This window comes from Streptomyces coacervatus, from assembly GCF_029223485.1.
In the GTDB taxonomy this organism is placed as follows: domain Bacteria; phylum Actinomycetota; class Actinomycetes; order Streptomycetales; family Streptomycetaceae; genus Streptomyces; species Streptomyces coacervatus.
Window position 1 is genome coordinate 230,034 of record NZ_JARHTP010000014.1, and the last position, 57,671, is coordinate 287,704.

The 57,671-nt window shown below is 68.0% G+C and carries 51 protein-coding genes and 3 pseudogenes (2 of these 54 cut by a window edge); 29 read left to right on the forward strand and 25 right to left on the reverse strand.

From position 1 onward, the window contains the following. From P2Q00_RS31735 to eccE, 3 genes are all read right to left on the reverse strand, one after another. Positions 1-98 carry the beginning of an SCO5717 family growth-regulating ATPase gene (locus P2Q00_RS31735; protein ID WP_275776761.1) on the reverse strand. It extends 2,758 nt beyond the left edge of the window, so the window shows 98 of its 2,856 coding nt (coding positions 1-98); the start codon lies at positions 96-98; the stop codon falls past the left edge of the window. A gap of 218 nt (positions 99-316) precedes the next feature. Continuing rightward, positions 317-1,162: a hypothetical protein gene (locus P2Q00_RS31740; protein ID WP_275776763.1), complete on the reverse strand. Its 846-nt coding sequence runs from the start codon at positions 1,160-1,162 to the stop codon at positions 317-319. Next, positions 1,162-2,490 carry a type VII secretion protein EccE gene (gene eccE, locus P2Q00_RS31745; RefSeq protein ID WP_275776765.1) on the reverse strand — a complete coding sequence of 443 codons (1,329 nt, stop codon included), beginning with the start codon at positions 2,488-2,490 and terminating at the stop codon, positions 1,162-1,164. Before eccE ends, P2Q00_RS31740 begins: the two co-directional genes overlap by 1 nt. Before the next feature lie 445 nt (positions 2,491-2,935). Between eccE and eccB the strand changes: the two genes are divergently transcribed. From eccB to P2Q00_RS31795, 10 genes and pseudogenes are all read left to right on the forward strand, one after another. Beyond that, positions 2,936-4,531 (forward strand): type VII secretion protein EccB, encoded by a 1,596-nt coding sequence (gene eccB / locus P2Q00_RS31750; RefSeq protein ID WP_275776766.1) that lies wholly within the window; start codon positions 2,936-2,938, stop codon positions 4,529-4,531. A 280-nt stretch (positions 4,532-4,811) separates the two neighbouring features. Next, positions 4,812-5,123 carry a WXG100 family type VII secretion target gene (locus P2Q00_RS31755; protein ID WP_030944974.1) on the forward strand — a complete coding sequence of 104 codons (312 nt, stop codon included), beginning with the start codon at positions 4,812-4,814 and terminating at the stop codon, positions 5,121-5,123. An 87-nt stretch (positions 5,124-5,210) separates the two neighbouring features. Next, on the forward strand, positions 5,211-5,501 hold the full coding sequence (locus P2Q00_RS31760) for a WXG100 family type VII secretion target (RefSeq protein WP_275776768.1): 291 nt from the start codon (positions 5,211-5,213) through the stop codon (positions 5,499-5,501). 276 nt (positions 5,502-5,777) lie between these two features. Beyond that, on the forward strand, positions 5,778-6,977 hold the full coding sequence (gene mycP / locus P2Q00_RS31765; protein ID WP_425579606.1) for a type VII secretion-associated serine protease mycosin: 1,200 nt from the start codon (positions 5,778-5,780) through the stop codon (positions 6,975-6,977). A gap of 93 nt (positions 6,978-7,070) precedes the next feature. Further along, positions 7,071-7,418, forward strand: a complete 348-nt coding sequence (locus tag P2Q00_RS31770) for a hypothetical protein (RefSeq protein WP_275776771.1) — start codon at positions 7,071-7,073, stop codon at positions 7,416-7,418. Positions 7,419-7,457: 39 nt separating this feature from the next. Beyond that, positions 7,458-8,879: a WXG100 family type VII secretion target gene (locus P2Q00_RS31775; RefSeq protein ID WP_275776772.1), complete on the forward strand. Its 1,422-nt coding sequence runs from the start codon at positions 7,458-7,460 to the stop codon at positions 8,877-8,879. A gap of 88 nt (positions 8,880-8,967) precedes the next feature. After that, positions 8,968-10,308: a type VII secretion-associated serine protease mycosin gene (gene mycP / locus P2Q00_RS31780; RefSeq protein ID WP_275776774.1), complete on the forward strand. Its 1,341-nt coding sequence runs from the start codon at positions 8,968-8,970 to the stop codon at positions 10,306-10,308. A gap of 1,276 nt (positions 10,309-11,584) precedes the next feature. Next, positions 11,585-12,286 (forward strand): hypothetical protein, encoded by a 702-nt coding sequence (locus P2Q00_RS31785; RefSeq protein WP_275776775.1) that lies wholly within the window; start codon positions 11,585-11,587, stop codon positions 12,284-12,286. Between the two features lie 8 nt (positions 12,287-12,294). After that, positions 12,295-13,488 (forward strand): S8 family peptidase, encoded by a 1,194-nt coding sequence (locus P2Q00_RS31790; protein WP_275776776.1) that lies wholly within the window; start codon positions 12,295-12,297, stop codon positions 13,486-13,488. A gap of 118 nt (positions 13,489-13,606) precedes the next feature. Beyond that, positions 13,607-13,741, forward strand: a pseudogene (locus P2Q00_RS31795) (IS5/IS1182 family transposase); the annotation flags it as partial. Positions 13,742-15,205: 1,464 nt separating this feature from the next. Here the strand turns inward: P2Q00_RS31795 and P2Q00_RS31800 are convergent. From P2Q00_RS31800 to P2Q00_RS31810, 3 genes are read right to left on the reverse strand one after another with little or no spacing between them, the layout of a single operon-like run. Further along, positions 15,206-15,646, reverse strand: a complete 441-nt coding sequence (locus P2Q00_RS31800) for a hypothetical protein (RefSeq protein WP_275776778.1) — start codon at positions 15,644-15,646, stop codon at positions 15,206-15,208. Then, the gene (locus P2Q00_RS31805) at positions 15,646-16,905 is read right to left on the reverse strand and encodes an amidase domain-containing protein (RefSeq protein WP_275776780.1); all 1,260 of its coding nucleotides are present in this window, start codon (positions 16,903-16,905) and stop codon (positions 15,646-15,648) included. The genes P2Q00_RS31800 and P2Q00_RS31805 overlap by 1 nt, the downstream gene beginning before the upstream one ends. A gap of 2 nt (positions 16,906-16,907) precedes the next feature. Then, positions 16,908-17,231: a type VII secretion target gene (locus P2Q00_RS31810; protein ID WP_275776783.1), complete on the reverse strand. Its 324-nt coding sequence runs from the start codon at positions 17,229-17,231 to the stop codon at positions 16,908-16,910. Between the two features lie 598 nt (positions 17,232-17,829). Between P2Q00_RS31810 and P2Q00_RS31815 the strand changes: the two genes are divergently transcribed. The 7 genes and pseudogenes from P2Q00_RS31815 (at position 17,830) to P2Q00_RS31840 (ending at position 22,060) form a co-directional block, all read left to right on the forward strand. Next, positions 17,830-18,144, forward strand: a complete 315-nt coding sequence (locus tag P2Q00_RS31815; RefSeq protein ID WP_275776785.1) for a hypothetical protein — start codon at positions 17,830-17,832, stop codon at positions 18,142-18,144. Next, positions 18,141-19,166, forward strand: coding sequence for a WXG100 family type VII secretion target (locus P2Q00_RS31820; protein WP_275776787.1), 1,026 nt, complete (start codon positions 18,141-18,143; stop codon positions 19,164-19,166). The genes P2Q00_RS31815 and P2Q00_RS31820 overlap by 4 nt, the downstream gene beginning before the upstream one ends. After that, positions 19,163-19,864: a hypothetical protein gene (locus tag P2Q00_RS31825; protein ID WP_275776788.1), complete on the forward strand. Its 702-nt coding sequence runs from the start codon at positions 19,163-19,165 to the stop codon at positions 19,862-19,864. Before P2Q00_RS31820 ends, P2Q00_RS31825 begins: the two co-directional genes overlap by 4 nt. 90 nt (positions 19,865-19,954) lie before the next feature. After that, positions 19,955-20,107: pseudogene (locus P2Q00_RS51005) on the forward strand (hypothetical protein); the annotation flags it as partial. 64 nt (positions 20,108-20,171) lie between these two features. After that, positions 20,172-20,468 (forward strand): YrhB domain-containing protein, encoded by a 297-nt coding sequence (locus P2Q00_RS31830; protein WP_275776789.1) that lies wholly within the window; start codon positions 20,172-20,174, stop codon positions 20,466-20,468. Between the two features lie 4 nt (positions 20,469-20,472). Beyond that, positions 20,473-21,780 carry a YrhB domain-containing protein gene (locus P2Q00_RS31835; protein WP_275776791.1) on the forward strand — a complete coding sequence of 436 codons (1,308 nt, stop codon included), beginning with the start codon at positions 20,473-20,475 and terminating at the stop codon, positions 21,778-21,780. A gap of 82 nt (positions 21,781-21,862) precedes the next feature. Then, the gene (locus P2Q00_RS31840; protein ID WP_275776793.1) at positions 21,863-22,060 is read left to right on the forward strand and encodes a hypothetical protein; all 198 of its coding nucleotides are present in this window, start codon (positions 21,863-21,865) and stop codon (positions 22,058-22,060) included. Between the two features lie 191 nt (positions 22,061-22,251). Here the strand turns inward: P2Q00_RS31840 and P2Q00_RS31845 are convergent, their stop codons facing one another. From P2Q00_RS31845 to P2Q00_RS31875, 7 genes and pseudogenes are all read right to left on the reverse strand, one after another. After that, positions 22,252-22,830, reverse strand: a complete 579-nt coding sequence (locus P2Q00_RS31845; protein ID WP_275776795.1) for a hypothetical protein — start codon at positions 22,828-22,830, stop codon at positions 22,252-22,254. Beyond that, complete coding sequence (locus tag P2Q00_RS31850; protein WP_275776796.1) at positions 22,827-23,315, reverse strand: protease inhibitor I42 family protein; 489 nt, start codon at positions 23,313-23,315, stop codon at positions 22,827-22,829. The genes P2Q00_RS31845 and P2Q00_RS31850 overlap by 4 nt, the downstream gene beginning before the upstream one ends. Positions 23,316-23,331: 16 nt before the next feature. Next, entirely contained in the window at positions 23,332-24,930 is a 1,599-nt protein-coding gene (locus P2Q00_RS31855; RefSeq protein ID WP_275776797.1) for a peptidoglycan-binding protein, read from the reverse strand. Positions 24,931-25,042: 112 nt separating this feature from the next. Continuing rightward, positions 25,043-25,528 carry a WXG100 family type VII secretion target gene (locus tag P2Q00_RS31860; protein WP_275776799.1) on the reverse strand — a complete coding sequence of 162 codons (486 nt, stop codon included), beginning with the start codon at positions 25,526-25,528 and terminating at the stop codon, positions 25,043-25,045. A 144-nt stretch (positions 25,529-25,672) separates the two neighbouring features. Continuing rightward, positions 25,673-25,901, reverse strand: a pseudogene (locus tag P2Q00_RS31865) (IS5/IS1182 family transposase); the annotation flags it as partial. A gap of 228 nt (positions 25,902-26,129) precedes the next feature. After that, entirely contained in the window at positions 26,130-26,717 is a 588-nt protein-coding gene (locus P2Q00_RS31870) for a hypothetical protein (RefSeq protein ID WP_275776800.1), read from the reverse strand. Positions 26,718-26,814: 97 nt separating this feature from the next. Next, on the reverse strand, positions 26,815-27,393 hold the full coding sequence (locus P2Q00_RS31875) for a hypothetical protein (protein WP_275776802.1): 579 nt from the start codon (positions 27,391-27,393) through the stop codon (positions 26,815-26,817). A gap of 127 nt (positions 27,394-27,520) precedes the next feature. Here P2Q00_RS31875 and P2Q00_RS31880 point away from each other — a divergent pair, with 127 nt between their 5' ends. The 3 genes from P2Q00_RS31880 (at position 27,521) to P2Q00_RS31890 (ending at position 29,577) form a co-directional block, all read left to right on the forward strand. Then, positions 27,521-27,856: a WXG100 family type VII secretion target gene (locus P2Q00_RS31880; protein ID WP_275776803.1), complete on the forward strand. Its 336-nt coding sequence runs from the start codon at positions 27,521-27,523 to the stop codon at positions 27,854-27,856. A 72-nt stretch (positions 27,857-27,928) separates the two neighbouring features. Then, on the forward strand, positions 27,929-29,086 hold the full coding sequence (locus P2Q00_RS31885) for a WXG100-like domain-containing protein (RefSeq protein WP_275776805.1): 1,158 nt from the start codon (positions 27,929-27,931) through the stop codon (positions 29,084-29,086). 98 nt (positions 29,087-29,184) lie between these two features. After that, on the forward strand, positions 29,185-29,577 hold the full coding sequence (locus P2Q00_RS31890; protein ID WP_275776807.1) for a hypothetical protein: 393 nt from the start codon (positions 29,185-29,187) through the stop codon (positions 29,575-29,577). Between the two features lie 411 nt (positions 29,578-29,988). Here the strand turns inward: P2Q00_RS31890 and P2Q00_RS31895 are convergent, their stop codons facing one another. From P2Q00_RS31895 to P2Q00_RS31925, 7 genes are all read right to left on the reverse strand, one after another. Next, the gene (locus tag P2Q00_RS31895; RefSeq protein WP_275776808.1) at positions 29,989-30,750 is read right to left on the reverse strand and encodes a hypothetical protein; all 762 of its coding nucleotides are present in this window, start codon (positions 30,748-30,750) and stop codon (positions 29,989-29,991) included. Positions 30,751-30,915: 165 nt separating this feature from the next. Continuing rightward, positions 30,916-31,218, reverse strand: coding sequence for an SUKH-4 family immunity protein (locus P2Q00_RS31900; RefSeq protein WP_275776809.1), 303 nt, complete (start codon positions 31,216-31,218; stop codon positions 30,916-30,918). 76 nt (positions 31,219-31,294) lie between these two features. Continuing rightward, positions 31,295-32,623, reverse strand: coding sequence for an SUKH-4 family immunity protein (locus P2Q00_RS31905; protein WP_275776811.1), 1,329 nt, complete (start codon positions 32,621-32,623; stop codon positions 31,295-31,297). Positions 32,624-32,710: 87 nt separating this feature from the next. Then, complete coding sequence (locus tag P2Q00_RS31910; protein WP_275776812.1) at positions 32,711-34,654, reverse strand: ATP-binding protein; 1,944 nt, start codon at positions 34,652-34,654, stop codon at positions 32,711-32,713. Between the two features lie 23 nt (positions 34,655-34,677). After that, positions 34,678-35,688 carry a hypothetical protein gene (locus P2Q00_RS31915; RefSeq protein ID WP_275776813.1) on the reverse strand — a complete coding sequence of 337 codons (1,011 nt, stop codon included), beginning with the start codon at positions 35,686-35,688 and terminating at the stop codon, positions 34,678-34,680. Positions 35,689-35,712: 24 nt separating this feature from the next. Next, positions 35,713-41,031, reverse strand: a complete 5,319-nt coding sequence (locus P2Q00_RS31920) for a toxin glutamine deamidase domain-containing protein (protein ID WP_275776814.1) — start codon at positions 41,029-41,031, stop codon at positions 35,713-35,715. A gap of 196 nt (positions 41,032-41,227) precedes the next feature. Then, a complete protein-coding gene (locus P2Q00_RS31925; RefSeq protein WP_275776815.1) occupies positions 41,228-41,575 on the reverse strand; it encodes an LppU/SCO3897 family protein in 348 nt (115 codons plus the stop codon). Between the two features lie 425 nt (positions 41,576-42,000). Here P2Q00_RS31925 and P2Q00_RS31930 point away from each other — a divergent pair, with 425 nt between their 5' ends. Next, complete coding sequence (locus P2Q00_RS31930; protein WP_275776817.1) at positions 42,001-42,435, forward strand: hypothetical protein; 435 nt, start codon at positions 42,001-42,003, stop codon at positions 42,433-42,435. A 64-nt stretch (positions 42,436-42,499) separates the two neighbouring features. On the opposite strand, the gene P2Q00_RS31935 is transcribed toward P2Q00_RS31930, so the two are convergent. The 3 genes from P2Q00_RS31935 to eccCa form a co-directional block, all read right to left on the reverse strand. Next, positions 42,500-42,796, reverse strand: a complete 297-nt coding sequence (locus P2Q00_RS31935) for a DUF397 domain-containing protein (RefSeq protein ID WP_275776819.1) — start codon at positions 42,794-42,796, stop codon at positions 42,500-42,502. Between the two features lie 77 nt (positions 42,797-42,873). Continuing rightward, entirely contained in the window at positions 42,874-43,260 is a 387-nt protein-coding gene (locus tag P2Q00_RS31940) for a hypothetical protein (RefSeq protein WP_275776821.1), read from the reverse strand. A gap of 134 nt (positions 43,261-43,394) precedes the next feature. Further along, entirely contained in the window at positions 43,395-47,339 is a 3,945-nt protein-coding gene (gene eccCa / locus P2Q00_RS31945; RefSeq protein WP_275776822.1) for a type VII secretion protein EccCa, read from the reverse strand. Between the two features lie 269 nt (positions 47,340-47,608). On the opposite strand from eccCa, the gene eccD reads away from it, so the two are divergent. From eccD to P2Q00_RS31975, 6 genes are all read left to right on the forward strand, one after another. Beyond that, entirely contained in the window at positions 47,609-49,072 is a 1,464-nt protein-coding gene (eccD, locus tag P2Q00_RS31950; protein ID WP_275776823.1) for a type VII secretion integral membrane protein EccD, read from the forward strand. 325 nt (positions 49,073-49,397) lie between these two features. Beyond that, positions 49,398-49,685: a 30S ribosomal protein S15 gene (gene rpsO, locus P2Q00_RS31955; RefSeq protein WP_067301615.1), complete on the forward strand. Its 288-nt coding sequence runs from the start codon at positions 49,398-49,400 to the stop codon at positions 49,683-49,685. Between the two features lie 340 nt (positions 49,686-50,025). Next, on the forward strand, positions 50,026-52,242 hold the full coding sequence (locus P2Q00_RS31960; protein WP_275776826.1) for a polyribonucleotide nucleotidyltransferase: 2,217 nt from the start codon (positions 50,026-50,028) through the stop codon (positions 52,240-52,242). Next, complete coding sequence (locus P2Q00_RS31965; protein WP_275776827.1) at positions 52,239-53,618, forward strand: M16 family metallopeptidase; 1,380 nt, start codon at positions 52,239-52,241, stop codon at positions 53,616-53,618. Before P2Q00_RS31960 ends, P2Q00_RS31965 begins: the two co-directional genes overlap by 4 nt. A 43-nt stretch (positions 53,619-53,661) precedes the next feature. After that, a complete protein-coding gene (dapB, locus tag P2Q00_RS31970) occupies positions 53,662-54,414 on the forward strand; it encodes a 4-hydroxy-tetrahydrodipicolinate reductase (protein ID WP_275776829.1) in 753 nt (250 codons plus the stop codon). A gap of 8 nt (positions 54,415-54,422) precedes the next feature. Then, the gene (locus tag P2Q00_RS31975; RefSeq protein WP_275776831.1) at positions 54,423-54,875 is read left to right on the forward strand and encodes a tetratricopeptide repeat protein; all 453 of its coding nucleotides are present in this window, start codon (positions 54,423-54,425) and stop codon (positions 54,873-54,875) included. Positions 54,876-54,963: 88 nt separating this feature from the next. Here P2Q00_RS31975 and P2Q00_RS31980 read toward each other — a convergent pair whose 3' ends face one another. Together P2Q00_RS31980 and P2Q00_RS31985 are read right to left on the reverse strand one after the other, a co-directional pair. Beyond that, the gene (locus tag P2Q00_RS31980) at positions 54,964-55,518 is read right to left on the reverse strand and encodes an SCO5741 family PH domain-containing membrane protein (RefSeq protein ID WP_275776832.1); all 555 of its coding nucleotides are present in this window, start codon (positions 55,516-55,518) and stop codon (positions 54,964-54,966) included. A 91-nt stretch (positions 55,519-55,609) separates the two neighbouring features. Continuing rightward, a complete protein-coding gene (locus P2Q00_RS31985; RefSeq protein WP_275776833.1) occupies positions 55,610-55,846 on the reverse strand; it encodes a hypothetical protein in 237 nt (78 codons plus the stop codon). Positions 55,847-56,048: 202 nt separating this feature from the next. On the opposite strand from P2Q00_RS31985, the gene thyX reads away from it, so the two are divergent. Together thyX and dapA are read left to right on the forward strand one after the other, a co-directional pair. After that, entirely contained in the window at positions 56,049-56,789 is a 741-nt protein-coding gene (gene thyX, locus P2Q00_RS31990; RefSeq protein WP_275776835.1) for an FAD-dependent thymidylate synthase, read from the forward strand. 211 nt (positions 56,790-57,000) lie between these two features. Then, on the forward strand, positions 57,001-57,671 hold the 5' portion of the coding sequence (gene dapA, locus P2Q00_RS31995; RefSeq protein ID WP_275776838.1) for a 4-hydroxy-tetrahydrodipicolinate synthase. Its footprint extends 229 nt past the window's final position; 671 of the gene's 900 nt are visible here — the first part of the coding sequence; the start codon lies at positions 57,001-57,003; its stop codon lies off the right edge, out of view.

The following is a 57,671-nucleotide window of genomic DNA, read 5'->3' on the forward strand; positions in this document are numbered from 1 at the left end:
TCGTAGACGATTTCGAACTCGCCGGTGAGATCCACCTCGTGATCGTCCCCGTCCGAGGAAGGGCTCCCGCCGTTGTACTCGGACCGATCCCTGTTCACTGCTTGCCTCCTGGTCAGCCACTGCTGCTGAGCTGGTCGTCGTCGCGGCCGTGCGGACCGAGTGGCGAGTCCCACGCGGCTGCGATCGTCACCGCACCACCAGAAGCCTAATCACTCGCATGGCGGGACGGAAAAGCCCCCATGGGCGGGAACTCAACAGCCACGCGGGTGCGGCCGGTTCGCACCGTTCGCACCCTTCCCCCGATGACGACGACGCGTCAGTCCATCCGTCGGGCCACGCCGAGCAGGCCCGTCTCCGCATCCGTGGGGTCGGTCATGACGAACTTGTGGTGCTTGCGGGTGCACCACAGGGCGGCACCGTCGTGCAGCGTCGGCAGGTGCTGCAGATGCTCGTTCGGGACGCCGAGGGTGTCGCGTACGACCTCGGTCTCGTGCGGCGAGATGCGCTGGATCCCGACCAGCTGGGCCTGAGCCAGCCAACGCGGCGCGTGCTCGCTGACGTACGGCAGTACCGTCACGACGGCCTGCCACGCCACCGAGGTCACCCGCCCGCGCGGTGGGCGGACGCCACAGTCCCGGATCAGCACCACCGGACTCGACACGGACGGCCCCTGCGCGGGCACCCGCCCCACCGGATAGACCGTCACGCACTGCTGGCCGCCGCCCGCCGCCTGGGCCAGCTGCTGCCAGACCTGCGGACGGCCGGTCTCGACGCCCACGCGCGCGCCCGTCGCGGCGGCGCGCAGCGCCAGCACCTGGGCGAGCCACAGACCACCCACGAGGACGACGTCGAACGCTGTCGGCCGGGACAGGCCCAGCACGGCGGGTTGCGAGTCCGGGTCGGTGCCGATGAGTACGCCGTCGTCACCGATCGGCATGCTGATCGCCGCGAGCTCGTCTGCGGTGACGACATGCCGGTTGCGGCGCGGTCCGCGCAGCCCGAACCCCGGGCTGGCGATGCGCCGTTGCTGCTGCGGTGTCTCCGGCTGCCGGATGATCGGGATCATGCCGGTGTCGGTGGGGGAGGCCACGTGGGCCGGCGTCGTACGACCGGGGGTGCCGCCCTGCTGTCCCGGGGGCATGGTCTGAGCGGGGTAGGACATCAGTAGGTACCTCCGAGCGGCAGAGTGGCGAGGGCTCCGGGGACCTGTTCCCGGTCGAGGCGGACCAGACCTGCCTTCGCGGTACTCGCGGCCCGCTCCAACTCCCGTCCCACCTGGCCGAGTTCGCTGTCACCGCGGGCGGTGACACGGATGTGCCCGGTGAGCGAGACACCTCGGTTGCCGGCCTTGCTCAAGGTCATGCTGAAGGTCGTGGCGAGCACCGGCAGCGAGGTGAGCCGTGTGACCAGCTCGGGCAGCGCCACACCGCCCTGCCCCAACTGCGGCCAACGGGACACCCAGTACGTCGTGTGCCACCGGTCGTCGACCCGCCAGGTCTTCACTGCCTCGACCGTACGACGCTGGGGCGCCCGGCCTTCCTGAGCGCGCTGCGCGTTGGCCCGCGGGTTCAGACAGCTGGACGTCGCGAGCGCCTGCACCAGCTCGTTCTCGTCCAGGATGGTCGCCTTGAAACCGGCGCCGGCCAGTCGGCTCGACAGCTGGTCCGCCACCCGCAGCAACGCCTTCTGCGCCCCGGGAACACCGTCCCCGCGTGCCTGTACGGCCTCCGGGCACAGCTCCGGGTCGAGCTTGAGGGCGACCCAGGTGAGCCGCAGCGCGGGCGAGCCGACCGCCGCCTGCAGCGGGCCGTACGACCGCGCGGCGAGCGACTGCTGGGGCAGATGCGGCGCGGGCGCCGGCTGGGTGTGCTGCACGACCTGCGCGGAGGCGAGCCGGATCCCGTCGACCTCCAGGGCGTCCTGGACCAGCCTCAGCGGCAGCTGCCGATGGGCGGCGGCGGGGCGCAGCGGCTCGTCGGCCGGCTGCACGAAGAGGACGGCGGTCAGAAAGGTCCCGTCGCCGATCATGCCGATCTGCCGGTTGTCACGGGAGACGAAGCCATACGTCCTGAGGGCCGGGTCGCACTCCACGACCGGCGCCAGCATCGCGTCCGTCTCGGGCGGAACGGGCAGCTTGGCGTCGCGGCGGCGCTGGCGCAGGGCGCGCGTCGTCTCGTACCACTCGGGCAGCGGGCGCCGGGCCCGCCGCAGGACCGCCAGGAGCAGCAGCAGCGCCGCCACCACGCCGGCCGGAACCAGCAGCCACTTCACATCGGCGGCCCAGGCGGCGAGCATGACCGCCGCCGCGAGCTCCACCAGGATGAGCTGCTGCAGCCGCACCGGACCCAGCCCGCCGGGGCGGGGCAGCGTGCGCGGCGACGCGGCGACGGGGGCGGGTGCGGCCGGAGCGGCTGACGTACGTCTGCGGCCCGGACCACCCTCTTGCTGCGGTGCGCGGCGTCCGCGCCGAGTGCTCGTAGCGCTGGTCATCCCCCGGGACATCCCTTTCGCGAAATATGTGGCCGCTCACTCAGCCACTGACTGGGCCGCTCACTGGGCCCACAACATCCATGTGGGCGGCTCACGGTACCCGCTGCGGAACACGAGGCGACACACGGGACACCGAAACCCCAGGTGGCCAGCCTGTCACGGACCGACCCCCCATGGTGGGGCGCAGTGTTGAAGCTCTGTGAAGATGCAGGGTCGGCCGCCCACCTGGTGAACCGTCGCCGCGCGGCGCAGGGCATAGTAGGGGCCTGCGCGACTGGAGTGCCTTTGAAGTGCCCTTGAAGTGCCTTTCGAGCACGGGCGATTCGGGCGACTTCGGATTATTCGGGCGCAGTGGGATTGTGGCCTGCCGGGCACGATCGGGCGTCACCGCACGATCGAGATCGAGCAGTACGAACGAGCAGTACAAACGGGAGAAACGGGGACCATGGCCAAGCGTCAGGACGAGCTCGCCGCCTACAACTTCGCTCGCAAGCGCACCGTCGCGGCGTTCCTGGCACCGTCGCCGGGCGGCTCGGAGGAAGGCGCACCGCGTCCCATGCGCACGGTGACGCCCAGCCTGGCGCTCGGCGTCGTCCTGGTGATCGGCTTCATCGCCTACGGCGTGATCAAGCCGACGGCACCGGCGGGCTGGGACAAGGCCGGCGAGTACATCATCGTCGACAGCGACTCCACGACGCGCTACGTCGTCATCGACGACAAGACGTCGACCGGCAAGAAGGTCGCGACGCTGCACCCCGTCCTCAACTACGCCTCCGCCAAGCTCCTCCTCGACAAGGGCAAGGGCAGCGTCCTCGAGGTCCCCGGCAGCGAGATCGATAAGAGCAGCATCCCGCACGGCGCGACGATCGGTATCCCGTACGCCCCCGACCGGCTGCCTTCCGCGAGCGACGCGGAGAAGCCGAAGACTTGGGCGGTGTGCGAGCGGCCGGGCGCGGGGGGATCGGACAGTTCCATCGACCGCGCGGTGTTCGTCCTGGACGCAGACGACGCCAAGACGCTGGACAATCCCGGCAAGGTCGGCTCCGGCGAGGCCCTGTACGTCAAGGACAGCAAGACCCAGCGGGAATACCTGGTCGACGGCAAGGGCACCGCGTTCCTGCTGGGCGGCCAGACTGGCCTCGACAGCACCGGCATGGAAAGCCTGCGCTCCGCCGTCATCGGCAGCAGCAACAGGGCAGAGCCCCAGCTGGTGAGCACGGAGTGGCTGAAGACCCTGAACTTCGGCGGGGGAATCACGTTCCCGTCGGTCCCGAACGCCAACCAGCCGACGTCCGTCCAGGGGCTCCCCACCCAGGCGAGCACTGTGGGCCAGGTGCTCAAGGCGGAGGACGCGCAGGGGTGGGCGTACTACGTCGTCCTCAAGGACAAGGTCGCCGCCGTCTCGCCCTTCGTCGCCGCCCTGCTGGAGGCGTCGCCCTCCGCGACCGGCGGGAACGGGGCCGTCAAGGTCGACCGCCAGGTCGTCATCGCAGCCAACCACGGCGCGGCGGACAGCTTCTACGCCGACAAGGGGTGGCCCGAGCAGGTTCCGCGGCAGGCCAACCCCGCGACCACGGCGACCGGCCAGCCCCGTACAACTTCCTGCAGCGTCTACAACGGCACCTTCGGCGCGGACAAGAAGCCGCAGCTGGCCGCCTGGGCCGGAACGACGTACCCCAAGAAGGTCGTCTCCGACTCGGTGAGCGCCTATGTCTCGTCCGGCTCGGGCCTCCTCTTCAAGGAGCTCACCGGCGTGGCGGGCGGCGGCGGTGCGCAGTACCTGCTGACGGACACGGGCCTGCGGTACTCACTGCCGTCGAACAACGACAGCCAGGCGAAGGGAAGCGGCAGCGGTTCGACCTCGGCTTCATCCTCGTCGGACGGCTCGTCGCAGAGTGCTAGCGAAACGGACAAGGCGCGCACGCGGCTGGGCTACGGAGACATCACCAACATCGCGCTTGTGCCGCAGACTTGGGCGACATTCATCCCCAAGGGCCCGACGCTGGACACGGGTAGCGCGTCGCAGGAACAGAGCCAGTGACCGGATAACTCCGGTCGGCGGGTGGGCCGTTGGATCCGATGGTGGATCCGATGGCAACCGACGACCCGCCAACGGGCCCACGGGCGGGCGAACTTGAGCGCCCACAACCTGTTGATCACAACATGATCGCTCAAGTGTGTGAGCCGTGTAACTGATTGGTCTTGCCTGTGGATGTGCGACAGGCTGACGATAGAGTGTTTGCAGCGCTCAACGGTGCGAAGCTTCTCCGGGCACCAACGCAGGTTTCCCGGATCAACGACGACATGGGGGAAGGTTCAACATGGCCGGCCAGTTCCGGGTAACAGAGGACGAACTCACCAAGCTCTCCGGTGACATCAGCACCGCCAACGGCCAGCTGCAGGGCGAGATCCGCCGTCTGAACGGCGTCATCGAGCAGATCGCCGGCGGCTGGAAGGGCCAGGCGGCCACGTCCTACCACCAGCTCCAGGAGCGCTGGAACCAGGACGCGAAGAAGATGAGCGACATCCTCAACGACATCAAGGAAGCCGTGGACTCCACGCGGAGCAACTACTCCGCGTCGGAAGAGCAGCAGAACTCCGAGATCAGCAAGATCATGTCGGACTTCGGCTGAGCCGATTCCCTGGCTCGGACCGATCCACCGAGTCCACTGATCCTGATCGATCCCGAACGACTTCCTAACGACTCTTCCTGAAAGGGAATGACGATGTCGATCCTCGTCAATTACGCAACCATCACCAACGCCTCCACGGACGTGCGTACGACCGCCGGCCGCATCAAGCAGCAGCTCGACGACCTCGAGGCCGCGGTCAAGCGCGTCGCCTCCACCTGGGAAGGCGAGGCGCAGGAGGGCTACCAGCGCAAGCAGACCGAGTGGGACAAGACGGCCCAGGACCTGCACAACACCCTCCTGAAGATCTCGACGGCGCTGCAGAGCGCGGCCGAGTCCTACCAGGCCACGGAGAAGAGCAACGCCTCGACCTGGGGCTAAGCCGGTCGGCGACCTGAGGGACCGTAGGGACCTGAGATGAAGAGAATCGGCCCAGCCGACGCCACGGTGTCGACTGGGCCGAGCTCTGCTTCGGGGTCGTACACAGCAAATCCCGCAAACCTTCACATTCGTTTATTGGTACGTCCGTCACCGGTACGTCGAGGAAGCCCTGGGGGCCTGGACATGAGGGGCCTGAACGTGGAGGGCCACAAAGCCCGTTCGCGCAGCCGCAACGACCGCAACAGTGGAACCCGCGCACTGCAGCGGGTTTTTGGCGTGCTTGCGGTGACCGGCTTGTGCGCGGTGTCGGCACCGCCGGCATTCGCTTCCGACGGCCCTGCCTCCGGCGGCGCGAAGTTCGGCCTGGCCGCGAGCACGGAATGTGTCTTCAACGGCAACGTCATCAAGTCGACGCCGTGGTCACTCCAGCGGGTCCTCCTGGACCAGCTGTGGGGACAGGCGACGGGCAAGGGCGTGACGGTTGCGGTGATCGATACGGGGGTGGACGGTTCGAACCCTCAGCTGAGCGGTGCGATGGCCGGGGCCGGCAAGTCCTTCGTGGACGGCGCCGCGAACAAGGACATCGAGGGGCACGGCACTCGGGTGGCGGGCATCATCGCGGCTCGCCCGATGAAGGGCACGGGCTTCGAGGGAATCGCGCCGGACGCCAAGATCCTGTCTCTTCGCTACACGGGCGGGGAGAACAAGCAGGGCAACACGGGAACCATGGCCCAGGCGATCAATTACGCGGTCTCCCAGGGCGCGAAGATCATCAACATCTCCTCGGACACGGCCAGTAAGGAAGACAACGGGCCGCTGAGGAGCGCTGTGGCGGCAGCCGTGCAAAAGGGCGCCCTGATCGTGGCGGCCGCCGGCAACGACGGCGCCGACGGCAAGTCCGCGGACACGTACCCGGCTTCGTACCCGGGAGTCCTGGCGGTCGCCGCCTCCGACCGCAACGACGAACGCGCCTACTTCTCACAGGCGGGCGACTTCGTGGACGTCGCGGCACCGGGCGTCGACATGGTCTCGACGGTCCCGAAGGGCGGCCAGTGCTCGGCCGACGGGACGAGCTTTGCGGCGCCGTATGTCGCGGGGGTCGCGGCTCTGCTGAAGGAAAAGCACCCCGGCTGGAAGGCGTCCCAGATCGCCACGCGCATCGAGGAGACGGCTCAGCGCCCGAGCCGCGGCCCCAACCGCTACATCGGGTGGGGCGTGATCGACCCGGTGGCCGCGCTGTCGGACGACTCGACGCCGGGCACCTCGCCGACCCCGGACCCGGTGGTGAAGGCCGGGTCTGGCGGGGTTGTTCCCATGGCTGTGACCATGGGGGAGAGCGAGGCGGAACGGGAGCGCCGGACAGCCATTTATGTGCTGGGGACGGGGCTTGCGTTGGTTCTTGTGGTTGCGGGGAGTGGGGTGGCTGTGCGGGATTGGCGTAGTCGGAGGGATGGTCGTGTTGGGCGGGTTGGGTAGCTGGGGCTGCCGACCAAGTCGGCCGACTCGGGCGATGACTTGGGCACCTACTGGTGCTGACAACTTGAGTTACAGGGGAGAGGACAACGGGGTATGAGCAACGGGATGCGGGTTGATCTGAGCGCGCTGGATGAGGTCATCCGGAAGCTCTGGACGTTGCTGGACGACATGGACAAGGCGGGGCAGACATCTCGCTACAACACGGAGATCACGATGGCGGCGTTCGGGGGCAACTGCACGTTCCTGGAGGCGGGTGAGCTCTTCTCTGCTCACAAGGATGCCAAGAGTGACCTTGAGGGTGCGATCAAGGGACTGCACGACCTGATCGACAAGTTCGGCAAGAGCACCTCCAAGGTGAAAGACAAGTACACCGAGCAGGAGTACGCGAACAAGCACCAAATGGGTGGTGACTCCGGGGGCTCGAACGGCAAGTGGGACTAGTAGTCCGGATCGAGAATCACCTACGAGGAGGAGTTCAAAATGGCCGGTGACAAAGAGCAGCCAAAGCCAGTCCTTGAGCAGCCAATGTGCATTGCCGGGCGCCCCAAGACCAAGACTCAGTTCATCGACTACTCGCTGAAAGAGCTCAAGCAGATGCTTGAGGGCACCGATCCGGGCGCAATCGAGGAAACGGGTCGTCATTGGGGAAAGGTTAACGAGATCCTCGCCGGTGGCCAGGACGGGGGGATCGCCGGCGTGCTTGACAAGGCGGTCGACAATGTCTTGGAGCACTGGAGTGGTGATGCCGCCCAGGCCTTCGAGAAAGAGGCACGCAAGATCGCGCAGAGCATCCGGAATGCGGCTTGGCATGCGGATCTCAACAGCTCTCAAATGGCTGACGCCGGCACACAGTTGCGTACGTACAAGCAGCAACTGGACGACATCAAGGAACCCAGCACCCTGGACAAGATCGGTGACGGTCTTAGCGACTGGAGTTGGGACAACGGTGAAACGGTAGCCAAGGACCTCAATGACGGCAAGATGACCGCTGCCCAGATTGCGCAGAAAGATGAAGGAAAGATCGGCGCCAGCCGAGAGGCTCAGCTCAATGGCGTGGCTGTCATGGAGGACCTGGGTGCTCAATACATGCGGGTCACACGGAACTTGCAAAACAACCGTGCGTACCAAGATGACAAAGGGCACATCAAGGAGCCCACTGGCAACGTGGAGTACCCGCCTCCTGTAACTCCGAGCGGTGCTGGTGCGTCCCGACCAAGCGTCTCGGGGTCAGGTAGTAAACCGTGGAGCGCCGGTCCGACAACCAGCGTCAAGCCCGCACCCACAGTGCCCCGTGACCCGGGCATCACGGGAGGCACGCAGCTTCCCACGGCGAAGACGAATGTCCCCACGGCCGGGACGAACGTGGACAGTATCTCCCCAGGTTTGACGGGGACCGGTCCCGGCGTCGGCACGGGTGTGCCTAGCGGCGGGAGCGGCAACTTCGGCGCCAGTGGAGCTCAGGGCTCCGGCATCGTGGCTCCTGGCGGAACGTCTGGCCTAGGCGGCGGTGTCGGATTCGCGGGTGGTCGCGGTGGCATGACCGGTGCCGGCGCGGCAGGCCGCACTGCCGGAGGGCGAGCCGGTATGGGCGGTATGGGCGGCGGAGGCCTTGGCGCAGCTGGCCGAGGAGGTGCCAGCGCTGGCGGTCGTGGAGCTCTCGCGAGAGCCCGTGGCGGTGTGGTCGGTGCGGCCAAGGGAGTCGGCAAGGGTGCCGGTGGCGGTGCAGGCTTGCACGGCAGCCGGGGTGGAACGCAGGCCGGCGCAGCTGGCGGGGCGGGCGGCAAGGACCGCCGGAAGAAAGAGAACAACCAGGGCGACCGTCCCGACTACTTGGTTGAGGACGAAGAGACCTGGATCTCGGAAGAGGACCGCAACCGGAACGTACCGCGGACCATCGAGTAAGCGTACAAGTGGGGCTGGACGGAAAGTCATCGTCTGCCCATGTATAGGCTGGCACCCCCAGCCGTAGCTGTGAGTGAGGAGCAAGGAATTGGGTTTCAAGCAAGTCTGGTCCACGACAGGAGTTGTGGCGTTGACAGGCGCCTTGCTCCTCGCCTCAGCCCCGACTGCCTCGGCTGACTATGTCAGGGACCAACAGTGGGTCCTGGACGTATTTGCGATGAAAGACACCTGGGCAGTGACTCAGGGGCAAGGGGTGACTGTCGCAGTAGTCGATTCCGGCGTAGATGGCAGCCACCCTGATCTCACTGGTCAAGTCCTTAAGGGGAAGGATTTTACGGGCGGCGGGAATGCCCAAGATGATCTGGCCGGGCATGGCACGGGCATGGCAAGCATTATCGCTGCGCACGGCCATGGAGCGGGAAATTCCTCCGGCATGATTGGGCTTGCACCAAAGGCGAAGATCTTGCCGCTTCGCACCTACCAAAAGAAGAACGACAAGAATCCGGATGAGGCGTGGAGTGCCGCTGTTCGATATGCGGTTGACCAGGGCGCGAAAGTCGTGAACCTGTCTTTTGGTGCCGACGGCGGTAAGACTTCATCCGTCGGTCGTGACGCGATTGCATATGCAGAAGCGCACGATGTCGTAGTTGTTGCAGCCGCGGGAAATACTGGATCTGTCGCTATTGAGGAGCCAGCGGCACTTCCCGGCGTTGTTTCTGTCGGCGCCGTAGATAAAGAAGCAAATCGATGGAGTGGTTCTAACAGCGGCAAGGGGCTCACCTTGATGGCTCCTGGTGTCGAGGTCCTCTCTGCGGATACCACCGAATCCCCGAAATACAGCCTGTCTAACGGAACCTCGGATGCCACGGCCTTCGTATCTGCCACCGCTGCACTGGTTCGAGCGAAATATCCCAACCTCACAGCAGGTCAAGTAGTCAACCGTCTAATCAAGTCGGCATCGTTCCTTGGTCACAATGGGTTGAAGGCGCCTGACGAGGATTATGGCTACGGGATTATCCGCCCCCGCCAAGCGGTCACAATGGACATCCCTGCAGGCCCCAAGACGAATCCTCTCGGTCAGCTTCAGTCCTCCACCTCTACTTCAACCGAATCATCTAAGGCAACGGGCACCTCGACCCAGGCCAAAAAGAAGGACGCCTCTTCCGGCAGTATCCTCGTCATTGCCGGAGGAATTGCAGCCATCGTGGTAATCGGTGCAATCGTCCTCGTGGTAATCCGAAGCCGCCGCAAGGGTGGTAACGGTGGCCCTGGCTCGGGTGGTGGCGCCTCCTCTCAGTACGCGGGCTACCCGCCTGCCCAACAGCCTTACCCAAATTCAGCTCCCAACCAGGGGCACCCCACTGCTCCGGGTCAGTACCCGCAGCACCCCAACCCGTACAGCCAGCAACCCCCGCACCAAGGGCAGTAGGAGTAGCCCACCGTCCAGCGGCGGCGGGGATGTCTGGCCATCGCGGTCCTCCGCGGCACGCACAACGACGGCACAGCGAACCATCCCGAGAACAAGAATGGAACCTCCCCAATGGGCGCCATCGTCCTTCTCATCGGCGTTGCAGGTCTCGGAGCCCTGATTGCCGCCGTCACCGTCTTCGCCATTGCCCGTAGCCGCCGCAACTCGGGTAACGCAAGGCCCGCGAGCGGAACTTACCCACAGAACATGGGCTACCCGTCTCAGCAAGGGATGTATCCAATCCCTCAACAGCCCTACCCCACCGCGACATCCGACGAGGGGTACGGGTACCCCGCTCCCCCGGAACATTCACAGCAGAATCCCAACCCCTATGCCCAACAGCACCCGCGCCAGGGGCAGTAGAAAAATCTGGTTCGCATAAGGAGGCCCGGGTGATCAGTTGACTTCCCCGGGCGAAATGCATCCAGAGCCGAGCGGGGAGAAACCGGCTCATGGGGGACCACTTCAAGACGGACATCGGGCAACTCGAACAGTTCCTCACAGATCTGGAGAGATGCGTCGATGAGTTGAACGAAGCCCGGTCTGCCCAAGCCGGAACCTTCACGGCGTTCATCAGCAACCTCAAGACAGACAAACGCGGGTAGTCCCACGCGATCGATGGCGGGGGCTTGGTGGGCGGTACCTGCTGGGCCAGTGCGCCAGCAGCGACTCGATCAGGTCGAATTGTCACATCGGTCACGCTCAGCCAAAGCCTTCAATCAGATCGTTATCTGAGCTCCACAGGCGGGGTAGGCCTTGCGTCTGCGAAGGCCATAAGCTGTCGTGAGATTCGCGGGGGCGCCGGAAGGTGCGCGAGTGGCTGTAGTTGTGCCTCGCAGCAACCTGGGGTGCGGGTCAGTTGAGATGCGGGCTCTGTCCCGAAAGGGCCGGACCACCCATCGTGCTCCCTCGCAGTTTGACCTGTGAGAGGGAACCCATGTCTTACCCCCCGCCGCCGGGAAGCGGCAATCCGTACGGGCAGCCGCCCCCGCAGAGTGGTTGGCAGCCGCAACCGCCCCCGCCCCCGCAACAGCCCCCGCATTGGCAGGGGCAGGCCCCTGTGCCGCCCGTGCCTGCGGCACCGCCAGGGGTGGCTCCGGGCGCAGTTCCGGTCCAACCGGGGCCCTCTCAGTACGGTGCCTACTACCCGCCCGCTAGCCCCGTACCCCCGTTGCCCATGCCCCCGTCGGCGCCTTCCAGCGGAGGCCGCACCGCCCGGAAGGTCTTCGGGAGCCTAATGATCGTGTTCGGCCTGCTCGGCATGCTGGGCGGCGGGGCGCTGGCGGCGCACGCCTGGAGCAACCATCAGCTGCAGGTACCCAACGGCGTTTACGGTCCGGTTTTGTGGCGCAACGAGACCACCGAGTCGCTCTTCCCTGCGACCATCGGCAACCCGTCTGACTACAACGCCAAGGCGTCCGACAAGGACGCTGCCGAGTGGAACCGGATGGGCGTCTCCGAGGACACCTCGTGCTCTGCGGGGCTGTCCGGGGAGACCAAGGCAACCGCGAAGAAGCTGGGGTGCAGGGCCGTACTACGAGCCACGTACGTCGATCTCACCGGGGAGATGGTCGCCACCGTCGCGATCATCGTGCTGCCCCAGAGCGGCAACAGCGCGCAGGACATGGGCGAGTTTCTTGACGACCAGCAGTCCGAGGACGTCCCCGACGCCGCCGTCGTCCCGCTGACCGTCAAGAGCACCCTCGCCGCGAAGTGGCAGGCGAACCGGCGCAACGGCATGGGCGGCACCGGCCTCGGTGGGGACCTCCCCTACGCGGTCGCCGTCACTACCGGCGCCGTCGACGGCCGTACATCCTCCAACCTACCTGGCGACTTCGGGAGTTACGGCGGCAATGACTCCGACCGTCAGCCCTGGATGGACGCGGCCAAGGCCCTCAGCGAGACGTTCAAAGCCCACCTCACGTACCTGGAAAGGTGAGATCCGCGGTGAAGTTCAAGACCATTCGCGCGACCTGCGCCGCGGCCGCCCTCACCGGAGTGCTGTGCACGCTGGCCATCGCGCCTGCCCAGGCGGCCACGCCGGTCAGTTGGGAGAGCAGTGCGCTGGGGCTGCCCGCCGCGCAGGAGCTCAGCCAGGGCGCGGGCGTGACGGTCGCGGTGCTCGACAGCGGTGTCGTCGCTGATCATCCGGCCCTGAAGGGCCATGTGACCAGCGGGCCTGACTACCGCAAGGACGGACTGGAGGAAGGGGACCCGGATTGGGGCTACCACGGCACCGCCATGGCCTCCGACGTCCTCAAGGTCGCCCCGAAGGCCAGGATCCTCGCCGTGCGCGTCCTTTCCGACAAGGACAACGAGAAGGACGCGGCGAAGCGGATAAAGGAACTCAACGGCAAGCCCAGCCCAGTCGCGCAGGGCATCCGGTACGCCGTCGACCACGGCGCCGACATCATCTCCATGTCGCTCGGCAGCGCCGACGGGTTCGTCAACTACAGTGACGAGGACACCCAGGCCGTTGCTTACGCCCTGCGCCACGGCGTGACGCTGCTCGCCTCGGCCGGCAACTCCGGAGGCAAGCTCAACGACATCTCCTACCCGGCCGGTTACGCGGGCGTCATCGCAGTCGCCGCCACCCAACGGGGCGGCACCCGCGCCGACTTCTCCACCGTGCACACCTACAACGACGTGGCCGCGCCCGGCGTCGCCATCATGAGCGCCAAGAACACCGGCGGCTACGCGACCATCGACGGCACCTCGCCGGCCTGTGCGCTCGCCGCCGGGGTCGTGGCGCTCATGCATGCGAAGAACCCGAAACTGACCCCCGCGCAGGCGAACGACGTCCTGATCGCCACCACCCATCGCCCCGCGGGCGGTGGCAGCGCCGTGCTCGGATACGGCCCGATCAACGCCGCCGCGGCGGTGAAGGCCGCCGCCTCGCCTCCCAAGGACATGGCAGGGGCGGTGGCTTACAAGGGCAAGGAGCACCTGGGGACTCCGGATGGCACGCCGAAGACCAAGGATGCGCCGCTGGAGCAGAGTCTGTGGATGACGGGCCTGGTTGCTGCCGGACTGGGGCTGGCGTTTCTGCTCGGCGGTGTACTCCTTGCGCTGTCCGGTCGGCGCAAGATCTCGGCGGGAGCGGTCGGCATGGTGCAGCCTGAGGGGTCCTTCCCAGGCTGAGCTCTCGGTGAATTGCAGAAAGCTCCTGTTGACTGGAAGCCAGTTTGGCCTTCCGTTCAGCGGGAGCTTTCGCTCTTCATCGCAGCCTATTGGTCCAAAACGGCTGTGAATTCTGTAAATGTTGCACAAACGCCTGGCCCACGATTACGAGACCCTCGCCGCCAGCTCCAAGGTCATGATCCACGTCGCGTCGATCGACAACCTCACCAAGCGCATAACGGACGGGGCCGCACCCACCTGGCGAGGAACCTACAGTTCGGATCACCGACACAACCAGCGGGGAGCCATGGCGATCGACTCGTGCACCGTACAGCTCACCGGCCAGGAACCGTGCCCCGGCATCGAGGAGGCCCTCGGCTGGACGGACGCGTGGCAAGTCCGCCGGGGCGCCACCTGGCTGGTCACCCGGAGGGGCGAGGACGTCGCCGTGCGCCGAGCAGGGGTGGCGGAGGTGCCGGTGTTCTTCCCGGACCCCACCGGCGATTTGCGCGGCTACGCCAGTCCTGCGCCCGACGCCCGCGCCCTGGCGGTCTGCGGCGACGCGGAGCTCGCCGTCGTCGAGACGGACGGCACGATCCGCTGGAGCCACCTGCATGATCCGTGGTCTGCCGACGGCGGATCGGGTCGCGGAGCCTGCGCCTTCACCGCCGACGGTCGGCACGTCGTCGCCATCGCTCCCGGCATGGCGGCGGCCCCCGGCGAGTACCAGAGCGACCTGCTCGTCACGCTTGCCGCCGCCGACGGCACCGTCGTGGCCACCGCGCCGCTCACCGCGAAGTCCGGCATCTACGAGATCCGTCAGCCCCTCAACGGTCCCGACATCCTCCTGGTCTCCGCGGGCCAAGGTCAGGACGAGGCCCTCTCGTACGCCATCGCCCTCGATGGCGCGGCGCTTCGTATCGTCTCCCTCGACACCAAGGACGAGCCGATCACGGACCTGGACGAGGCCGCGGGGCAGGTACTGACTGCCGAGCGAGGCGGCGCCTGGATCACCTTGCACCGGCTCGGCCCCGACCTGGACCTTGCCACCTCCGGCCAGGTCCGGCTGGAAGACCTCGTTGGTGAAAACGAGGAACTGCGGTTCGTCGGCCGCCCGGTGTTCGTCGACGACTCCCTGTTCCTCGCCGCGATCGCGGAGGAGGAGTGGACCGAGGAATTCCGCCACTTCCTGATCGACACCCGCATCATGCGACCTGTCGCAGAGCTGGAATATCCCCTGCCGGTGAATGCCGACACGATTCCGCTTGGAAACGGCGTTTGGCTCACGGGCACGGACGACGAGCTCTGCCGCTGGACTTTGCGCCGGACCGGCTCGTAGCCAGGAACGTGTTAAGGAACTCAGAAGACCGAGCTCTTCAAATGGCTGCCTGATCGGGTGACTTCGATGAGTCGCACGAGCGTGCAGGGAGAACCGGCGAGGCTCCCGGGCGGTCGAGTGTGGTGTCTGAAGCCGGAAATCACCTGCCACAAAGCGCGCGAGAGCATGCCCGCCTGGTGAGGCACCCGCTAGGGCATACGGGGCGATCTGCCTAAATCAAATGCCCTCTGAAATACAGGATCACCTACCCGCCGCGGAGCAGTCGCGTCGGGCCCTGGCTGCTCTCGGCCGGATCCGTCGTGGGTGCGATGACGCGTCTGGTCCGCGAACGGGGCAGTATGGGCATGGAGCATCAAGGATTTCGAGTCGAACCCGCGGTGTTGGGGTCCTACCCCGGTGTTATCGAAGTCCGGCAGCCCGACTGTGCATCAGCGCCAGCCCCGAGCAGTCCTGCCCGCCGGAAGGGTCCGGTTCATATACCCAATACAGGGCTGCGAGTTGCACCAGCAACAGTACGGGGATGAGACAGGCGGCCACCATAGCCGTGCGCCCCTGCCATGACGCGCCCGGCCGCTGCCCGCGCCGGTGTGCCCCGCGGCGCAGGGCCAGTAGGAGCAGCGAAGCTGCCAGGGCGCATGTAGGCGCGGCCCAGGCGGTGACGTACATCCGCGTGGACGGGCCCAGGTACCGGCAGTTCTGGAAGGTGTCCCCGTTGAAGGAGACGTGGGCCGCCAGTAGTGCCGCCGATGTGAGCACCAAGGCGGGCACCAGCAGGGACCAGCGGCGCCATGAGGGGGCGGGGGCGGTCGTGGGCGGTGTGGGGTGCGTATGAGTGCTCATCAGTACCAGTCCGGGTTGGGGCGGACGATCCGTATGTTCTGCCGGCCCTCGTGCTGTTCGGTCGCGGGGAGCCGGCCTTCCAGGCTGACGTTCTGGTACGAGTCGCTGTGCTGGGTGTACTTGATCTCGCCGTCCGGCATCACCGCGGTGACGATCGCCGCGTGGTGCGTGTTGCCCTTCTCGATGGAGTCGTTGGGGCCGGCCTGCTCGTAGTAGATGATGTCGCCCGGCTTCACGTCCGAGCGCGGGACCTCGGTGCCGCCGTGCTTGAGCATGAAGTTCTGGTTGTTCTCGGCTGCGGCCCAGTTGTCGGAGTAGGCGAGCCGCTTGTCGACCGCGTCGACTCCGGTGCGGTTTCCGATCATCCAGGAGTCGTCGTCCGAGGTGCCCCAGATGCTGGTCTTCTCCTTCATTCCCGCGTGCAGCAGGGCGTTGGAGACGAAGTTGGTGCAGTTGTTGCCGAAGTCGGTCGGGTCGTCCTTGTCCCAGTTGCCGAGGGCGTACTCGACCAGCTTCACGCGGTCGTACTTGCCGTTGCCGCGCAGGTCCTGCCGTACGTCGGCCGGTATGCCGTCGAGGTTGGCGATGGTGACCGGCTCGGCCAGCATCATGTCCTTGCGCTCCCGGTCGGTCAGGCCGTTCCACCACTGGCGGACCGTGGTCGGGTCCTCGTTCACCGGGATGTCGGCGGCGAGCATCTGCATCTGGACGTGAGAGGCGTGTGTCTGAAGGTCGTTGAGTGCCTTGGCTGGGTCGGTGACGCCTGTCTGGTCGGCAAGCTTGGCGAACTCGGCCGCGGCCAGCTTGTCGGCGGTGGTGACCTGTTCCACGGCCTGGTCGATGAGGTCCTGTACCTCAGCACGGTAAGGCCCCATCTCCTCGGCCTCCGTGCGGTTGCGTGGGGGCGGACCGGTGATCGTCCCGTCGACGCCGATCTCCAGGCCGTAGCGGCTTGCGAGGTCCACCGCCGCGTGCATGGTGCTGTGTGCGGTCTGGATGGTTGTCGTCATGCCGTCGGCGACCATGTTGACGGCGAGGAGGATGTCGTATGCCGCCTCCAGTTGGTTGGCGAGCAGTTCGAACTCCGCAGCCGCCGTGGTGCCGACCTCGTCCGTCCAGTTGTCCTTGAGTGGCTTGGCACCGTACTCGCGCAGGTCTTTCGCTGCGTCCAGGGCGTACTTGGCGAGGGCGTGCCAATCGTCGGCGGCGGTCGCCCACGTACTGGGGTGGGCGTTGTTGATCCCTTCGTACGAGACCATGTTCAGGCCCTTCCCAGGTCGTTCAGGCTGGTACGCAGCCGTGACTCGGCCTCGGCGTCCGTGCGGTCGTAGCCGTCGGCGGAGTCCCGGAGCTTCTGGCTGAGCTCGCCCATCCTCTTGGCGAGGGAGACCATGTGTTCCTCCCACTTGAGGGCGCAGACCTTGAGCTGGACCGGGCTCTCCCAACCGTTGCCGTAGTGGGAGACGTACACGTCGTCGCTGGTGTCGAGGGAGTGGCTCAGGCGCTTCATCACCTGGTGAGACAGGGACTCGGTGTCATTGGCCGCGGCCCGTACCCGCGCGGCTTCGATGTCGATGTCCGCCATGGACAATTCCTCCCGTATGAACTGCTGTTGCTGGAACCGACGAACGCCAACTCGTACGAATACGGCGGTCATCGTACGGTCCCGCTGCCTCCGGCACTCCCAGCTCCCGGCCTCCGGAGAACCCTTGACCTTTGTTGACGCAGTTCTCCTCAGTACCTCCACAATCACGCGCAGTGTCCCTGCAGGGCGGCTCAACGCGCATTGAGCTGCCCCGAATTCCGTGAAGTCCCCTGGAGTGTCCTGAGATTGGTGGAGCCGAGCTTTACAACAGCACGGAGCAAGCTGTGATCAACGACTTGTACGCGACTCGAAGGCCCCGGCCCAGGGCGCGTTCTTCTTCCCGGCCGGAACTGCTGAGTTCCACAACGAGCAGGGCTCGACGGATCGTGGTTGCGTAATCGGCCGACAGGCGGAGCTTGGTAAAGATCCGCCAATACTTGCAGGTGCACGAAGGCGTGTTTGACGGCCGCCCGCGCGGCGGTGAGCAGCTTGTTCGCCTCCTTCTGTGAATTGGCACACGGCCAGGGTCCCGATGCCGACGGACGCTTCAGCGATCGCCAGTGCGATGATGTGCCGGTTCCGCGATCAAGGAGAAGCTGTGGGGGATCAGGGATTTCGGGTCCATCCGGACGCGCTGAAGTCGTACGACAAGGTCATCCAGGGCCAGATGGAGCAGATCGAGCGGATCTGGCCGAAGCTGGCGGCGGTGCCGCTCTCGTCGGACGACTTCGGCAAGCTGCCGAACGCGCACAACCTTTACGAGGCGTACCACGAGCATGTGGAGGCCGAGCAGCACAATTTCGCCGACCTGCTCGAGCTTCTGCGCGGTACCGGTGAGGGTCTTCAGAACTCGGCGACGAACTACGAGAGCCAGGACCATCACATCGACGCTTCGTTCGGAGGCGGACAGTGAGCGGCGGCACTTTGCAACAGGTCGGCGACGCGTACAAGTGGACGCGGGACTTCGTCGACGAGCCGTTGATCCCACTGCCGGAGATCTCGAATCCTGTTGCGGACGGCTTGGACGCAGGTTTGGACAGCGCCGTCAAGTGGGCGCTCGACTCCAGTGGGCTGATGGGCATGCTGGAGGAGGTCACCGGCAACCTCTCCGGACTCACTGCGGCCGCCCACGAGTGGCAGACCCAGGCGAAGGCGATGCGGGCGGTCAGCACCGCTCTGCGTGAGGGCGGCGGCACACTCGCCGGGCAGTGGGAAGGCGTCGCGTCGAACGCGTTCGGCAGGCACATGGGCCAGGTGGTCGAGGCGATCGACGGCACCGCCAAGGACATGGACGAGATCGCGCAGATCATCAGTCAGGCGGCTGCGGCCTGCCAGCTCGCCGAGAACATGATCATCGAGATCATCCGGGAGGCGATCGAAGCGCTGCTCGTCTCGCTCGCCGCGATGGTCGTGGTCGACATCCTGACGGTCGGCCTTGCGACCGTTGCCGACGCTCTCGTGGCGGATGCCGAGATCACCACGTTCATCGAACGGGTGGGAAAGGTCTCCGCCGACCTGGCGGAGAAGCTGGACAAGCTGATGGAGAAGGTCCGCGAGCTCAAGAAGGCCGGCAAGTCCTACAGCGAGCTCAAGAAAGGCCTCAAGGAAGCCCGGAAGGCGGCCAAGGCCGTGAGGAAGATCGGCGGCCTCGGCAACAGGCTGGAGAGAGGCGGGAACCTGCTCAGATCCCCGTCGATGGAGAACCTCGGGGAGTTCGCCGCCACCAGGGGCGTCAAGGCCGTAATCGGCGCCGAGAAGGGCATCATCGCAGGCGGCGTCGGAGCGGTGATCGGCGCCGACGGTCCGATGAGCCCGGTCACGGACGGGCTGAGCCAAGACCCCGCCATCGATGCCGTGGCCGGTCAGCTCGACGGACGCAAGAACGAGACCCCGTACCGCGTGCCGAAGACACAGATCGAGGAGGACTTCGGATGACCGCCGGCCAGTACGGCCCGACACAGCCCATCTTCGAACCGGACTTGTTCCGCGGCGGCTCCCATGTGCCATTGATCTCGCCATGGCTGCAGCCGCACGAGCGACTGCTCGGGATCGTAAAGGTGACGCTGAGCGATGTGATCCGCCCCTCCCTGCCCCGCAAGTTGCGGACCGGCCAGTCGACGGGCGTGCTGGGCGCGGTGGATGGCGCCACCGAAGCTGTCGCCTCGGTCGCGGACGCCTTCGACATGTTCGACTTCGGCATCATCCGCAGGATCCGCCGCATCGTGCGCGGGGCCGGTCTCAAGGGCGGATGGCAGAGCGTGGCCGGCCAGTTCGTGATCGCTGTGCGCACCGGACCCGACCCCTCGCGCAGCGGCTACGACAACGACGAAGTGCTGATGGTCTTCACCGACCGCAGGATCCTTCTGATGTGCACGGTCTCCATCAGGAACAAGAAGGTTCCCCTGTTCGGTAAGGTCCCGCCCGGCGAGAAGGTGAGCAGGAGGGAGGCCCGGTGTCTGGGCGAGCTCCTGCCAGGACAGCTCCGGAGCGTCGCCATCCGGCACAATTGGCTCTCGAACCGCGTGGACCTGCACTTCGCCGACGGCTCCCTGGCTGCGCTTGAGCTGTACGAGAAGGATGCCCGGGCTCTGGAGGCGCTGAGTCAGGGGATCGTCCCACCTCCGCGGCCCTGACCTGACGCGCCAGCAGAAACGGCGCGCCTTTGAACCGCTGCACAAGCCGGCTTGGCCGAGCGAGGAGAAGCTCGGGAACCCGGATGCGGAATGGCAGAACAGCACAAGCCACGATTCCATCGTCGAGGACGGCGGACAGAGGGGGGCGGCTCCAGCGGCGTCGCCTACATATCCAGACCGGACGGGACCGCGCACGTCTTCAACGTGATTAACGACCGCAATGGAGTCGTTTTACTGGACGGGCAGACCGGGAAGCTCGGCAACCTTGAGAAAAACGTCACCGAAGGAGAGCGATCGGGTCCTGAGAATGTCGAGAGACGAAGCCGTCGAGGTGGCCCGTGTCCACCTGCGGGAAATTTATGGAGACGGTCCGCCGACCATCGTGATGCAACCGGAACTCTCGGTCGAGCACGATATGGCGTGGGCCGTGCGGTTCGACAGTCAGGAGCACCTCGACACCGGGGATATGACCCAGGCGCCGATGACGCGGATGGTCGTAGTCTTCAAGGACGGGTCGTTCGTGGGGTTCCCTCCTTCCGCTTACACGACTGAGCAGTCGAAGACGTGGCTGGCCACGGGGCAGCGGCCCAGGAAGCCTTTCTGAGCCCATGAACGATCCGACATCGCAGGCCGAGGACTGGTTGCGGCGGACCTACAGCGGAATGGTGGAACTGTCCGCCCCCGGCCCGGTCGCCGAGAGGCCCCAGGCATGGGTCTTCGGTTGCCGTGCGCGACCGGTGCCCGGCTACCCGGTCACGCGCATGCTGACCTCGCTGCTCGCGGTCCCCAAGTCTGGCAATCAGCCGTTCCATCCTGCCACCGACGATCCCTGGGAGGATCTGGAGGCCTTCGACCGTGTTCCCGGGCCGCGCGACCCCGCCGCGCAGGCGCTTCGCACCAACGCACGTGGCTGTCTGCTGGCCGCAAACGCCGCCTTGAACGGCGGCAGGGCCACGCCCTTGCCGTGGCTGCCGTTCCATGAGGCACCGGGCTGGTGGGACCGCATGATCCACTGGCACTTCCCCGCCGCCGAGGTGTCGGCCTGTGCGAGCTGGGACGAGGTGATCGCCGCGGTGCAGGAGCCGGGTCCCGGTACCCGCGGCGCGGTCTGGATCCGCCGTGAAGCCTACGGTGTCGAGGCGACAGGACACCTGGTCTACGCACACAACAAGGGTGGCCAGGTGGTCCTTCTCGATCCGCAGGCGGGTCGGCTGGCGCGTCTGGAGCCCAACGGGATCCGTCAACTGACCGTGGCCCGCTTCGCGGGTGCGGGCGGCAATGAAGCCGGGCCGGGGGCGCCTGCCTGGCACCGTCAGGCCCCTGACCTCGCGTCGGCGATTGGGAAGGCGGAGGAATGGCTTCTGGATGCATACAGGGGCGAGGTCGCCCTGGTTGAGCCATTGCCCGCTGACGAACTCGCGCGCGGCTGGCTGTTCGCCTGCAACAGCAAGGCGTTCCTCGCCGGCGGACGTCCAGCCGACGCCATGCTGGACGCCGCCCTGGTCGTACCCAAGGACGAGGGCGAGCCGTTCGGGCTGCCCAACACCGATCCATGGGGCTGGCTCGCGCGCTGGGACGGTGGTACGGAGCCGGGTGCCGAGGGCCTCGAACTGCCTCCGAAGCCGGGGCCGGTGAGGTGGATGCCGCAGACGATGGGCCGACTGGGGCCCGTGGTCTCCGTGACGGACCACACGGAATGGGCAACCGTCCTGGCCGAACTCGCCACCTCCCCCGAGGGAGCTCGCGCGGTGGTCTGGATCCGTCGCGCGGACCGCCGGGGCCGCGAGTCCGTCGGTTTGCTTGTCGTCGCTGCCCACACTCCCCAGGGCCTGATGCTGATCGACGCCGCCCGTGACGCCCCTGCCGCACCGGACAATACGGGGGTGCGCTCTCTCCACGTCATCCGCTACCGCTGAGGGCCGGAGTCGGAGAGGGCTTGGAGCCCACGGTCGAACCGGCTGGGTCGATCACGGCATACGCGGCTCCAGTGACACCCAGGTGTGCGAAGGGATCTTCCGGTCCGACGACGGCAAGGTCGTCGACGACCTGGCGATCATCCGGGCAGAAGTGAAGCCGGGGAGCAAGGTCTCCGTGCAGCAGGACGGCGACTGGTACGTGCGGGTCAGACTCGGCGACATGACCCGGCGGATCGCGAGGGGCGAGTCCCTGCCCAGTTGCTGTGCGGGGACTCGATGAGTCACGGCATCGGCGTACGGAGCGAAGCACCGCGGCACCGTAGGTCTCATTCGACCCGTCAAGGTTCTCTCTGTCCTGGCCGCCCCAGCCCTGGCTCGGGTGATGCGAAGCCGCGGCGATCGACGACGTCGGGGTTGCGGCTCACCTGGGGTCGAGTGGAGTAATTCCGGTACCTGTGTACGACTCAGCGGTCAGGGACAGAACGGTGGAAGGCCCGCCGGCCTTGGGGCCCGTCGCCGTATCGGCAATGCCCTCGCCTCCGCCCGCAGCAACCCGGCGCAAGCACACCGCGTGGCCACCCCGTTGGACGAACTCGCCCAGATGCTCCCGTGATCCGGAGGCCCGCCGCTCACTCCCCGGCCCCCGGCTACCCGAGAGCGGTAGACGCGCCGCAGGCCGAGCAGTTCCGCGACGGCTTCCAGCCAGCGGGCGGTCTCCTCGTCGCCGTCGACCCCGTCGGCGGCGGTGGCCGCAGACTCCAGCCACGCGCGCACCGTGGACGCCGCCTCATCGCCCGGCACCGGCTCGCGCAGCTCGGCCGCGTACCGGACGCCCCCGCTGCGGACCACCTTGGCGAGGAAGGCCACCGCCCGTGGCTGGATGCCGAGGCGGTCCAGCAGGACGGCGGCGCCGACCGCGCCGTCGCCGTAGAGGGCGGTGCGGTGCGGTCCGGTGAAGGAGAGGCCGTAACGCAGCATCGCCGGGATGTCCGATCGCGCCAATTCGTCGTCGGTCCGGCCGACGGGAGAGGTCTGCGGCGCGGAGGTCATGGCTTCCTCACGGTGACGGTGTAGGTGTGGATGGTGGCCCGGTATTTCTTGGCGGGGGTGGGGCTGCCGCTTGGGACCGGGGACGGGGTGACGGGACCGCCGGCATCGCCGCCGCCGGTGCAGGCACCGCGCGGGCACTGGATGAGCCGGATCTTCGTCGTGCCCGGACCGACGGCCTTGAAGTCGAAGGAGTCCGTTCCGCTCCCGCTGCCGACCGCGTCGTCGTCGGCCTTGATCTCCTCCCGCTTGTCCGTCCTGCGGACGACGTCAGGGTCGGGCTTCGGCGCTGTTAGGTACCACCATTCCCCCATCGCGGTGTCGACCGGAACGGAGAGCGTGAACTCCTTCCCCTCATCCACCTGTATGTCCTTCTCGCCCAGCTCGTAGGTGTCCGGCCCGGTGCTGCTGCCGCAGCCCGCGAGCACGGTCATCAGCAGGGCGGACAAGGCGGGCAGGGCGAGTCGGCGCAGGGTGGCGCTGGTCATGACGCTCACTTATCGGTTATCGGTCGGCGGGCAGGTGGACGGCGTACGCGTCGGGCATGCGGGAGTCGGAGGCCTTGTCCATGTGGCCGTTGACGAAGTCGTCCTCGCTGACCCAGGTCGTCTGGCCCCACGGGTTGTAGATCTGCAGCATGTCGCCCTCCTGGCCGATCACCATCATCTGGTGTCCGACCCGGCCGTCCTTGTCGTGCCCCTCCACTTCGAAGGGGACGGGTTTGCCCTCGGCGACGGACTTCTCGATGTCCGGCAGCACGTCACGGCGCTCGTCCGCACCGCGAATCTGCTGGTACTCGTACTTGCTGCCGGTGTGCGGGCTGATCTCGTCGTTGGCGATCTCGTTCTGCCCGTCGCTGTCCATTCCGTCCGGAACGTCGGACCACCAGTGCAGGTAGTCGCCGTCGCCTTCCTCGTGCAGGCGCAGCTGTTCGTCGTGGAGACGGTGGCGGAAGGCGTCGGGGTCGTTCTCCTGCCCGGACGGTCCGCCGGTCAACTCCAGGGCGTAGAGGGGATCGACCATGGCGCGAGCGGTCACGGTGCTCGACGGCACACAGGTGTTGCCCTCCTGGGACCACTTCTCGTCGCCGAACCACTGGTAGTCGGTGTTGCGGTTCGACCCGTCCGGATTGAGCCCCTCGTCCACCTTGCTGTCGCCGGCCGTGACGATCGGGGTGAGATGCTGCTGAAGCCAGTACGGGTCCTTGCCGTGGATCTTGTCGCGGAACTGGCCGACCTCGTCCACGTCATAGCCCGCAGCCAGCGCCTTGACCAGATACGCCCGCTCCTGCGGCGTCTTGGCGTCCGCGAGCATCCGCTCGAAGCGGGCCTCGTCCTGCGCGTTCATCTTCTCCATGAAACGGCCGGACCGTTCGAGGTCGTCGGCGGTCAGGAGTTCGTTCTGCTCCTGCGGGCCCCCGAACACGCCGACGTCGGCGAGGACGAGGCGGTCGGCGGCGGAGATGTTGTCGGTGTGCATGTGCCCGGCACGGGCCTCGGCCGCGTACTTGTTCAGCTCCCGCGCCGCCGCCCGCGCCGCGTCGTCCGCCTCCTGCGCGGCGGCGTAGAGCAGGTTGGCTCCCGTTCCCGCGATGTCCTGGGCCCGCTTGCGGTCGGCTTCCTCGTCGTCCGTCTCGACCATGTCGTCGAAGAAGCCGTCGTCGCCGCCGAGCATCGTGCGGGCCTTCTGCAGCTGCTCGCGGCCGTCGCCGTCCTTGGACTGGGCCGAGGTGAGCGCGTCACAGAGGTCGTAGAGGGCCTTGGACGCCTTACGGAACGCCTCGGCCATCTGCTCGGCGGAACGGCCGGCCGCCGCCACCACCTCGGCCGCCTTGGCGCCGGTGCTGCCCACCCACACCGACGGAAGCCCTGACGCGGCTACCTTCTCGACCCGGTCCTGTACGTCCGCGGCATTGTCGGCCTGGCTCTTGTAGCGCTGGGCGATGGCGTCCAGGGTGCTCGGGGAACCGACCGGCGCGGAGACACCGAGGAGGTTGCCGATGGCCTCCAGGACCTCGTTCTTGCTGTCGGCCGACGCGAGGTCTCCCGTGAAACGGTCGATCTTTTCCTTGCGGTCGGTCGTGGATTCGCCTGCGTCGGCCATGTGGTGAGAGCCCCGCTGTTCTTGCTCAGGTGTCAGGTGGAAGCGCACACCCTCGGTCGGGTGCGCGCGGTCGCCGGTGTGTCGATCTGCGTGGCGTGCGTGCGCCGGTCCGTCAGTCGAAGTCGGCGAGGCTCGGCGGAGGCCCGCCCGGGGCGGGCTGGGTGCCGATGGGCGGCTCGCCGAGGGCTGCGGGGCGCGCGCCCGGGGTAAGGGCCGTGGTCGTCCCCGAGTGGGCAGAGGCAGCGGCAGGTGCGGGCATGGTCGTCAGGCCGCCGTCCGCGCCCGCGGAGTGCAGGGCGAGGATGGTGTCGTGGTCGGCGCTCTCGTAGTTCCGCTGGGAGGTGCCGACCTTGTCCGCGAGTTCGTGCAGCGCGGCTTCCAGCGTCTTCGCCTCGGCCTGCCAGGCGGCGGCGAAGTTGTCGTACGCGGGGCCGGAGTCCGAGCCGCCGAGAGCGTCCGGTGTGTAACACATGTGGTCTTCCACAGCCTTGCGTATGGCGCCGACGTCGGTGCCTGCCCGGTCGAGCTTTCCGGCCTCGCCGTCCATGCCGCTCGCGTCGATCCTGTAGCCGTCCGAGCCCGAGCCCGCACCGGACATGCTGCCCGCCCCCCTGGTCTGAACGGCTGAACACCCCCGTGGCAGTCCAGGCCTTCTGGCCAGGGATGATACCTGATCTTGTGTCATGAGCACGTGGCCTCACGTGCCGCTGTCCGGGCCGAACGGACCGGGCTTCCGCCTCGGCGTCGTACCCGAGCGTTTCGGGCCCTGCTTGCCGCGATCGACCGGTGAACGCCCGGCGGCATCGCCGCCGCCGCGGGCTTTGGTGACGGAGCCAATGGACGGCGATCTGTTCCAGGACGAGGCGAACGATGCGGTCGTAGGACTCCAGCACGATCTGCCTGAGTTCGGCGAAGACACCGAGCCTGATCCACTCGTCGCGACGGTTGCGGATCGTGGTGGCCGGGCAGGCCGCGCCGGCGATCGGAGCGCTGCCCTGGAGTACTACAACCGCACCCCTGCCCACCACCGCATGGAGATCCGCCGCCCGAAAATCGCGGCGTTCGCGCACCCCGGGCCGTCATCTCCCCGTCGTCCGCGGGGTTGGGCGCGGTGGACTTCCACTCGGTTGTGAACGTTCGGACGTATGGGGGCGCTCCAGGAACACAGCCGGCATCGCGCTGGGCCCTCCGTCAGGAGGTCACGAGAAGAACACCACCAGCAGGCTGACCACGAGGCCGAGCACGCCCACCGCGACCGTCACCAAGCAGGTGCGGAACAGGCCTTGGCTCTCCGACTGCCCGTACGGGAAGCCGGTGACGGCGGCGAAGATGCCGATGGCCAGGGCGATCAGGGCGCCGAACCACCATGCGCAGCCGAGGGCGATGGCGTGGACCCAGCCGTGGTCCTGCATGTAGGAGATGTCGCTGGTCCTGCGGGCCTCGATGAGGTGGCCGCGCTGGTACAAGGCATCGCTGCGGAGCTCGGCGTTGAGGTCCTTGACCTTGCCGTCGTCGGAGGTGAAGGTGCCGTAGCACCACCTGGTCTTGGTCTTCTTCCGCGAACTCGAACTGCTCGACGAGCTGCGGTACTTGTAGTCGACCGTGCAGGTCTCGACGGTGAGCTTGCCCGGCGTGGACGTCGCGTAGCGGACGGGGCCGAGGTAGGCGCCCAGGCCCAGGAGGACGACGCCCACGAGGATCAGGCCGGCGCCGATGAGGCGGCCGAGGTTCGTTCGGTCGCCCTGGGCGGCGGCGTTCGGCGCGGCGTTCCCGCGTACTTGGGTCATTGAGGGTTCCTCAGAACTCAGAAGCCGGACATCGGATTCGGATCAGAAGCCGGACATCAGATGGGGAATTACGGCGTGCGGCGTGCGGCTTACGGCGTCATACGACGAGTGCGCAGACGAGTGCTGTAAGTGCGCCGATGACGAACAGGCCACCCAGCGCGGGGCCCGCCACCCTCTGGGCCGGCAGCCGCTGCCAGGAGGCCGCGAGGCCCGGGCCGTTTCGGGTGCCGAAGCCCGTCAGGAGGCAGAAGATGCCGAATGTCAGCAAGGAGAGGCAGAACGCGAGAATCGCGATGTCCTTTCCTGGGGCACGGTCTTCCGGGAGCTCGAAGGTGTCATCCGCTTGTACGACACCGATTTTCGCGCCGTTCTCCAAACGTGAGGACGTTTCCACCGTCACGTCTTTGTACGTGGCTCCACCGCTCTGTGCCGTCCAGGTACCAGTGCAGCTGAACTTGAGTTCGGTTGTTCGCCTGTGCGTGCCGTAGCGAGTCTTCGTGTGCGCTTCGCATGAAGAAACAGTGAGGGTTCCGTCCGTGCCCTCGCCGGCGAGTTCGCTACGGAGCTCCGGAACCGTCACCACGGCGACGACGGCGGCCAGAAGGATCAGTCCCAGGCCGAGGAGCCTTCCCAGCCACAGGGCCCCTGTACTGCGGTAACTCGGCTGTGTTGACACCACTGTTGACGCCCCCCTGGGAAACTTGACGATCTCTTGACCAACCGGCTGGTGGAGCCGTGTGCGAGGAGTCTAAGGTATCGGCCTGTCGTCCAATATGAACTGCAGCAAAGAGTCCGGGGGAGCAGTGGAGTTCGGCACCTTTGACGTCGACACGTCGGTACTGAAGAAACAAGGAGAGAACTTCGCCGAGCTCGGGGGTGATTTCTCGAAAGCCTCCAAGAAGCTTCAGGATGATCTCGACGGGCTGGGTGAGCCGTGGGAGGACGCGGACTTCGGGGAGATCTTCGGTCAGGTCTACACGCCAATTCGTGACGGAATCTTCACGTCGATGGACAGCCTTGCGGAACGGCTCTCACGGATCGGTCACAACCTCGAGGACATGGCCCGCAATTACGATGACTCGGACGCGTCGAACAGTGGCCAGTTGAACGGGATCATCAGCGAAGTCGGCAAACTCTGAAACGCCGCGCTTGGCGAACTCCAAGCGCATGACGAACTCCAAGCACATAACGGGGATAACGGGGCTATTGGCATGGCGCTCACACTGCCCAGCGAACTTGTCTGGGTGCTCGACCTCCTCGGCTACTCCTGGCCCGAGGCCGACGAAGACGCACTGCACCAGGTCGCCGAGGCCTGGCGGAGCTTCGGCAAGGATCTCGACAAGATCCAGACGGACGGCGAGGGCTTCGCGCGCACCGTCGTCGCGAGCAACGCCGGTACGGCCGTCGACAAGTTCAGCAAGGAGTGGGGCGCCTATACAGGCGCGAACGGCCAGGACAGCTACATCCCGGATGCGAAGACCGCGTGCGAAGTGATCGCCTTCGCCTTCGACGCGGCCGCGATCGCGGTCCTCACGGCGAAGCTGTCCGTGATCGCCCAACTCATCGCCCTGGCCGTGGAGATCATCGCGGCGCAGGCGTCTGCCCCCTTCACCTTCGGACTCTCCGAGGTCGGTGCGCTGGGCGCGACCCAGGCCACGCGGGTGATCGTCCGGGAGCTGCTCAACAAGCTCAAGACGGAGGTCATGCAGGCGATCACCAAGGCCATGGAGCACGCCACCATGGACGCCCTCAAGAAGATCGCCAAGGAGCAGCTCGAGAAGATCACCAAGGAGAAGGTCAAGCAGTTCGCCAAGGACAAGATCAAGGAAGAGGCGAAGCAGTTCGTCCAGGAGAAGGTGGTGGACGCGGCCAAGGAGAAGGCCAAGGAAGCCGCCGTCGGAATGGCGCAGAACATCGCCCAGCAGAGCATCGAGGCCCACTTCGACGAGCGGTCCGGCATCGACCTCTCAGAGACGACGGACGTCGCCAAGAAGGCGGGCAGCGACTACCTGGACGGCCTCAAGAACGAGGTCAAGGGCGGCGAGGGATCGACCCTCGCCGGCTACGCGGACGTGCAGGGGCACGTGGACAACGCCGTGGACCAGGCGACGGAGAAGGTCACCGGGGCGGTCGGGGATCGCGTACAGCACGGTGTCGACGCGCTGTCCGGACACGGTGGCAGCACCGGGGAGTCGTCCGACGGGGCGGCCGAGTCCAACACCTCCGACTCCGCCGCCGGTTCCTCGAACAGCACCACCACGCAGGCGTCCCACTCCAACAGGCCGGCAGCCGCCGCCTCCGCCTCGCGCTCCGGTTCCTCGCACGGCGGCGGGAACGCGCAGGACTGGGCTCGTAACGAATTCGGGTAACCCCCAGCCCACCTCACCTCCGCCGCTTTTCGTCGACCTCCACTTCCAACAAGCCGTAACCGCCGTAACCGCTGTAACAGGAAGGACGTACCGCACCCATGACCGCGGACCGGGAGATCCAGGACGAGGAACTCATGGGGATCGCCCAGGACCCCGAACAGGCCCTGCGGCTGCGCCGCTCCCTGCGCACCATCGCGGGTGCGACCTCGCTCGACCCGGCGCTGCGTGACATGGCGCGTTCGGTGCTGAGCGGGGACGTCGACGTCAAGGACGCCTTCCAGGACCCGCGTTACACCGAGGCCGTCTACCAGCGGCTCCACGAGATGCGCCGGGCGGCCGAGGACCAGACGTACGCGGAACGCCAGCAGTCCAAGGGGCAGTTCGGGGAGTGGGACGCGCGGCAGCAGGCGGACCTGGACCGCGAGCGTGCGGAGCGGGACGCACCGGTGCACGGTTCCGGCGGGGGCGGCGGGCGGTCGGCTCGGCGCTGAGGGATGCCCGCGCGGTGCCGTCTGGGCTCCGGTGGGTGCCACCCCGAACAAGACGGCGTGACTCCGTCTTGTACGTTGCCGCAAGGCGGTCAGCGCCTGACCGTCATTCCGGCGGTGGGCACGGGCACAGTTCACGCCACGCTACGGAGTGCTGCCAGCACCGCAATGCTCCCCAGAGAACACACAAAGGCGAGTGCCAAGTGCTTGCCACTACGGCGACGGGTGGCCATCAGCAGTTTGGGTGCCGTGCTCGCCCGCAGTGGTCGTACCCGCTGGGCGTTTTGGGGCACCTGTGCCGCCGTGGCGTTGGCGAGTCTCGGCGACAACTCTGCGCTGTGTGCGTTCCGTCGAGGCATGGGGAACACAGGCCGGCGCCCGGGCTGCCGACCGGGACCGGCACCTGGTGACGAGTCAGACCTGGCGGCGATTCTTGCCGATGAGGTAGGCGATGCCCCATGCGGCGGCCGCGGCGACGACGAGGCCGAGGAGGTTGAGCCAGTCGACTCCGCCGTGGGCTTCGTCGTTCCACCAGGCCTTGGCGGGGAAAAAGGGCTCGGCCTCCAGCAGGGTCTTCAGGGACATGAACGACTGTTCCTTGACGATGATGACCGGGAGGGCGTTGGCGTAGCCGAAGAAGGCGCCGAGCGCGGCGACGACGGCCCCGCCGATCCGGCCACCGTTGCTGTCGCGCCCGACCTTGCCGACCAGCGCGCCGACGACCGCTCCGTTGAGGACCGCGTGGGCGAAGTAGAGGACGTTGTCAGTGGTGTACGTCTGGTCCTTGTACGTGGCCGCGATGACGCCTGTGTAGAGCAGTGCGACGACGAAGGAGACGAGGAACCCGAGGAAGACCGCGCCGACCGGATTACCGGTCGGGTTCGGTTGCTGCCCGAAGGGGGGTGCCTGGAACGGCGGTGCGGGCTGCATCGGGTACGCCGGCTGCATCGGCGGCTGCCCCGGCACGGGCTGCGGTCCGCCGTACATCATCGGGGGCTGGCCGGGAACGGGTACGGGCCCGGCCTGCATCGGGGGCTGCTGAGGCGCGGACGGCGGCCCGAACCCCGGTGGCTGCTGGGGCGGCGGTGCGGGCTGCGCGTATGGGTTCGCGGGGTTCTGCGGTGGTTGTGGTGGCTGCGCAGGCTGCGGTGGCGGCTGGAACGGCGGCTGGCTCATGATTCCCCGTGGAGTCAATGGAGGTAACTGGCAAGAGCAGCAAATTATCAGTGAGATCAGGAGGGGTACGGCGGAGCTGGAGCGGGCCACGTGAAGGACGTCGAGGGGCAATACGGCCAGAAGCCGTCCACGCACAGTTCGGTGATGCCTGCGTGGAGCCAGCGATTACTGACGCTGCCTGCGGTACAGCGCGATGGCCGCCTCGGTCGGGTAGTTGGGGACGGTGACCGTCTCGCCGGTCTCCTTGGAGACCACGATCTTGCTGCCGCCGGGCGGAGCGGGCTGGGGTCGCCCGGCCGCGTCCGTGACCGGTGGAAACACCGCGTAGACCAGGTACCCGATGTCGAACTCCTCGACGCGCAGTTCGGCGGGGGTGCCGTCCGGCAGCTTGGGCTCTGCGTAACGGTCGCGGACGATGTCGAGGGCTTGCTCGGGGGTGGTCGGCGGGGGTGGGGTGGCCGAGGTCACGGGGTCCTGTCCTCATCTCTGTCGGTTGCTGTCGGTTGCTGTCGGTTGCCGTCGAGGGGGATGTGCAGAGCGCCGCTCAGAACAACCCGTGCCACATCTGCTCGACGATCAGCGACCACCAGGTCTCGGCGTTGGCCAGCGTGGACGCGTCGATCGCCACCAACTGCTCCTGCAGTGCAGCCACTGCCGCGCCGGAGGCAACCGGATCCAGCCCCTGCATCCGCTGCCGTACCGTCGCGAGCAGCGCCAGCGAGCGGGCGAAGGCCGCGGTCGAGACGTTGACGTAGCGGCACTCGGCGGTGACTGGGTCCACGGCCCAGAGGGCGCCGAGGCCGTCCGGTTCCGTCGTACCGGGCAGACACTGCACCGCGATGACCGAGACCCCGTCGAAGCCGATCCGGGACAGATGCGTCAGGGCGCCGATCTGCTCCTCGCCGGCCGGGCTGCGGCGCTCGCGCAGATTCGTGGCGACGTCGGTGAACAGACCGCCGCGCGGAGGGCCGTCGGGCCGGTCCGCGGTGAAGAAGAGGGGAAGGTCGGCGGGGAGCCCCGCCCAGGTGAGCGTCGACTTGGTGGTCTCGGGCAGCGGGCTGTCCGCGATGTCGTCGGCGTCGTAGCGGCGTACGCCGTTCTCGCCGAAGGCCTCCACGAGGTGGCGGCCGAGGGCCACGTCCCTCATCGGCTCCGCGGGCGTCACCTGAGCAGGCGCCGGGACACGGTGCGGGCGGGGCGGCAGCTCCTGACCCGCCATCCGGTGCAACATCTCGACCTGTCCGATCAGCGCCGCGACACCCTCCGCGCGCTCCTCGGGGCGGGCTCCGTAGGCCTGTGAGCAGGAGACCTCGGCGTTCGGGAAGGAATTGAGAAGTTCGGCGGTGTAACCCCCGGGGAGCAGGGCGGCCCGCAGATCGGTGTGGATGGCGACGACATTGTCCACGGGCACGTTCATCCGCCGCAGCTCGGCCCACGCCTGGTGCTCGGCCGGAGGCAGGCCCGGACCGGAGTTGCGGAAGAGGGTGGTCTCCTCGCCGCTCGCCGGGTCGACGTAGGTGAAGACCGCGGTGTTGCCGGGGCCGGTGACCGGAGGGGCACCCTCGGACGCGTGCCCACCCTGTACCGCGCCACCGTGCTTCTGCCGGTACAGCTGTACGACCTCGTCGACCGGCACCGACGGCCAGAGCGTCAGCTCGCCGGTACGGCGGTCCACGACCCCGCACCCGTCGCCCGTCCCGGCGGCCGGCCGGCGCTCCCCGGTCACCGGGTCGCGCTCGGCTTCCGCGGACGCGGCCCACACCACCCAGCCCAGGTCGAACTCCTGCATCCGCACCTCGCGCTGCGGCCGTGCCGACCCTTCAGGGTTGAGCCAACGGTCAGCGACGGCGAGCGCCTGCTCCTGGCTGGTCACTGGGAGGCTCCTTCGAGGTGGTCGGTCGAGCTGATGCCGAGCTGATGAGGAAGGCATGAGGGCGTGGGAAAGACGTCTGGCATGCGGTTACGAGGTTATCGCCGGGGTCACCGGGCGGATGCGCAGAGCCTTCGCCCCGCGCTCGGTAGCGACGACAAGGATGCCGTCGGGGGACATGTCGGCGGAGGTGAACGGGACGTCGGAGACCAGCGCGGCCACGACCTCCTCGCTCGCCCGGTCCCACACGCGAAGGTAGTCCGCGCCACGGCTCAGCCCCAGCGGGGACGCGGCACGCTCCTCCTGAGACGGTCGCAGGATCTGCCCGAGGTCCGTGTCGCCGGGGTCGTCCGGCGGTACGAGGCCGCGCACGAGCACCGCGGACCCGCTCCCCTCGCCTTCCGTGTCCATCGGGCGCGCGCCGGGAGTGGCCGGTGGTACGACGAGCGCCGCCACGCGGGTCGCCGGCCCCTCGGCCCGGGGCAGGCTGCCGACCGTCACATCACTGACGCCGGCGACGGGCAGGCTCCACAGGGTCTGCCAGGGCAGTTCGAGGCCGAGCCGGTGCAGGGCGTCGGCGTACTCGGGCAGCCCGTCCTCGACGAACGCCGTCTCCAGCAGCGCGGCACGCCACAGCTCGGAGAGCTCGTTGCGGGTCAGCAGGGGCGCGGCACGTAGATAGGTACGGGCCGGAGCCCCCAGCTCCTCCACCGGGACGACTTCGACGGCCGCTCGCAGCGTCACCGGGTCGGCGTGGACGAACAGCCCCGGGTCGGTGAGGAGTTGCGGGAGCAGCCCCGCTTCCAGGGTGTGACCGGCGATGTGGTCGCGGACGTAGGGATCGGCCCTGCTCCAGTCCTGGTCCGGCACGGCCTCCAGCAGCGCCATCGCGATCCGGGTCTGGGCGGCGCGGACGTTCGGCAGGCCGGCTCGGATCTCGTCGCCGAGGGCGGGATGCATCAGCCGGAGCAGCGTGCGCCTGCCGCCCTCGGCGCCGTCTCCGCCGGTCTTCTCCTCCACGGGCCGGACGAACGGCCCGGCCAGCGGCACACCGTCCGCGATGACCTGGCTCATGTCCTGCCCGGCGACCGCGCTCGCCAGCCGCGGCCACAGCTGGACCGGCAGGCCGTCGGCCTCGGCCAGGGCGAGCGGGGCCAGTATCAGCCGCAGGGTCAGCGGGTCGGTACCGAGCCGCCGGGCGTGCAGGTCGAGTGCCTCGCCGACGGAGGCCGGCAACTGGCTCTCGTCGGCCGGGTCGAAGCCATCGGGAGCGGCGAGCACGCTCTGGACGGCGAGCTGCACGACCAGCGGGCTGGTGCCGGCCCGGCGCCCGATGGCCGTGGCCAGGGCGCGCCGGGCGGCCGGGTCGTCGGTGAACGCCTGCTCCACGCCGGCGAACCGAGGACTCAGCGCCGCCTCCGCGTGCCGTACGAGCCCTTCCGGATCAGCCCACTCCGGCGCGTCGAGGTCGATGATCTGCACCGCGCCCGCCGGCAGACCCTCGGCCAGTTCGGCGACGAGATGCCGCGGCAGCTCGGCCACGAGACGGACTTCGTCGAGGGCGGCGAGCGGCTTGAGCACCTCGCGTACCAGCACGGAGGGTTCGTCCGTGTGCCGGACCGGGCCCGCCTGGTCCGTGTCCAGAACCACGAGTGACACGGGTTCGCCGACGTCCGCCAGCTGCGCGTATACGTCCTCACTGAGGTCCGTCGCCAGCTCGTAGTGATCAGCGAGGGCCCACAGGAACTGCTGTGCGGTCAGTCCGCGTGCGTTCGCCGCGGCCGGCGCGGGCAGTGCGGGCGGAACGGTCGACGGGTCCAGCCGACCGAGATCGAGCCGCCCCCGCGCCTGAGGATCGCAGAGCATCAGGAACCCGGTGAGCAGCCGTGAGCGGCCACTGCCGGAATCACCCGTCACGGCCAGCACACGGGGCGCCCCCGGGCCTGCCGCGCGCCAGGCGGCCAGCGCGCGCAGGGCGTTGGTGCGGCCGCCTATGTGCGGGTGCGGGGTGTGGCCGTCGGTCGACTCGGTCATGGATTTCCGTCCTGCTCCGGGCTTCAGATGGGGAGAGCGCCCTTGAAGCGGGTGTTGGGTACGTCGGGGTGGGTGGTGGCGAGCCAGCCGTGGCCGTGGATGTATTTCGCGCGATGGGGGCCGGTATGCACCGAGAGGTTGTCGGCGGCCGTGTCGGCGCTGGGAACACCTTCGGCATACGTCTCGGCCTCTTCCTCGTCGATGGGGTCCTCCATGTACGAGACCTCGAAGGGCAGTGGGTCCCCTTCGAACTGCGGGTAGGCGTACGTACCGAAACTGCGCACCGTGTGACCGTCACGGGCGACGTACCAGCTGTCGGAGGAGTTGTAGGGGTCGAGCACGTAGAAGTGAGCCTCGCCGCATGCCTCGCTGAGTTCCTTGGCCAACCGGAAGCCGTCCAGCTCGTCGAGGAACGAATTGCCCCACAGCATGCGCCAGTTCTTGATCGGCCCGTCTGCCCGCCAGTTCTCGATCCCCGGGGTGATGAAGACCCGGTAGGCCCTCTGCGTCTTGCCGTGGGCGTCCTGGAAGTCCAGGGAGTCGGTCGCCCGGGTGGCAGCCTCTACACCCATGATGCTGGTGGCCGGCCGGACGTCGTGCAGACCGAGAGCGGCTACGGCGTCCTCCAGCCGGTCGTCGGGGAAGGCCAGCCAACGACCGGCCTCCGAGGGAGTGTCCACCCGGAGTTCGTTCAGAATCTTGATGCGCACGAGGCGTTCCACGGCACGCCGGTCGACTTCGTCGAGCGCGTCCGCGCCACCCAGGTTGACCAGGATCTCAAGGGCACTGTTGCGCAGCCGACCGGGGCCCGCACGCCGGATCTCCCGGAGGCGCGGGAGCGCCTGGTCGCCCAGGCGCTCGATGATGGGCTGGACGTAACGCTTGGGGCTCCTCGGCCGTCGGTCGACGGTGTACGGCAGGAGCTGGTCGATGCCCTCGGGCCCCAGTGCGATCAGGGCGTCCCTCGCCGCGTTGCCGACGGCGCGGTCCCTGGCCGAGAGGTCCTGAACGAGGGCGTCAATGGTTTCTGGCATGGGCACAGCCTAGTTCTGGTCCAGTCACTTCTTCAGGGCGGGCAGGATTGTCTCCCAGGTTTCCTTGAGCGCATCGATGTGTCGATCAAACTCAGCGGTAATGGCTTTCTCCTCAAGGGTTCTGGTCTCTTTGCGCTGGGCATTCAGCTCTTTGGTTATTTCATCGACGAGTTTCTTGCCGGAGGTTCCTTCGAGTCTCTTCAGTGCCTTCGCGAGGCGTTCATCATCGTCCTTGTAGCGCTCGCTCCACTGCTCTGTCATGTGCTCCTTGATCTTGTCGTCCGGCATGTCTGCCAGTTTCTCCAGCGTTTCCTCCCTCTCGTCGAGCATCTTCTGGCGGATGGCGACGCCCACGGGGTCGTCTCGGTAGGTGGTGCTGTAATGGATGGGAACGCCATGGAAGCGGTCGTCCAAGAGGACTTTGGAGCACTTCATGTGACCCTCGCCCTGTCCACAGGGCTCACGTTCGGTGTACAGCCCCAATGGCGTGTACTTCGTGGCCTCGGGGTCCATCCGCTGGAGCCACTGCAGCAGATGCTTCTCCGAATGGCGTGGTTGAACGCCCGGCAGTTTCTGGTTGGCGGGAACGGACGAGTCCACGACATAGGTGACTTCATGGTCCGGGGGCGGCCCCTGCACTTCCAGCACAGCGAAGTTCTTGCCGCTGAAGTCCGGCCCGTTCCGTCTGACTTTTGCTGCCTCATCGGACGGAAGCTTCTTGAAGGCGGCCTTCTTGAAGAGCTGGTTCATTGCCATTCGGTGTAGTCGTACGCCGAGTGACTCCTTGGAAATCTTGGCGCCCCGGTCCGGAGTTTTCGGTGCCGGATCGCCCTCGTTCTCGCCTCGGTAGGGGTGGTTTATCCGCTCCGGGTTGGCGCCCACGCTGTGCTGCTGGTGGAAGGCGAGGCTGAGCCGGGCAAGTGAAGCCACGGCCGCCTGCTGCTCTCCCCGCGAAAGCCGATCGAACCCGTCCAGTTGCTGGCTGAGCTGAGCCCTGGTGAAGCTTCGTGGGCCGTCGGGGTTGGGATGCGGGCTGTCTCCGGAGGTCGCCCGCAGTACGTTCGTGAGTTCGCCCGAATCCGCCCACCGGCTGAGGCTGTCGTGTACCCGGTCCAACTCGACCCTGTGGACGTTTCGGTGCTGACGCAGCTCGTTCTGCAGTGCGTCGGGCTCGATGCCGTATTCCCTGGAGTTCTTGATTTCAGGGTCCGCATGCGTGCGCGACGTGTCGCTGTCCGGGCCGTCCTCAGTGACACGGTGGCTCTCGTCCGAGGTGTCACTGTCACCTCGGTCGTGAGGATCGGAGTAGGGGCTGTCGGCGTGGTCCTCCGTGTTGTCCTTGCTCGCACCTGGAGATTCGGGCCCGGCGGGGGTCTCCGTCCTCGCGGTCGGCTGCTCGGACTCCTTGTCGGGGGTGCGGGCCTGCTCGTCGGGGTGCGTTGCCTCGTCCGGGCGTGACTGCTTGTCCGGGGTGCGCTGCGTTTCTCCGGCCGGGCGGTGCTGCTCCGAGGGATGCTCGGCCGACTGCTGCGGCCGTTGATGCGGATCAGGTGTGCTGTCCGGCTCGGACGGAGAGCTGCTCTCGCTCTGGGGCCGGACGTTCTCGTCCCGGTGTTCGTCGCTCGTCGGGGTGGGCGACGAGTCCGTCGGGTTCGGGGGATTGACCGCCGTGTCGCTGCCGTCGCCCTGCTTCGGAGTGTCGCCCGAAAGGTCGTTCTGCGGATTCTGGCTGCCCTCGGGTTGCCCGTTGCTCTCGGAGTTCTCCGACTGGGACTCCCCGCCGTTCTGGCTGTCCGACTCGCCGTTCTTGCTCTCCGATCCCTCGGCATGCGGCTGGCTGGTGTCGATCGGGTTCCGGTCGGCGTCCAGCGGGATGTGCCAGACGTGCGCCGCCTGGTCGATGTGCAGGGGCTGGCTGCTGACCTGCCCGCTCTGGGTGTCGACCCAGACGATGTTGCCGTTGTGGTTGACGACGTTGAAGGCGTGGCCGCCTCCGCCGGGCCAGTCGACCTGGACGATGGCCGCCGAGCCGGGGCCGGCCTGCTGGAGGGTGTCGGCGATGTTGTTGGCCGTGTTGGGGTCGCCGCCGGGCCCGGCGTACGTGTGGGCGGCGCCCGTCCAGCGGATCTGGTTGTCGTTGGCGTTGTCCTCGGGGGACCAGAGGTCGGGCTTGCCGTTCGCATCGGTGTCGAGGGTGCGCGGCGCCGAGACCTGCGGGTTGCCGTACCAGGTCTCCAGGAACGAACGGGAGCAGTCGGCGCAGTTGTTGCTTCGGCCCGGGACGTTGACGCCGCCGTCGTTCTGGAGCTGGGACCAGTTGCCTTCGAACGGGTCGGGGTGACGCTGCGGGGTGCCGTCCTCGTTCCGCGGGACGGCGTCGTCCAGTGCCTGCTGGTCGGCGGCGTCCGGGTCGGTCAGGCCGCCCGGGTAGTGGTCCAGGTCGGAACGGATGTCCTGGAGGCTGTCCTGCTGCGGGTGGTGCGGTTGGTTGGAGTTGCCGGGGGTGGCCTGCGGCGAGCCCGGAGCATGCGGAGAGGCAGAGCCCGCCGCGTGCGACGGCGACGCCGAGGCACCCGGAGTGCGGATGACCGTGTGGACCGGGACCGGCGTCACCTGCTGGTGCTGTTGTTGCTGCGAGTTGCCGGGCGGGGTGTTCTGCGTCGGCGCGTTGGACTGCGAGGCCGGCTGCTGCGGACCGTTGGGGGTGTTGGCCGTGCTGCCCGAGGGCTCCTGCGGTGGCCTGCCGGGAGGCGTCGTACCGGTGCTGCCGGGTGTGCCCTGCGCGGCGGGACCTGGCTGGTTCGCGGTCGAGGAGTTGGGGGAACGGCTGCTCGACGCCGAGGGGTTCGAGGTGCCGTTGTCCGACGTCGAGGTGCGGTCGGAGCCGGTGCCGGTGCCGGATCCGGAGTTGGAGTTGGCACTGGATCCGGAACCTGTGCTCGTCGAGGTGGAGGGCGTCGTCGTGGAGGTGCTGGAGGACGTCGACGGCGTCCTGGGTGACGACGACGGTGACGAGTTCTGATTCGAGGTGCCCGTGCTCGGGTTCTGACCCGGGATGTGGGTACGAGCGCTGCCGGTCGGGTCCGTGGTGCTGCGGGGCGGGGTGCGGTCGCCGGGCGTCGTGTTGCGCGGAGTCGTGCCGTCGCCCGGGGTGTTGCTACGAGGCGTGGTGCCGTCCCCCGGCCTCGTACCGGGCGTCTCGCGGGGCGCCGTACCGTCAGCGGGGTTGTTGCGGGACGTGGTGCCGTCGCCCGGCCTCGTACCGTCGCCCGGCCTCGTACCGTCGCCCGGCCTCGTACCGTCGCCCGGCGTCGTACTCCCGGGCGTGCGCTGGCCCGGTATCCGCCCGTCCGGCGTGCCAGGAGTACGGCCGTCCGCGGTACCGGACGTGCGACCGTCGCCGACACTCGCCGTACCGGACACACGCCCGTCCCCGGCACCCGAGACTCCGACACTCGCCGTACCGGACGGGCGCCCGTTCCCCGCGCCCGAGAGTCCGACACCCGCCGTACCGGCCGCCCGACCGTCCGCCGAAGCCGTGGGCGTAGGCGCAGGCGTGGACGCCGGAGCGCTCCGAGGCGCCGTCGACGGCGTGGGACTCGGTGTGGATGCAGGACCCGACCCCGTGGGCGAGGCCGTACCAGCAGTGCCGGCTGAACTGCTCCTTGCCGCACCGGAGTTGGGCGTGGGACTGCTCGGGCTCGACCCGGACCCGCTTCCGCTGCCGGACGACGACGTACCCCCGCCCTGATGCGAACCACCCACACCGCCCCCCACAGAAGGCGCCACAGGCGACGTCGGTATGCCCCCCGACCCACCATCCGCACGGCCGCCACCGGCACCCACCGACGACGGATCGCTCGCCGAAGGCGTAGGAGTGGGCGCCGCGTTGGTGTGCGTGGGCGAGCCGGCGGCCAAGCTGTCGATCGACGTGCCGATCGAGCCGTGCCCGCCCGTCGACGCCGACGTACCCCCGGACGACGCGGAGGCCGACACGGCGTGCACCGACGGCGACGACAGGCCGGACACGGAGGAGCCGCCCCCGGAGTGGGACGGGCCGGAGGAACTCGGTCCGTCGGTTGAACCTCCGGCGCCCGAGTCACCGGACGACGCCCCACTGGGCGACGGGTCGTCGAAGTCGGACAGGGTCGGGCCCGAGTGGGAGAGCGCGGGCCCTGCGGTCCCGGAGTCGGACCCGGAACCCGAGTCGGAGCCCGGCCCGGGCCCGGATCCGGAGTCCGATCCCGAGTCGGAGCCCGGCCCGGCACCCACATCCGGCCCACCGATGGTGTTGCCGCCGGTGTCGGCGGATATCCCGCCACCTATGTTCGAGCCCACATCGCCGGTCGAACGAGTCGACGTCGACGAGTCCGCCCCCGACGAGTCCGAGCCACTGGAATGCGAGTTGGAGTCGGAACCCGAACCCGAACCGGAATCAGAGGCGGACGAAGAGGAGTCGGAGCCGGAAGACGAGTCCGAATCCCCATCGCCGTCGGAAGCGTGGGAGGCGTCGGAACTGTCAGGACCGTCGGACGAGTTGGAACCCTCGTCCCCGTCCCCGTCACCATGCCCGCCGTCACTCCCCGACGACCCATGCCCGTCGATCCGGCTGTCGATCGCATGGTGGGCCCGATGCCCCGCCTTCTCGCCCAGACCGTCCCGCACGCCTTCGGCAAGAGTCTGCGGGGTCTGCTTGATGGCGTCCCAGCCGGCGTTGGCGCCCTGCTTGACGGTTGTGGCGAGGTCGTAGCCCTCCTGGGCGCCGAAGCCGACGTTCACCGTCTGACGGATCAGGTCGGTGATGATCGCCTCGATCATCGAGATCGCGGGTTCCTTCATCGCCTCGACGATCGCGTCGATCAAGGCGTCCTTGAGCTCCTTGAGGAGCCGGCGCACGATCAGCCGGGCGGCCTGCGTTGCGCCCAGCGCACCGACCTCGGACAGGCCGAAGGTGAACGGCGCTGCAGCCTGGGCCGCGGCGATCTCGATTGCGAGGGCGATGAGTTGGGCGATGACCGCCCATTTCGCGAACTCGACGAGGTAGGCGCACGCCTCCAGCACGGTCGCGATGATGTACGCGGCCTGGGCGGCGTTGGCGAGGTAGCCGTCGCCGCCCCCGCCGTCGAACTTGGCGTACACCTTGGTGAACGCGTCGATCGACTCACCGGCGTTGTGGGCCACCACCTGGCGGGCGCTGGTGGTCGCCTTGGTGTGCAGCCCGGTGACATCGTCGCCGAACTTCCGCCAGAGGGTGGCGCACTCCTTCAGCTTGTCCTCGTCTGCCGTCGGCCAGTTGTAGCCGAGCATCTCGAGAACCCATTCGAGCTCGTTCGGCAGCATCATGGACACAGCAGAAAGCACCCCCGTCAGACGACACGGCCGTACAACTCCCTCATCGGTAAAGGGAAGTCACACAGGAGTACAGCCGTTCGCAAAGCTTACGGAATCACTCGTGGGCAACTTCAGAGGGTTGCTGTCACAAATCCGTTGCAGGTCCTCTGCAGGTCCCGACCGTCAGGACCTGCAGAGGACCTGATGGTCACACCTTGGTGAAGCAGAGCGTGTAGTCGAGCTGATGGCTCTGGTGGACCTGGATCCCGTAGGCGTACTTCGAGTCGCAGTGCGAGTCGTCGCCGAGCAGCTTGTCGGCCGTCTTGTACTCGGCCTGGGGGGAGTTGCAGTCGACGATCGTCGGCAGCGGATCGCCCTGGGGATCCTTGACCTTGACGCAGTCGCCGATGTTCGGGTCGTGCGTCGCGTCCTCCGACGCCTGCGCGGACGCAGAGGCCTCCGCCTTCGCCTTCCCGCCGGTCGGGCTGGTGTTGTAGTCCCAGACGTACCAGGCCAGCGCGCCGAAGACCACGATCACGACGGCAGCGGACTTCACGACCCGCAACGGGCCTCCCGGCCGCGGGCGCTGAGGGCCGCGCGGCGGCTGAGGCTGCGGTTGGTGCGGCTGCTGCGGATATCCGTACGGAGCCTGCGGCTGTTGCGGGTATCCGAACGGCTGCTGGGGCTGACCATACGGCTGCTGCGGCTGCCCGTACGGCGGTTGGTTCTGATACTGCGGCGGAGGCGTCGACATGCCTGAAGGACCCCGTAGTTGACAAGAAGTTGACCTGCGCAGGCTATACGCCGAGGTCAGCCGACTCCCAACCATGCCCGCTCCCATGGACTCGCCGTCAGCGGAGGTGGCCGCGGGCATGCCATCCGCGCGTGACGGGAGATACTTCGAGTGCCCGAGGGTGTCAGAGGATGTCCGAGGGCATCAGAGGATGTCCGAGACGACGCCGGCGAGAGAAGCGGAACGACATGACCAGCCGACCCGAGAACTCAGCGACCCCGTCCGGCACATCGCCCGAGCGAGGCGTGCTGGACGAGGCGCTCGAACCGGAGCAGATACGTTCGCTGAACTCCGCCCTGCGCAAGCTGTCCGAGAACGACGGCGTCGGCAAGGACCTCCAGGACGCGGCGAAGAAGCTGCTCTCCGGCCGACTGCCCCTGCGGGACGCCATGGACGACCCCGCCGTGGCCCGCGCCCTGGGCGGCGGCATGGCGTCGCTGCGCGGCCAGTGGGAGTCGCTCTCCGAGGAGGAACGCGACCAGGTCAGGCACGGCGAGCCGCTGACCGGCCAGAACCAGCCCGCCGACCCTTCCGGGCGGAGGAGGCCGGAGGCCGAGGGCCAGTCGTCCGATTCCGGCAAGAAGAACCAGGGCCGCCACAGCGGCGGATTCTCGCTGTACTGATCGCCGCACCGTCTTGTGGCGCCGGGCTGGACCGCGCCCCTTCAGGGGCGCGGGGCCGTACTGCCTAGTCGCCCGAGCCAACGCCCCCGTTATGAGGCGCCGGCTCCAAATCAAACTCCCCGTCCCGCGCCCCCAGCACAAACGCCCGCCACTCCGCCTCCGTGTACCGCAGCACCGTGTCGGGGTCCAGGGACGACCTCATGGCGACGGCGCCCTCGGGCAGGTACGCGATCTCGACCCGCTCCTCGTGCTCCTCGGTGCCGGGTGCGCTGTGCCACTCGACGCCGGAGATGTCGAGGGCGTACAGCTCGTCCCGCTCCCGTTCCTTGCGCGCCTTGATCTGCTCTGCAGTCTCCGCCATGGTGCGGGGCCTCTTCCTGACATATGAACGAAGTACGCGTCTCACCCTACTTGCGGGCACCGCGCACCCGCCGCGGATCAGGTGTTTTGCGTCTTGGCGACCATGGTCTGTGATACCCCGGGCGGCAGCTTCACCTGACCGTCGAACTCGGCGGTGGTCTTCTGCCAGATGTCGAGCTGCGCGGCCTCGTTCTGCTCGTGCGCCACGCCCATCTTGGTGAAGGCGACACCCATGCCCGCCAGCCGCTCCGCCAGGCTGCCCATCGACTGGTACATGCCGTCGCGCAGACCCTCGTAGGCGACACCGAACTTCTCGGCTATGTCGTCGTCGCCCCACGGCGGGGTGTCGCCCTGTTCGAGCGCGGTCAGTCCGTTCTGCAGTGCGGTCACGGCCTTCGAGAAGTCCTGGCCGACCGAGTACATGTTGAAGCCCTCGGTCTTGAGGACTTTTGGATCGGAGTCCATGTGGTCCGACGGCACAACTACCCCCCGTGGCTGGTCTTTTCTCCTGCAACGCCACCATAGCGGTGGCCACTGACAACACAGAAGGGCGGCACCCACGCGGGTACCGCCCCCTGTCCGGCGCAGCCGGCCGACCCTCAGAACCGAGCCGGCAGCCACCCCGTCTGAATCAGCTGCCCACCGCGTCGCCGCGTGTGGAAGTACCCACGCCCGGGCGGCAGTTGAGACGCCGTGATGTTGCCGAGCAGCGCACCCTCCGACCGGTCGCCGGAGAGCACCAGGCCCTGGGCGCCGAGCTCACGCATCCGCTGCATCACGGGCTCGTACAGCGACCGGCTCGCACCGCCCGAGGAGCGCGCGATGATGATGCGCAGACCGACGTCACGGGCGAAGGGCAGATACTCCAGGAGCGGGGCCAGCGGGTTCACGCCGGTCGCCACCAGGTCGTAGTCGTCGACGATCACAAACGCGTCCGGGCTGTTGTACCAGCTGCGGTTGCGCAGCTGCTCGGGCGTGACGTCCGGGCCCGGCATACGCCGGTGCATCGAACCGGCCAGGCCCTCCAGCGTCTCCGTCAGGGCGGGCGCCGACGCGCAGTACCGCGACAGGTGCGAGTCGGGCACACCCTCCAGGTGCGCGCGCCGGTAGTCGCCCATGACGATCTTCGCCTGGTCCGGTGTGTAGCGCTCGGTGATCTGCTTGACGAGCAGCCTCAGCATCGCGGACTTACCGGACTCGCTCTCACCGAACATGATGAAGAGCGGGTCCGTCTCGAAGTCGACGAAGACCGGTGCGAGCGAGGACTCGTCGATGCCGATGGCGACACCGCGCTCCGGGTGCTCGAACCCCTTGGGCAGCCGGTCCGACGGCAGCAGCGTGGGCAGCAGCCGTACGGCCGGAGCGTGGTTGCCCTGCCAGTTGTCGTTGATGCCGCGGATGAGGATCGACGTCGCCTCGGAGAGGTCCTCCGTCCCCGAGGAGCCGTCGACCCGGGGCAGCGCGGTCATGAAGTGCAGCTTGTCCTGGGTCAGACCACGGCCCGGCACGGACGCCGGGACGTTCTGCGCGACCTTGCGGTCGATCTCCGACTCCGTCGGGTCACCGAGGCGCAGCTCGATGCGGTTCTGCAGCATGTCCTTGAGCGCGGGCCGCACTTCGGTGTAGCGGCTCGCGGTCAGGACCACGTGCACACCAAAGCCGAGGCCGCGCGTCGCGATCTCCGTGACGGTGGACTCGAGCAGTTCGTAGTCCGTCTTGAAGGTGGCCCAGCCGTCGATGACGAGGAAGACGTCACCCCAGACCTGATCGGGCAGATGGCCCGCGGCCCGGCGCTGCCGGTAGGTCTGGATCGAGTCGACGTTGTTCGCGCGGAAGTACTCCTCGCGCGCGTTGAGGATCCCCTCGACCTCACTGACCGTACGGCGCACCTTCTCGGCGTCGAGACGGTTGGCGACCCCGCCGACGTGCGCGAGCTCCTCCATCGCGATCAGACCGCCACCGCCGAAGTCCAGGCAGTAGAACTGCACTTCGGACGGAGTGTGGGTGAGGGCGAACGAGGAGATGAGCGAACGCAGCAGCGTCGACTTGCCGGACTGCGGACCGCCGACGAACAGACCGTGGCCCGCACCGCCGGAGAAGTCCCGGTACAGCACGTCACGGCGCTGCTCGAACGGCTTGTCCACCAGGCCGACCGGCACATTGAGCCGGCCGAGCGCCGTGTAGTCGGGCGCGGTCAGGCCGCGCTCCGGGGAGACGGCGAGCTGGGGGAGGAGCTGCTCCAGCGAGGGCGCCTCCTCCAGCGGGGGCAGCCACACCTGGTGGGCGGGCGGTCCCTGGTTGATCATCCGGCCGACGAGGACGTCCAGGACGGTGTCGGCGAGCGCGTCGTCCACCCGGTTGTCGGGCTCCGGCTCCTCGATCACCGGCTGCGGGGGCAGCGCCACGTGCTCCGCCGTGAACAGCGCGGGCCGCAGCTGCGTCGAGCGGTGCACCCGGGAGGGGCCTTCGCCGTGGTACGGGCCCGACACATAGGCCGCCTTGAAGCGGACCATGGTGTCGGTGTCGTAGCGCAGATAACCGGAACCGGGGATCGACGGCAGGTGGTAGGCGTCCGGGACACCGATCGCCGTACGCGACTCGGCGGCGGAGAAGGTCCGCAGACCGATCCGGTACGAGAGGTAGGTGTCCAGGCCGCGCAGCTTGCCCTCCTCCAGGCGCTGCGAGGCCAGGAGCAGGTGGACGCCCAGCGAACGGCCGATACGGCCGATCTGGATGAACATGTCGATGAAGTCGGGCTTGGCGGTGAGGAGTTCGGAGAACTCGTCGAGCACGATCACCAGCGACGCCATCGGTTCGAGGGCGGCGCCGGCGGCCCGGGCCTTCTCGTAGTCGTGCAGGTTGGCGTAGTTGCCGGCCGAGCGCAGCAGCTCCTGGCGGCGCTGCGTCTCACCCATGATCGAGTCGCGCATGCGGTCGACGAGGGTGAGGTCGTCCGCGAGGTTGGTGATCACGGCCGCGGTGTGCGGCATGTCCGCCATGCCCGCGAAGGTCGCACCGCCCTTGAAGTCCGCGAGGATGAAGTTCAGCGTCTCCGAGGAGTGCGTGACCGCGAGACCGAGCACCAGCGTACGCAGCACCTCGGACTTTCCGGAGCCGGTCGCGCCGACGCACAGGCCGTGCGGGCCCATGCCCTCCTGCGAGGCCTCCTTGAGGTCCAGCATGACCGGCTCGCCGTTCTCGCCGACACCGATCGGCACCCGCAGCCGCTCGTGCAGCGTGCGCGGCCGCCAGGTGCGGGAGACCTCGACGGTGCCCGCGTCGCCGATGCCCATCAGGTCGGTGAAGTCCAGGTTGGACAGAAGGGGTTCGCCCTCCTCCGCGGTGCCGACCCGGAAGGGCGCCAGCTGCCGGGCCAGGGACTCGGCCTGCTCCGGGTTCAGCACATCGGCCTTGCCGGTGTACGCCGACTCGTGGCCGACGAACAGCTGCATCCGGTCCGGCTTCACATACGCCGTCAGACCGGCGCGCAGGTCCTCCTCCAGCTCGCCCGGGGCGATCTCCAGGAAAGTGACGCCCTGGAGCCCCTCGGAACTGGCGAGTTCGGAGTCCGGCGGCACGGTGCCGCCGTCGAGGACCACGATCAGATGCGGCTGGTCGTACACGGGGTTCGCATCCCGGTTCCAGCGGGGCCGGTCGTCCAGCTGGCTCGCCAGCGCCTCCTCCAGCTCTCCGAGGTCGTCGAAGAGGAGCCGGGACGAGCCCGCTCCGTCCTTCGCCTTCGAGTGCTGGCTGTGCGGCAGCCACTTGATCCAGTCCCAGTCCGCCGTCGCGGACGGGTGTGCCACCACGGCGACCGTCAGGTCTTCCGGCGAGTGCAGCGTCGCCAACTGGGAAATGGTGGCACGGGCGTTGCCGTAGACCGTGTCCCTGTCTCCGCAGATCGTCACGTGGTAGAAGGCGCGCAGCGAGATGGACACGGGCAGGTCGGACAGACTGCCGTGTGCGTCGAGGAAGGCCTTCATGGCCGCCGCGGTCAGCGGCTCCAGCTCCTCCTTGGGGGCCGTGTCCGGGGCGACGAGCGGTGTGTTCAGCTGCTGGATGCCGCGGCCGATCCGCACGGAGGCGAAGTCCGCGTCGGTCGGGCGCCGCTCCCACAGCCGCTTGCCGTCGGCCGCCACCGCCCACAGCTGCTCCGGGTCGGGGTGCTGGAAGAGCTGGCTCTGCCGCTGCAGTTCAGCGGTCTTGTGCACGTCCTTGCGGACCTGCTCGAGGTAGCGGAAGTAGTCACGCCGGTCCTGCGCCATCCCCGCGCCGCCGCCCTGCCGGGACTTGGCGAACTGCGCGATGGCCATGGCCAGGGTCGAGGCGAGCATCAACCCGCCGACCACCCTCATATAAGGGGGCAGGTTGGGCATGAAGAAGAAGCCGACCGAACCCAGCATGCCCATCATGGGCAGCAGGTTCATCAGCATGCTCTCGTCGCCCTCACGAGGGATCTCGGGGGGCGTCTCCAGTCTGACCTCGCCGTCCGGCACCACCGGGGGCACTATCCGCGGTGGCCGTTTGATGATGACGACGCTCACCGATGCACTCATCCTTCGTGATTGAAACGTCCTGGCATCGACGCCCCCGTGTACCGCGACGTGTTCCCGTTCGCGTAGGCGTCTTTCGCGTAGGCGACGATCCTACTGATGCCCCAGGACCGCCGGAGAGCCAGGAGCATGGAGATGCCGAGGGGGTACGAGGAGAAATGAGGGAGGCAGGCCCAACCCCCCGCACTGCTGGGGATAGGGTGGCGCTTCGCGTTGTACGAACTGCATGAAGCAGCCTTGTCTAGCAGGGGGAACACCAGGTGAGCACGGGGACTTCGACAGGTTTCTGCCGAATCACCATCGCAGCGCCGGACAGCCGCGTCGATGTCGCGCTGCCGGAGGACCTGCCGATCCAGGACCTCTTTCCTGAGATCATCAGGCTCTCGGGCCTGGTCCAGTCGGACACCAGTCTCGCCGGTTATCACCTGGTGACCCGCGAGGGTCAGGTGCTCGACGCGAGCCGTTCGTTGCTGGAGCACCGTGTCAGGGACGGTGAGGTGCTGCTGCTGCGGACCTTCGCCGACTCCCTGCCGCCGGCCGTCCACGACGACGTCGTGGACGCCATCGCCGCCGCGGTCAAGCAGGACACCCGCAGCTGGAACGACAACCTGATGCGGGTGGCCGGTCTCGTCGCCGGTTCGCTGCTGCTCGTCATGCTCGGCTTCGTCTTCTGGTTCGCGGACCCGATCCGGCACGACATGCACGGCCTCCAGGGCATCCTCGCGGGCGTGACTGCACTCGGCCTGACGGCACTCGCCGGCGTACGGGCCCGGGTGTACGACGACCGGGGCTCCGCCGTCGCGCTCGGCATCTCGGCGCTGCCGCACGCGCTCATCGCGGGCTCCGGCGTCATCGCACAGGGCGCGCACGACGGCCCCGGAAGGCTCCAGTTCCTCGTCGGCTGCGTCGCCGTACTGCTGCTCTCCGTCGTACTGATCATGCTGCTGCCGCAGGGAGACGCCCCGTTCGTGGCCGCCGCGCTGGCCTCCGGGATCGGCACGCTCGCCGTGTTCTGCGGTGTGCTCACCGACGCGGCACCGCGTCAGATCGCCGCCGGCACCTCGGTCGTCGCCCTGGCGGTCGTGGGCTTCCTGCCCGGCTGGTCGTCCCGGTTCGCCAAGCTGCCGATCGGCTTCCGCAACCCCGAGGACCTGGCCAGGGCCCGTCGCGAGGGCCGCGAGGGCGACCTCGACGCCGTCGATGTCCAGCGCATCGTCGCCCAGACCAGCCGCGGCCATGAACTGCTGCTCGGCCTGGTCGGCGGCTGCGCCGCCGTCATCGTCGGCGCGGGCGGCGCGGTGCTCGGCTTCAGCGACAGCGGCTGGGCCCAGCTGCTGGCCCTGTGCACCGGCCTCGCCGCGATGCTGCGGGCCCGCCTGTTCCGCTACACCGCCCAGGTCACCTGCCTGTTCGTGGCCGGTGTCATCACGCTCGGCCTGCTGGTCCTCGGCCTTGCGATCTCGCCGCCGGCCGACATCATCATCCAGCTGCTCCAGAACAACCACGGCCCGGTCAACGTACGGACCCTGTGGCTCGGCGCCTCGGTCGCGGCCGGTGTGCTGCTGCTGATCGCGATCGCCCTGATCGTGCCGCAGAAGGGGCTCTCCCCGTTCTGGGGCCGCATGCTCGACCTCGCGGACTCGCTGGTGCTGCTGTCCCTGGTCCCGGTCTGCCTGGCAGTTCTCGACGTCTACGGCAAGGTCCGCGGCGGCATCGGGAACTGAGCCCGACCCGCCGAAACCACGAACGCCCCACCCCTGCACGCAGGGCGTGGGGCGTCTGCGTGCCCCCTGCACCGGAAGGCCGGCTCCTGCCAGGCCATGGGCGCGGCCGTCGGCGGCCGTGAAGTAATGCCGTGAAGCAGCCGCCCCACTGGCTGGTACCCTGTGTGACGGCCGTTTGTGTACGCACCCCCGGAGCCCGCGCAGGTTCACCTGCCGGCCCTGGAGGCCGCGCCCAGCGGATCCCCGCCTTCCGAGTAACGGAAGCTCCCCCGAGACAAAGACCGGGGGCACTCGGTGGCATCTTTGAAGACTACGAGGAGTACGAGTGTCGCTCGACGCCGCAACGAAGAAGCAGATCATCACCGAGTTCGGTCAGAAGGAGGGCGACACCGGCTCCCCCGAGGTCCAGGTCGCCATGCTTTCGCGCCGGATCTCGGACCTGACCGAGCACCTCAAGACCCACAAGCACGACCACCACTCCCGCCGTGGTCTGCTGATCCTGGTCGGTCAGCGCCGTCGCCTGCTGCAGTACCTCGCCAAGAAGGACATCCAGCGCTTCCGTACGCTGGTCGACCGCCTGGGCATCCGCCGTGGTGCGGCGGGCGCCAAGTAAGACGCCGTGAAGGGAGCGGTTCCCGAGAGTGCGGGGGCCGCTCCCTTTGCCGTACGTACGGAAACGTGCGGAGTGTCACTGCCCCTTTGTAGTGTGGTAGCACAACGCAATACGTACGACACCACAGAGTGATGGACCGTACCCGGAGGGGTAGGTCGACATCACAAGACGAACGAGGAGAAGCGCTACCTCGCCGCCGCCGGTCCTCGGTAGTGGCCCCCGGGGGGAAGCGAGCCCCGGGTGCTTCGATCGAAGACCGGCCAGCACCGCACGGAGCGCTTCTCCGCAACCGTCCCCCTGCCACACGGGCAGGAGGGACGAAGACGAGGAGAAAACGCTAGTGGAGAACGAGACCCACTACGCCGAGGCCGTTATCGACAACGGCTCCTTCGGCACCCGCACCATCCGCTTCGAGACGGGCCGCCTGGCCAAGCAGGCCGCCGGCTCCGCCGTTGCGTACCTGGACGACGACACCATGGTGCTGTCGGCCACCACCGCATCCAAGAACCCCAAGGACCAGCTCGACTTCTTCCCCCTGACGGTGGACGTCGAGGAGCGGATGTACGCCGCCGGTAAGATCCCCGGCAGCTTCTTCCGCCGTGAGGGCCGTCCCTCCGAGGACGCGATCCTCACCTGTCGCCTGATCGACCGCCCGCTGCGCCCGTCCTTCAAGAAGGGCCTGCGCAACGAGATCCAGGTCGTCGCCACGATCATGGCGCTCAACCCCGACCACCTGTACGACGTCGTGGCGATCAACGCCGCGTCCGCGTCCACGCAGCTGGCCGGTCTGCCCTTCTCCGGCCCGATCGGCGGCGTCCGCGTCGCGCTGATCAACGGCCAGTGGGTGGCCTTCCCGACGCACTCCGAGCTCGAGGACGCCGTCTTCGACATGGTCGTCGCGGGCCGCACCCTGGAGGACGGCGACGTCGCGATCATGATGGTCGAGGCCGAGGCCACCGAGAAGACCATCCAGCTGGTCAAGGGCGGCGTCGAGGCGCCGACCGAGGAGGTCGTCGCCGCCGGTCTGGAAGCCGCGAAGCCCTTCATCAAGGTGCTCTGCAAGGCCCAGGCCGACCTCGCGTCGAAGGCCGCCAAGCCGACCGGCGAGTTCCCGATCTTCCTCGACTACCAGGACGACGTCCTGGAGGCGCTCTCCGCCGCCGTCCGCCCGGAGCTCGCCTCCGCGCTGACCATCGCGGGCAAGCAGGAGCGCGAGTCCGAGCTGGACCGCGTCAAGGCGCTCGCCGCCGAGAAGCTCCTGCCGGAGTTCGAGGGCCGCGAGAAGGAGATCTCCGCCGCGTACCGCTCCCTGACCAAGCAGCTCGTCCGCGAGCGCGTGATCAAGGAGAAGAAGCGCATCGACGGCCGTGGCGTCACGGACATCCGTACGCTCGCCGCCGAGGTCGAGGCCATCCCGCGGGTGCACGGTTCCGCGGTGTTCGAGCGTGGCGAGACCCAGATCCTGGGCGTCACCACCCTCAACATGCTCCGCATGGAGCAGCAGCTGGACACCCTCTCCCCGGTGACCCGCAAGCGCTACATGCACAACTACAACTTCCCGCCGTACTCCACCGGCGAGACCGGCCGCGTCGGCTCCCCGAAGCGCCGCGAGATCGGCCACGGCGCCCTCGCCGAGCGCGCCCTGGTCCCGGTCCTGCCGACGCGCGAGGAGTTCCCCTACGCGATCCGCCAGGTCTCCGAGGCGCTGAGCTCGAACGGCTCGACGTCCATGGGCTCGGTCTGCGCCTCCACCATGTCGCTGCTGAACGCCGGTGTGCCGCTGAAGGCCCCCGTCGCCGGTATCGCCATGGGTCTGATCTCCCAGGAGATCGACGGCGAGACGCACTACGTCACCCTCACCGACATCCTCGGTGCGGAGGACGCCTTCGGCGACATGGACTTCAAGGTCGCCGGTACGAAGGAGTTCGTGACCGCCCTCCAGCTCGACACCAAGCTGGACGGCATCCCGGCCTCCGTCCTGGCCGCGGCCCTGAAGCAGGCCCGTGACGCCCGCCTCCACATCCTCGACGTGATGATGGAAGCGATCGACACGCCGGACGAGATGTCCCCGAACGCCCCGCGGATCATCACGGTCAAGATCCCCGTGGACAAGATCGGTGAGGTCATCGGCCCCAAGGGCAAGATGATCAACCAGATCCAGGAGGACACCGGCGCCGAGATCACGATCGAGGACGACGGCACCATCTACATCGGTGCCGCCGACGGCCCGGCCGCCGAGGCCGCCCGCGCCACGATCAACGGCATCGCCAACCCGACCATGCCGGAGGTCGGCGAGCGCTACCTGGGCACCGTCGTGAAGACGACGACCTTCGGTGCGTTCGTGTCGCTGCTCCCGGGCAAGGACGGTCTGCTGCACATCTCGCAGATCCGCAAGCTCGCGGGCGGCAAGCGCGTGGAGAACGTCGAGGACGTCGTCGGCGTGGGCCAGAAGGTCCAGGTCGAGATCGCCGAGATCGACTCCCGCGGCAAGCTCTCCCTGATCCCGGTCATCGAGGGCGAAGAAAGCGACGAGAAGAAGGACGACGGCGACAAGTGACGCCCCGTGGCTTCAAGGCGACGGCCCGCACCTCCTCGGAGGCGCGGGCCGTCGCCCGTACCCAAACCCTCATCAAGGGCGTAAGCGGCATCGGCACGGTCCGCAAGACCACCCTCCCGGGCGGCCTGCGCATCGTCACCGAGACCCTGCCCTCGGTCCGCTCCGCGACCTTCGGCATCTGGGCCCACGTCGGCTCCCGCGACGAGACGCCGGCCCTGAACGGCGCCACGCACTACCTGGAGCACCTCCTCTTCAAGGGCACGACCCGTCGTAGTGCGCTGGACATCTCCTCCGCCCTCGACGCGGTCGGTGGCGAGATGAACGCGTTCACGGCGAAGGAGTACACGTGCTACTACGCGCGCGTGCTCGACACCGACCTGCCGCTGGCCATCGACGTCGTCTGCGACATGCTCACGGGCTCGCTGATCCTGGAAGACGACGTCAACGTCGAGCGCGGCGCGATCCTCGAAGAGATCGCGATGACCGAGGACGACCCGGGCGACTGCGTGCACGACCTGTTCGCGCACACGATGTTCGGCGACAACCCCCTCGGCCGCCCCGTCCTCGGCACGGTCGACACGGTCAACGCCCTCACCGCGGACCGCATCCGCCGCTTCTACAAGAAGCACTACGACCCGACCCACCTGGTCGTCGCGGCCGCCGGCAACATCGACCACAACAAGGTCGTACGACAGGTCCGCGCAGCCTTCGAGAAGGCGGGCGCCTTCAAGAACGCCGAGGCGGCCCCCATCGCCCCGCGCGACGGCAGCCGTACGATCCGCACCGCGGGCCGCGTCGAACTGCTCGGCCGCAAGACCGAACAGGCCCACGTCGTCCTCGGCATGCCGGGCCTCGCCCGCACCGACGACCGCCGCTGGGCGCTCGGCGTGCTGAACACGGCCCTCGGCGGCGGGATGTCGTCGCGCCTGTTCCAGGAGGTCCGCGAGAAGCGCGGCCTGGCGTACAGCGTGTACTCGTACACCTCGGGCTTCGCCGACTGCGGCCTGTTCGGCGTGTACGCGGGCTGCAGGCCCTCGCAGGTCCACGACGTGCTCAAGATCTGCCGCGACGAACTCGACCACGTCGCCGAGCACGGCCTGTCCGACGACGAGATCGGCCGCGCCATCGGCCAGCTGAGGGGCTCCACGGTCCTGGGCCTGGAGGACACGGGCGCGCTGATGAACCGTATCGGCAAGAGCGAGCTGTGCTGGGGCGAGCAGATGTCCGTCGACGACATGCTGGCCCGGATAGCCTCGGTCACCCCGGACGACGTCCGCTCGATCGCCCGCGAGATCCTGGGACAGCGGCCCTCGCTGTCGGTCATCGGCCCGCTCAAGGACAAGCAGGCGTCGCGGCTGAACGAAGCGGTCGCGTAGGTCCGCCCCTTCGGGCAAGTCCTCCCCTTAAGGAAGCAAGAAGATGAGCAAGCTGCGCGTGGCGGTCCTCGGTGCGAAGGGCCGTATCGGTTCGGAGGCGGTACGGGCCGTCGAGGCGGCCGAGGACATGGAGCTGGTGGCCGCCCTCGGCCGCGGCGACAAGCTGGAGACGCTCGCCGAGACCGGCGCCCAGGTCGCGGTCGAACTGACCACCCCCGCTTCGGTGATGGAGAACCTCGAGTACTGCCTGCGCCACGGCATCCACGCGGTCGTCGGCACGACGGGCTGGACCGACGAGCGCCTCACGCAGCTCAGGGGCTGGCTCGCCGAGTCCCCGGAGACGGGCGTCCTCATCGCCCCCAACTTCTCCATCGGCGCCGTCCTCACCATGAAGTTCGCGCAGATCGCCGCGCCCTACTTCGAGTCCGTCGAGGTCATCGAGCTGCACCACCCGAAGAAGGTCGACGCCCCCTCCGGCACCGCCACGCGCACGGCCCAGCTCATCGCCGAGGCGCGGCGTGCGGCAGGCACGGCCCAGGCGCCGGACGCCACGGAGACGGCGCTGGACGGCGCCCGCGGCGCGAACGTCGACGGGATCCCCGTCCACGCCGTCCGCCTGCGCGGCCTCCTCGCCCACCAGGAGGTGCTGCTCGGCGGCGAGGGCGAGACGCTGACGGTCCGGCACGACTCGCTCCACCACAGCAGCTTCATGCCGGGCATCCTGCTCGGCGCCCGCCGCGTGGTGACGACACCGGGCCTGACGTTCGGCCTGGAACACTTCCTGGACCTGGGCTGACACCCGCCATGCGAGCCAAGCTCTCCTACGCCATAACGGCCGCCGTCCTGGTCTTCTACTTCGTCCTGGTCGGCAGCCGCGGCGTCATGCTCATCCAGTCCGGCACGGTCCTCACCGTCACCTTCGGGGCGGCGGTGTTGATCCTGCCGGTGATCGGCCTGTGGTTCCTGTGGAAGAACACCCAGTTCGTCCGCAAGGCCAACGCCCTCGCCGCCGAACTCGACGCCGAGGGCGGCCTGCCCGTCGACGAGTTGAAGCGCACGCCCGGCGGCCGTATCGACCGCGACTCGGCCGACGAGGTCTTCGCCAAGCGCAAGGCCGAGACCGAGGCGGCCCCCGAAGACTGGCGCAGCTGGTTCCGCCTCGCCGTCGCCTACCACGACGCCCGCGACACCCCACGCGCCCGCAAGGCCATGCAACGCGCCATCGCCCTGCACGAAGGCAGAACGGTCGAGGCCTGAGGCCCGCGACCACACTTCGGCCGTACGCCGAAGGGGCCGGCCCGCACTCGCTGCGGACCGGCCCCTTCGTATTCGTATGAGCGCCGGGTCAGCCGCGCCTGTTCTCCGCCGCCCACGCCTCGATCGTGTCCGCCGCCCGGTCGAACGATCCGGCCCGCGCCAGGAAGTCCGCGTTGTGCGTGGTCAGCAGCACCGGCGCGTCCTGCGCAGGACGGTCACTGCGTACGAGGATCAGCGCCTGCCCCTGCACCGTGCGCGGCAGCCCGAGCCAGCGCACCGGCTGCTGCACCGTCCGCAGGGCGGCGACCCGCTCCCACGGCGTCGTACGCGTCCCGAAGAAGCCCACCTGACGCAGCCCGCGCGCACTCACCCAGGCGCCCATGCGCAGCAGCCTGAGGGAACCCGCTATGACCGCCAGCGCGATACCGAACACCACGCCGGCTTCGGAAGCCGTAGCGGTGAACGCGATGATGACCGCAGCGAACAGCACGAACGAGGCGAGCAGCAGCCAGAGCGCCGCCACACCCACGCGCCACGGCCCGGGACGGTAGGGCCGCCGCCAGCGGTCGCGGTCGTCGAACGGCAGCGCGGCATCGTCCGCCGTCTCATGGGCACGGTCGGCCGTCAGGAAGGGCAGGGGCACGGCTGGTCCTCACTCAATCCATGCATGGGCTGTGCCCGGTGAGGCTATCTGCCTATGTGCCTGCTCACCACCCGTGGGGGTCCGGATGGAGTCAGTGCCCCTGGGAGGCCTGTGACTGCTGAGCCGGCGTATCGGTGCCCGAGGACAGTGCGGGCATCCCGAGGACCAGGGAACCCACCAGCCCGGCGACGATGGTGAGTCCGAGCAGCCAGCGCCCGGCTATCTGACCGGCGGACGCCCGGTCACGGGGCGGGGGTGCGACATTGCTGCGGAACCTGTCGGCTTCGGCGACAAAGGCGAACGGAACGGGCTCGCGCCGACGGAACATGGGTGGTGCGTCTCCCCTCGGGGATCGAACGAATCACTGTCACCAACACAGACGGTCGAGTGCCCCCAAAGGTGCCCGGTTTCACCGAATTCACAGAAATTCGCCGACGTATGTCGCGTCCCGGCACCGAACGCCCCGTTGTCAGTGCCGGGCCGTAGAGTGGGCGCCGCCCGAGAGAAGTGATGGAAGGACCCTCCGAGCCGTGACCGACACCCCCGCCGACGACCTCAAACCCAGCTTCCGCGGTGACGTCACCGTCGAACTGGTCAAGCACACCGCGTCCGACGCCGACGTGCTGTTCGCCGCCCGCGTCTCGACCATCGGCGAGCAGTCCCTGGACGAGATGGGCAAGGACCCGGAGCGTTCCAAGGGCCTGATCAACTACCTGATGCGGGACCGGCACGGCAGCCCCTTCGAGCACAACTCGATGACCTTCTTCATCAGCGCCCCGATCTTCGTCTTCCGCGAGTTCATGCGGCACCGCGTCGGCTGGTCGTACAACGAGGAATCGGGCCGGTACCGCGAGCTCCACCCGGTCTTCTACGTCCCCGACGAGTCCCGCAAGCTCGTCCAGGAGGGCCGCCCCGGCAAGTACGTGTTCGTGGAGGGCACCCAGGCCCAGCAGGAGCTGGTCGGCCGCGTCATGGAGGACTCCTACCGCGAGGCGTACGAGTCCTACCAGGAGATGCTCGCCGCCGGCGTCGCCCGCGAGGTCGCCCGCGCGGTCCTCCCGGTCGGCCTGTTCTCCTCGATGTACGCCACCTGCAACGCCCGCTCACTGATGCACTTCCTCGGCCTGCGCACCCAGCACGAGCTGGCGAAGGTCCCGTCCTTCCCGCAGCGGGAGATCGAGATGGTCGGCGAGAAGATGGAGACCGAGTGGGCCAAGCTCATGCCGCTCACCTACGCCGCCTTCAACGCGAACGGCCGGGTGGCGCCGTAGCGCACCCTCGTTCCCCAACCGGGCACAGATGTACGGGGCAGCCTCGCGAAGTGTCCGTATTGCGGCATTTGGAGAAGTTCATCTAGCCTGATCAAACGGACCCGGTACTGCTTGAACCCCCGAGCAGGCAGTACCGGGCTCCGCATTTGTCCGGACTTATCCCGCACCCCAAGGGCAGACCACGCATTGAGCAGCGAGTAGCGTGTTACCCATGGCTCCGACCTCCACTCCGCAGACCCCCTTCGGGCGGGTCCTCACCGCCATGGTCACGCCCTTCACGGCGGACGGCGCACTCGACCTCGACGGCGCGCAGCGGCTTGCCACCCATCTGGTGGACGCAGGCAACGACGGCCTGATCATCAACGGCACCACCGGCGAGTCCCCCACCACCAGCGACGCGGAGAAATCGGATCTCGTACGAGCCGTACTGGAGGCGGTCGGCGACCGTGCCCACGTCGTGGCCGGCGTCGGCACGAACGACACCCACCACAGCATCGAGCTGGCCCAGGCCGCCGAGAAGGTGGGCGCACACGGCCTCCTGATCGTCACGCCGTACTACAACAAGCCCCCGCAGGAGGGCCTGTACCGGCACTTCACGGCGGTCGCCGACGCCGCCGAGCTGCCGGTCATGCTCTACGACATCCCGGGGCGCAGCGGCGTCCCCATCAACACCGAGACGCTGGTCCGGCTCGCCGAGCACCCGCGAATCGTTGCCAACAAGGACGCCAAGGGCGACCTCGGCCGCGCGAGCTGGGCCATCGCCCGCTCCGGGCTCGCCTGGTACTCCGGCGACGACATGCTGAACCTGCCGCTGCTCTCCGTGGGCGCGGTCGGCTTCGTGTCGGTCGTCGGCCATGTGGTCACTCCGGACCTGCGCGCCCT

Coding starts and splice junctions, on each gene's coding strand:
- P2Q00_RS31740 (WP_275776763.1), bottom strand. CDS start 1,162: ATGTCCTACCCCGCTCAGACCATGCCCCCGGGACAGCAGGGCGGCACC.
- eccE (WP_275776765.1), bottom strand. CDS start 2,490: ATGACCAGCGCTACGAGCACTCGGCGCGGACGCCGCGCACCGCAGCAA.
- eccB (WP_275776766.1), top strand. CDS start 2,936: ATGGCCAAGCGTCAGGACGAGCTCGCCGCCTACAACTTCGCTCGCAAG.
- P2Q00_RS31755 (WP_030944974.1), top strand. CDS start 4,812: ATGGCCGGCCAGTTCCGGGTAACAGAGGACGAACTCACCAAGCTCTCC.
- P2Q00_RS31760 (WP_275776768.1), top strand. CDS start 5,211: ATGACGATGTCGATCCTCGTCAATTACGCAACCATCACCAACGCCTCC.
- P2Q00_RS31770 (WP_275776771.1), top strand. CDS start 7,071: ATGAGCAACGGGATGCGGGTTGATCTGAGCGCGCTGGATGAGGTCATC.
- P2Q00_RS31775 (WP_275776772.1), top strand. CDS start 7,458: ATGGCCGGTGACAAAGAGCAGCCAAAGCCAGTCCTTGAGCAGCCAATG.
- P2Q00_RS31785 (WP_275776775.1), top strand. CDS start 11,585: ATGATCGTGTTCGGCCTGCTCGGCATGCTGGGCGGCGGGGCGCTGGCG.
- P2Q00_RS31800 (WP_275776778.1), bottom strand. CDS start 15,646: ATGAGCACTCATACGCACCCCACACCGCCCACGACCGCCCCCGCCCCC.
- P2Q00_RS31805 (WP_275776780.1), bottom strand. CDS start 16,905: ATGGTCTCGTACGAAGGGATCAACAACGCCCACCCCAGTACGTGGGCG.
- P2Q00_RS31810 (WP_275776783.1), bottom strand. CDS start 17,231: ATGGCGGACATCGACATCGAAGCCGCGCGGGTACGGGCCGCGGCCAAT.
- P2Q00_RS31825 (WP_275776788.1), top strand. CDS start 19,163: ATGACCGCCGGCCAGTACGGCCCGACACAGCCCATCTTCGAACCGGAC.
- P2Q00_RS31830 (WP_275776789.1), top strand. CDS start 20,172: ATGTCGAGAGACGAAGCCGTCGAGGTGGCCCGTGTCCACCTGCGGGAA.
- P2Q00_RS31835 (WP_275776791.1), top strand. CDS start 20,473: ATGAACGATCCGACATCGCAGGCCGAGGACTGGTTGCGGCGGACCTAC.
- P2Q00_RS31845 (WP_275776795.1), bottom strand. CDS start 22,830: ATGACCTCCGCGCCGCAGACCTCTCCCGTCGGCCGGACCGACGACGAA.
- P2Q00_RS31850 (WP_275776796.1), bottom strand. CDS start 23,315: ATGACCAGCGCCACCCTGCGCCGACTCGCCCTGCCCGCCTTGTCCGCC.
- P2Q00_RS31855 (WP_275776797.1), bottom strand. CDS start 24,930: ATGGCCGACGCAGGCGAATCCACGACCGACCGCAAGGAAAAGATCGAC.
- P2Q00_RS31860 (WP_275776799.1), bottom strand. CDS start 25,528: ATGTCCGGTGCGGGCTCGGGCTCGGACGGCTACAGGATCGACGCGAGC.
- P2Q00_RS31870 (WP_275776800.1), bottom strand. CDS start 26,717: ATGACCCAAGTACGCGGGAACGCCGCGCCGAACGCCGCCGCCCAGGGC.
- P2Q00_RS31885 (WP_275776805.1), top strand. CDS start 27,929: ATGGCGCTCACACTGCCCAGCGAACTTGTCTGGGTGCTCGACCTCCTC.
- P2Q00_RS31890 (WP_275776807.1), top strand. CDS start 29,185: ATGACCGCGGACCGGGAGATCCAGGACGAGGAACTCATGGGGATCGCC.
- P2Q00_RS31895 (WP_275776808.1), bottom strand. CDS start 30,750: ATGAGCCAGCCGCCGTTCCAGCCGCCACCGCAGCCTGCGCAGCCACCA.
- P2Q00_RS31910 (WP_275776812.1), bottom strand. CDS start 34,654: ATGACCGAGTCGACCGACGGCCACACCCCGCACCCGCACATAGGCGGC.
- P2Q00_RS31915 (WP_275776813.1), bottom strand. CDS start 35,688: ATGCCAGAAACCATTGACGCCCTCGTTCAGGACCTCTCGGCCAGGGAC.
- P2Q00_RS31920 (WP_275776814.1), bottom strand. CDS start 41,031: ATGATGCTGCCGAACGAGCTCGAATGGGTTCTCGAGATGCTCGGCTAC.
- P2Q00_RS31930 (WP_275776817.1), top strand. CDS start 42,001: ATGACCAGCCGACCCGAGAACTCAGCGACCCCGTCCGGCACATCGCCC.
- P2Q00_RS31935 (WP_275776819.1), bottom strand. CDS start 42,796: ATGGCGGAGACTGCAGAGCAGATCAAGGCGCGCAAGGAACGGGAGCGG.
- P2Q00_RS31940 (WP_275776821.1), bottom strand. CDS start 43,260: ATGGACTCCGATCCAAAAGTCCTCAAGACCGAGGGCTTCAACATGTAC.
- dapB (WP_275776829.1), top strand. CDS start 53,662: ATGAGCAAGCTGCGCGTGGCGGTCCTCGGTGCGAAGGGCCGTATCGGT.
- P2Q00_RS31975 (WP_275776831.1), top strand. CDS start 54,423: ATGCGAGCCAAGCTCTCCTACGCCATAACGGCCGCCGTCCTGGTCTTC.
- P2Q00_RS31985 (WP_275776833.1), bottom strand. CDS start 55,846: ATGTTCCGTCGGCGCGAGCCCGTTCCGTTCGCCTTTGTCGCCGAAGCC.